The sequence below is a fragment of the Paenibacillus azoreducens genome (assembly GCF_021654775.1).
Taxonomy (GTDB): domain Bacteria; phylum Bacillota; class Bacilli; order Paenibacillales; family Paenibacillaceae; genus Paenibacillus_AQ; species Paenibacillus_AQ azoreducens.
Genome location: NZ_AP025343.1, coordinates 1,517,501 through 1,572,584 on the forward strand (window position 1 = coordinate 1,517,501; position 55,084 = coordinate 1,572,584).

Here is a 55,084-nt window from a genome sequence, read left to right on the forward strand (position 1 = left end):
GGAAGGTTAAGGGGAGCGGTTAGGAGCAATCCGAAGCTGTGAACCGAAGCCCCAGTAAACGGCGGCCGTAACTATAACGGTCCTAAGGTAGCGAAATTCCTTGTCAGGTAAATTCTGACCCGCACGAATGGCGTAACGACTTGGGCGCTGTCTCAACGAGAGATCCGGTGAAATTTTAATACCTGTGAAGATGCAGGTTACCCGCGACAAGACGGAAAGACCCCATGGAGCTTTACTGCAGCTTGATATTGGATTTGGGTACGATCTGTACAGGATAGGTGGGAGCCTAAGAAGCCTGAGCGCCAGCTTAGGTGGAGGCGCCGTTGGGATACCACCCTGATCGTATCTAGGTTCTAACCTGGTACCGTAATCCGGTGCGGGGACAGTGTCAGGTGGGCAGTTTGACTGGGGCGGTCGCCTCCTAAAGAGTAACGGAGGCGCCCCAAGGTTCCCTCAGAATGGTTGGAAATCATTCGAAGAGTGCAAAGGCAGAAGGGAGCTTGACTGCGAGACCTACAAGTCGAGCAGGGACGAAAGTCGGGCTTAGTGATCCGGTGGTACCGCATGGAAGGGCCATCGCTCAACGGATAAAAGCTACCCTGGGGATAACAGGCTTATCTCCCCCAAGAGTCCACATCGACGGGGAGGTTTGGCACCTCGATGTCGGCTCATCGCATCCTGGGGCTGAAGTAGGTCCCAAGGGTTGGGCTGTTCGCCCATTAAAGCGGTACGCGAGCTGGGTTCAGAACGTCGTGAGACAGTTCGGTCCCTATCTGTCGTGGGCGTAGGAAATTTGAGAGGAGCTGTCCTTAGTACGAGAGGACCGGGATGGACGTACCGCTGGTGCACCAGTTGTTCCGCCAGGAGCATGGCTGGGTAGCTACGTACGGAAGGGATAAGCGCTGAAAGCATCTAAGCGTGAAGCCCCCCTCAAGATGAGATTTCCCAACTAGTAAGACCCCTTGAAGACGACGAGGTAGATAGGTTGGAGGTGGAAGTGCAGCAATGCATGGAGCTGACCAATACTAATCGGTCGAGGGCTTATCCTAAAAAATACCCCAAAAAGTGAAGCGTATGCTTCGCGGATGATTCCGATTACTTTTCGGGGCCCCGGGATTAAAACCGGGAAAGCTACGGAAAAATAAAACGCAAAACGTTTCGTATCTAGTTTTCAGGTGATCAAACATCTGAACGATTTTGAAGCTGCATGTCCTTTCTAAGGATGGATATTTTGCTGGTGAGTAATCATTGAGGCAAGCGCAGCGCAAAAATCCTGTTTGGTGGCGATGGCGGAGGGGTTCCACGCGTACCCATCCCGAACACGACCGTTAAGCCCTCCAGCGCCGATGGTACTTGGACCGAAGGGTCCTGGGAGAGTAGGACGCCGCCAAGCATACATATTCCCTGATAGCTCAGTTGGTAGAGCACTCGACTGTTAATCGAGTTGTCACAGGTTCGAGTCCTGTTCGGGGAGCCATTACGGAGAGGTGTCCGAGCTGGCCGAAGGAGCACGATTGGAAATCGTGTAGGCGCCAAAAGCGTCTCGAGGGTTCGAATCCCTCTCTCTCCGCCAGCAATTAAATTCATAGCATGGCCCGTTGGTCAAGGGGTTAAGACACCTCCCTTTCACGGAGGTAACAGGGGTTCGAATCCCCTACGGGTCACCATTTTAATTTAGCTTCGATAGGGATGAGAATCCAAAAGGGTTCGTCGGAGCATCAACTTCGATAGTGCTGCATCGCAGTCTCGAACGAAGTGAGAGTATCCCTTACGGGTCATCTTACATAAAACTTATGGAGGCTTAGCTCAGCTGGGAGAGCATCTGCCTTACAAGCAGAGGGTCGGGGGTTCGATCCCCTCAGCCTCCACCATAATATCAACGAAGTTTTTTAATGACGCGGGGTGGAGCAGTCCGGTAGCTCGTCGGGCTCATAACCCGAAGGTCGCAGGTTCAAATCCTGCCTCCGCAATTAGATTTCCTTACATAGGAAAGCGCCTCTGTGGAACCGTGGTGTAGAGGCCTAACATGCCTGCCTGTCACGCAGGAGATCGCGGGTTCGAATCCCGTCGGTTCCGCCATTATTGTCAGCATCAAGGGATGAGAACCCGAAAATGGGTTCGTCGGAGCATGGCTACGATAGCGATTACTTCGCAGTCTCGAACGGAGTGAGAGTATCCCGTCGGTTCCGTCATTTATTTTAGCTCCAGGGATAAGGATTTAATGAAAATTCCGTCGGAGTATCACTTTGAAAAACCGAAGTGAGAGTATTCCTTCAAATATGCCGGTGTAGCTCAATTGGTAGAGCAACTGACTTGTAATCAGTAGGTTGGGGGTTCAAGTCCTCTCGCCGGCACCAGATTTCATATGGCGGTCGTGGCGAAGGGGTTAACGCACCGGATTGTGGCTCCGGCATTCGTGGGTTCAAGTCCCATCGATCGCCCCATTTAACTTGCTTGTTGGGGATTAGCCAAGCGGTAAGGCAACGGACTTTGACTCCGTCATGCATAGGTTCGAATCCTATATCCCCAGCCATTTTTCACCCAAAAAGTGAAGCAAATGCTTCGTAGGGAACTTCGAATACTTTTCGGGGCCCCAGTGAACATTTGAGCCATTAGCTCAGTTGGTAGAGCACCTGACTTTTAATCAGGGTGTCGAAGGTTCGAGTCCTTCATGGCTCACCAGTTTCTTTTGCGGACGTGGCTCAGCGGTAGAGCATCGCCTTGCCAAGGCGAGGGTCGCGGGTTCGATTCCCGTCGTCCGCTCCATTTAACTGTATTACCTTGCATCGGGATGTAGCTCAGCTTGGTAGAGCACCTGGTTTGGGACCAGGGGGTCGCATGTTCGAATCGTGTCATCCCGATATTTTCTTTTTAGTGCGGGTGTAGTTCAATGGTAGAACTCCAGCCTTCCAAGCTGGTAGCGTGGGTTCGATTCCCATCACCCGCTTAGCTCTAAAAAATCCTTGAAACCCTTGTGCCGCAAGGGTTTTTTCTTTTGTCGATTTTCGACAAACGGTTGACGATTTTCTCCTGCGGGGGCAAACTAGGGGGCAAATTTGATCCATTTTGGATTCAGCTCCTCCAACTGATCGGCTGCAGCTCGGCTAATGGCTTCGGATTTATGTGTATAGATGTTTGCTGTTGTGTCCAGCTTAGTATGACGCAATCGCTCCTGGATGGTCTTGAGATCGGCACCAGATTCTCGCAGCAGCATGCCGGCGGTATGTCGCAGGCCATGGAGCTTCACATGCGGCAGCCCGTTCTTTTCTAGGAATTTTGACCACGTACCGGTTGGCGTGCTTGGATAATACATAATGCCTCGGCCTCCGTGGAAAATGTACTGCTTGTCTTCACCGAGCCAATTTTTGCAGGACATTCTTTCTTTTCTCCATTCCCGCTCATAGCGTTTAAGCTCATCCATATACCACTTTGGCATCGCCACCCAGCCTTCGGATTCTTCCGTCTTAACCTCTCCTTCGATCTTATTTCCTTCTTCGTCTAATGTGATTTGCTTCTCGATCCAGATCGCGCATCGGTCATGATCCACGTCAGGCCACTCTACGGCCAGTAGCTCACCGCGCCTGAATCCTCCAAGGATCGCACCGGTAAAATACAGCCGCCAGCGAGCAGGGAGGGCGTAGAGGGCTGTCAGGAGCTTCTCTACCTCTTGCCGGGTATAAGCTTGCTTCTTAGATCGGATCTCTTTTTTCTCCTTCTTGCTTTGGCTTGGACGCTTCACGCCGTCCATTGGATTGCTTTTAATAACTCCCCACTCAGCAGCTGCATCAAAAATGGATTTCGTTGCCTTGTAAATGTTGAGCTTCGTGTTTGTAGCCAGAGGCTTTTTATTCTTTAGGTTTACAAGACTGGCGAACCAGGTGACGAGTTGCAGCGTCGTGATCTGATCGATCCGCGTATCACCGAATTCAGGTATGAGCCTCGATTCGATGATTGCCATGGTGTTTAGGATCGTCTTCCCGCCCATGTTTTCCTTGGCGTAACCTTTTTTCCACGTCTCAATGAAATCTTTAAAGCTGATTTTCTCGCTTTTGACCTTACCAGATGCTTCCCCGGACTCAACAGCTTCGGCCCACTTAGCCAGCTCCAGGGTGAGCCACTGTTCTGTTTTCCGTGCCGACTTTGCGACATCGGCAGGCACTTCTACTCGAGTCGATTTTTTAGGCTTGGATACCTTCGATGGATCCCGAGCGACTAATTTATACTTGTTGCCTCCAATATACTCGATCCATGCCATTTTGTAACATCACTCCAAACATATGTTCTATTTAAGGGTATATTTAAACAGCCTTGCGGGCTGGAAAGCGCAAAGTTTAGATGTAAAATTTAATCATTTCTTTAGGGATTCCATTTCTAATGAAAAACTCCTCAATGGATTCCCCTTGTTCTATGTATGATCCAGCTGTTAACAACTTAAGGGCAAACTTATTAGCCTGATGCTCAAACTTCCCGGCAGAGAAGAAGGAATATTCGTCAAGGAAAAAACGGCTGATTCCAGGATGGAGCCTATCATGGCCTAATTCGTGTGCACAAACAAATCGTTTCCATGGATCGTTGAGTCCTTCATGTATGGCTATGAATTTCCTTCTCAATTTGCGATAGTAAAGCCCCCGAGTATTTCCCCCCAGGTCACAAAACCTAATCTCAATGTTTAAACCTTCGGCAATTTCAAAAGGGTCCTTCGACTTAAATCTGCGGATGAGCTTTTTAATTTCATCTTCCATAGCCGTCCCTCTATTCGTCCGTATTCTTCTTCCGGCCGTATGTCTTTTTATTCTTTTCTTTGGCATCCCAGAAAAAGGCTTCTATGACGCGTTTGATTTTCTCCTTGTCTTCATCACTTACTGGCACGCCATCGAACATAACAGGCTCGTCTTCTTCAAGCATTTTTTTGAAGTCTCGTTTATCTTTAGCGGTTGCCCAGCCAGGAACGTGATGTAGATCTTCGCTAACATCAGTTCGGCCAAGTAGATAATCAACGCTTACTTCAAAAATTGAGGCAATTCGAGAAGCCATATCAGCACTTAGTGTTCGTGTCTCCTTTTCGAATCCGTACAGATATTGAGGTGTGATATCTAATTTTTCAGCTAACTCAGGCCCACTGATTCCTTTTTTCAGCCGTATCTCACGGATTCTATTCATTGTTAATTCTCCTTCAACTATTTGTTTAGAATCATATTATCAACAAATAGTTTATAATTCAACGAACAAATAGTTTAAAAACAGAGAAAAATCAAGTAAAATTAAACAAATAGTAGAATGTATATGGGTTTTTCAACGAAATGTTTAATTTTAGGGTTAAATGCTTGATATTTCGAATTGCCGTAATGAAACATATAGTTTAATATTTACTCATGCGAAACAAACAAATAGTTAAAGTGAGGTGTGCATATGAGTTTTTCAAAATCCATAAAAAAAGCCATGGAAGATCAAGGTGTTACTCCATCTGAAGTGGCCAAACAAACAGGGTACACCCCTCAATACCTCCACAGTCTTTTAGATGGTAATCGACGCTGGAATGAGACAACGTTGAGTAAAGCCTGCGACGCTTTGGGGCTGGAGATCAAATTTGTACCAGCGAAAAAATTAAAACACTGAGGTGATTAGGTAGGGGGTTACCTGAATGACCACGACTGATTTTATCGAAGCCCTCAGAGCAGATATAAAGCGCGAACTAACAGCTGAAATTTTGTCAGACCTGCAGCCCAAGATCATGCAGGCCTTGAGGGCAAACATCTTTACGTTTGAAGAAGCTTATCAGTATCTCAAGGTCTCGGAATCAACGCTACGGCGCATGGTTCAAAAAGGAGAAGTGCCGTATTTTAGGCAACGCAATCTGTTGTATTTTCGGCAGATCGATTTAGATAAGCATATCGAGTCGATTCTGATCAGAAAGGTGGAATGAAAATGAGTAAAGTGCTTGATATGGTCGCTCCCGATGTGATCGATTACTGCGCCAATGAGGAATGCGGAGCGGAGATCTACTTCGGTCAGCCGGTGACCAAAATCGGTAATGAGCTGGTTTGCTCTGGAAAGTGCCTTATAAAAAAGCTTGGCGCGGTAACGGTAATCGCCGGCCGGGAAGTTTCTGCGGAATAGACACAAAAAGCGCAAAAGGGTGAGTGCTATGATTTGCGATAAATGCAAAGAGGAAGTGCTTATTTTAACTTCACGCGGAATTACCATCTGTGGGTGTGGAGTCAGAAAAGCAAGTAAAGAACTTATTGAGTATGTCACATCACGTTGATGCACATTCCGAACAACTCCGCCTGAAGGGAGGTGAACCAGAGCAATGAACGATCTGATTTGGCGGAAGCTTGAACTCAAGCGCCTGCGCTGGCGGTTGTTAAACGGCCGTTGCCAGTGTGATCCGGAAGTGCTGCCGGCTGCGCTGGATTGGCTGGATGGCGAAATCGCGAGGATTGAAAAAGAAAAGCAGCTTCTCGCGGTGTAGGAGCCCGGGAAGCTGCAAATCCAAAGATCCATATACGTTAAGGCCAGTGTATCACTGGTCGGAAGGAGAATCAATATGAAAGCTACTGGAATTGTTCGATATCTTGACGGTCTGGGTCGTGTCGTTATCCCAATGGAGTTGCGTCGGACCCTTGGGATCGGAGAAAAGGACCCCTTTGAAATTTACGTGGATGGGGAGCGCATCATTCTCAAAAAATACGCTCCTGGGTGTTGCCTATGTGGGAATGTTGAGCGTGAGCTGGTCTCGCTTTATCCAGAGAAGCTTATCTGCAAGCCTTGTATCGGAATCATTGTAAAGAACGAAAGTAAATTGATTGAAAGTTTTAGCACTCATTAATCCATAAATCAGGAGGACTTATATTATGCCAGTACAAATTACGATCAACGGAGCTGACGCAGCTGAATCTATTCAGGAATTGTCCGTTTTGGCTGCGGCCATCTCTTCTGGGAAAGCTGCGGCTGCTGCTGCCCCTGCAGTAACGGAAGAACCGAAACCACGTCAGCGGAGAACATCCACTAAAAAAGATGAAAGCAAAAACGATGATGTTGGCCAGGAAGTTGATCTTGACGCCCTTTCGAAGGAAATCGAGGAAGAAATGAAAGAAAAGGAGCAGTCAGAGGGTGACGACGTAGAGATCCCAAGCGTTGTTGATCTTCGGGCCAAGGCTCAAGAGGTTGGGAAAAACGCTAAAGACGGGAAAAAGGCTGTTAAAGCTTTGCTTGATAAGTTTGAAAGCCCATCAGTTTCCGACGTTCCCGAAGATCAACGGATCGCCTTTATGACCGAGCTGGAGAAACTTCTATGACGCAGCTGGCACACGCTGAACGGGCCCATGCGCTCCTGGGGGCGTCAAAGGCAGATCAATGGATAAACTGTCCGCCGAGTGCCAGACTGCAGGAGAACATCCCAGAAAAACGGAGTGAGTATGCCGATGAGGGGACGGGAGCGCATGAGCTATCCGAATTGATCCTGCGTCGGCGGCTGACACCATGCAATTCAGCAGAGCGCAATCGGCTGGATAAGGCTATTTCTGATTTCAAGGCTAGTAACCAGTATTACGGTCCGGAGATGGAGGATGCCGTGACTGCCTATGTTGAGGTGGTCGAAGAGCATTTCATGGCTGCAAAAGCCAGATCAGCGGACGCAATTATCCTGCTGGAAGAACGGCTGGACTTTACGGAATGGGTGCCTGATGGATACGGCACCGGTGACGTTGTGCTTATATCCGACGGTGTACTTGAAGTCATTGACTTGAAATACGGTAAGGGCGTTCCGGTCAGTGCAATCGGAAACCCGCAACTTCGGCTGTATGGCCTGGGTGCCTGGTCCAATTGGAATTATCTTTACTCAATCAACGAGGTACGCATGACGATCGTGCAGCCTCGGCTGGATAGCGTCAGCGCAGACACTTTGCCGCTGGGTGAGCTCATTGAGTGGGCCGAAACGGTTGTCAAGCCCGCAGCCGCGCTGGCTGATGCGGGGGAAGGGGAATTCAAATCCGGGAGCCATTGCCGCTGGTGCAAGGTGAAAGGCAGCTGCCGGGCACGCGCAGACGAGAATATGAAGGCTCTGGCTTACGAGTTCCAGGACCCTGCTCTGTTATCTCTTGATGAAATCGGAAACGTTCTGTACGTGGCTGAACAGCTTAAAGTCTGGGCCAAGGATGTTGAGGATTACGCCTTTGAGCAGGCCAAGAAAGGCGTCCGGATCCCGTCATGGAAGCTTGTCGAAGGTAGAAGCAACCGGACCATTACTGATAAACCTGCTGCAGTGGATATTTTGATTGTTGAGGGGTTCGACGAATCTTCGATCTATAAGCCTCGCGAGCTGCTAGGAATTGGTGACTTGGAGAAGAAGATCGGTAAGAAGGAACTCGCCGCACTTCTGGACGGTTTGATCATGAAGCCCCCAGGAAAGCCGGTACTCGTGCCGGAGACCGACAAGCGGCCGGAGCTGAACAGTGTTGATAATGACTTTGCTGGAGAGGAGTTTGAAGTTTGATGAGGTTGTACGTAATCGTTGAAACAAACAAAAGTAGTTACGGTGATCAACAAATGGTTACTCGAAACTCTGAAAAAGAAGTTATTCAGTATGCAGGGATACTTTCATCACGTAGCGGACTTGAAGACAATATCGAAATTGATCGCATCTTTTCGGTTGATGAGTATGGCAATGTTGACCATCACGAAATTGAGTTCAAAAAGGGCAAGTTGGTTCTATGCACACTGCCCGCGCAAAAATAAAACATTAAAGGAGCACGAACAAATATGGCAATCGATAATCAAACTACAAAATTGGTGACAGGTAAGGTCCGTCTTAGTTATGCGAACGTGTGGGAGCCGCAAGAGAACGATAGCGGGGATCTCAAGTACAGTACGTCAATTTTGATCCCGAAGGACGACAAGGAAACCCTTCGTAAGATCAAGGCGATTGTAGATTTGCTTAAGGAGCAAGCAAAAGCCAAATATAACGGGAAGCTGCCCGCGAAATTTCATACTCCGCTTCGTGATGGTGATGAAGAGAGACCGGACGATGAAGCGTACGCGAACCACTACTTCTTTAACGCAAGCAGTAAGAACAAGCCTGGGATCGCAAAGCCGATCGGTAAAGATCCATCAACAGGAAAGACCAAATTTGCTGAAATTACAGACACGACGGAAGTTTACTCCGGATGCTACTCCAAGGTTAGTGTTAACTTCTACCTCTTTGACACTAAGGGTAATAAGGGGATCGCTGCTGGCCTCAACAACATCGTTAAAGTGCAGGATGGTGACTTCCTTGGCGGCCGCAGCAGCCTGAACGATGATTTTGCCGATGAGGATTTCGATACGGACGATTTTGAAGATGACGATGATTTCATGAACTAATTTTTACAGCTTAGGGGTTTCCGCAGGAGGCCCCTTTTTATACCACAAAATTTTCAGAATCGGAGGAAGTACAAATGAACCCATGGGTGAGTGTGGCTAAGGAACGTCAACGTCAAGAGGAAAAATGGGGACAGCAAGATCATGAACCAATGATGTGGATGGGAATTCTCGGAGAGGAATTTGGGGAGCTGTGCCAGGCAGTGAACGAAACCCACTTTGATAATGGTCCAGAGGCACGGAAAAAGGGTGGCTATGAGAATATGCGAGAAGAGGCCGTTCAGGTTGCCGCGGTGGCAATATCTTTCATTGAAGCTCTTGACCGGCGATATGGACGGGATGACGAATGACACTTCTCCAGATTGACCTTGAAACTTATTCATCCATCGATCTTAAAACATGCGGCGTCCATCGTTACGTTGAGGCGCCGGACTTTGAAATTCTTCTATTCGGCTTTGCCTTTGATGATGACCCGGTCCAAGTGATCGATTTAACCGATTTTCAATCCGTTCCAAAGGACGTCATGGACGCGCTCCGGATGGATGTTACCAAGACCGCTTTTAACGCCGCTTTTGAACGGACAGCCATCGCCAAGCATTTCGGCATAACTTGTGATCCGTCGCAATGGATGTGCACAGCCGTATGGGCACTCACTTTAGGGCTGCCTGGCAGCCTGGAAGGTGTTGCTAAAGCGCTCAAAATCGATGCCCAGAAGGACGCGCGGGGTAAAGCGCTCATCAAGTATTTCTCAGTCCCGTGCAGGCCGAGTAAAGTTAACGGCCAACGTACACGAAACCACCCGTATCATGATCCTGAAAAATGGCAGCAGTATATCGAGTACAATCGCCAGGATGTTGTAGTGGAACGAGATGTCCGGCGGCAACTAGAACGCTTCCCAGTTCCAGAGAGTGAATGGAAGCTGTGGGCTCTCGATCAACGAATTAATGATCGAGGTGTCCGGATAGATAGGGAATTCGTTAATCAGGCTATCACGTGCGCGAAACAGTACTCAGAACGACTGATGATCGAGGCCAAGGAACTGACGGGGTTGGAGAATCCAAACAGTGATGCCCAGCTCAAGGGCTGGCTTAAAGAGAACGGTTTAGAAGTAGAAAGTCTCGCCAAAGATTATATGCCCGCTCTACTTGACGCTGCACCAAACGAGGAAGCATTTCGAGCCCTGGAACTTCGGCAGGAGATGGGGAAAACGAGTAATAGTAAATATGACGCTATGGCTCGCTGTATATGTGATGATGACCGCGTCCGTGGAATCCTTCAATTTTGTGGAGCTAACCGGACTTGGCGTTGGGCTGGCCGAAACGTGCAAATGCATAACTTGCCTAAAAACGAGATTGATGATTTAGCACGGGCGAGGGAGACGTTACGATCCGGTGACTATGAACTTTTGGAAATTCTTTACGGCGCTCCACCGTTCATTCTCTCGCAGCTCGTGCGAACCGGGCTTATCCCGTCGCCTGGTCATAGATTCATCGTTGCGGACTTTGCAGCGATCGAGGGCCGGGTTATCTCCTGGCTGGCTGACGAAAGTTGGAAGCTTGAGGTTTTCAGGACGCATGGAAAGATCTACGAAGCAACGGCTGCGCAAATGTTTGGTGTTTCTTTCGAGACGATCGTTAAAGGTCACGAGAATTATAAGTATCGTCCTTTTGGTAAAGTTGGTGAGCTTGCTTGCGGATTCGGTGGAGGTGTCTCAGCGCTCGAAAAGATGGATAAGAAGAAAGAGATCCCGAAGGACCAATACGATAGGCTCGTTAAGCAATGGCGTGACGCAAACCCGAAGATTAGGAAGCTTTGGTACTCCGCCGAAGAGGCTGCTTTGGAAGCAGTTCGTTCGAAAACAACAGTAAAACTGGCTCACGGTGTTCGTTACCGCTATTCATCCGGCGTTCTGTTTGCCGATCTTCCAAGCGGGCATAGTCTGGCCTACCCAAGTCCAGAAATCAAGCAAGATTCTAAATTCAATAAAGATGGTTTAACCTTTAGGGCTCCGGATAAGAGTGGCAAAATGATTGCACAACGCACTTGGGGCGGAACTCTCGTCGAAAATTTGGTGCAAGCGATCGCGAGAGACTGTCTGGCTGAGAGCTTGATGCGGCTCGATGCTCACGGATATGAGATTGTCCTGCATGTACATGACGAGGCTATCGCCGACGCACCAATCGGCTGGGGATCAGTAGAGGAAATGACGGAGATCATGAGCCAACCTATCGACTGGGCGCCAGGGCTGCCGCTACAAGCTGCAGGATTTGAATGTGACTTCTATCAGAAGGATTAACAGGAGGTGACAGGTGACATGGCTCCGCGTGTAAGTGATAAACCCACAACGCCGGTACCCAGGCGGGAGAATGAACTGAAAGCTTTTGGTCATGGAGAAGTAGTCACCTATCAGTTATCAGACGAGGAACTGGCAAAGTATCGGGCTTTGCCGGTTCCGGATAAAAAGGAAAAAATGCCCGTTGGTGTCCGGATTGTTCACACAGAAACTCAACTGCAGCGGCGCAGGGATCAAATGAAGGAGGAGAACGGCATGCCATTACCTAAAGAAGGGCCCACTTGTGGCTTAACCAAGGAGATCCTGATCGAGCAAGTAGCAAAGGGAGAAACGTTCTCCAGCATTGAGAAAGCTTGGGGGATGAAGTATAACGCCATTCACTATTGGATTAAGAAGTGGGGCCTTAAAGGTATCACTCCAGAAATAGCACAGGACTTGTTGAGCGAATCGACACAGCCAGGTAATTCGAAGACTGAGCAACCTCTATTACGAGAAAGTGACGTACCGAGTGGCATTGAACTGCAGGCAGAAGTCGATAAACTCCGTTTAGCAAATAAGACAATTCAATCAGAATGCGACCGGCTGCTCCGCGAACGTGACGAATATCGAATGGCAGTTGATGAATTATCCGAACAGGTGGCTGGTCATGACGAGCTCCTTGGCTTACTGAACAAGACGAAAAGCCGCTTGAGTGAGTTGGAAAAGGAGCATGCCGATCTGGTGATCAGAAATGAACAACTCAGTGCAGCTGCAGAAACAATTAAAAAGGATCCAAACAGTACCTATGAAACCCTTGTCGAGCTTGGCGTGCTGCAGAAGCCATCTGATCCAGTCAATCATCCCGGACATTATACGCGAGGCGGGATCGAGTGCATCGATGCAATTGAGGCAGCGACAACGGGGCTATCTGGGCCAGAGGCGTACAATACCGGAGCCGCAATCAAATACCTCTGGCGCTGGAAGTGGAAGAACGGCAGAGAGGATCTACAGAAAGCTGCATGGTACATTAAGCGCTTGATCAGAGAATGAACTGTATTAAACCGAAAAAAGTGGCTGGTTAATCCAGCCACATCTCTTGTTAAATTTGGCGTTCTACTTCTTTTTATTCTTTTGAGCTCTTTTATACTTTTGATATTGAATGTAAGAATCAAGGTTGGCTTTAAGAATTGATCTTGGTTTAGGGGTAACACTAAAAGTTCTACTATGGTCGATCAAAGAATTGAGTATTTCATCATACTCATTCGGTTTAAGATCTAAAAGGTCGAAGCCAAAATTAGAAACTATCGAATCAATAGCAACATAATATTCATCTCGAAGATCAACATCATTGGTAACAGCAATTTCTTCGTGAGTTAGTCGGTTGATTTTGTTATTGATTCTCGTGACCTGATTCTGTAAGTCAGCTACCATTTCTATCAGTAGTTTGTCTGATGTTACCGAGGTTTCATTGAGTTCAGCAACTTTAAATTGGCCAAAATTCTTTAAAAATACAGAGGAGTCAGGTTCTTTTTGAGCTTTCTCATATGTAGCCAAAACTCTTCTTGCAAGCTGAGCTTTGAATTCGACCATTTTACTAAAACGTAAATCTCTTGGATAAGAAAGATGCTCTATGACTTGTGTATCAAAAGAATACGATGTTCGGTCATCTTTTATTATCACTGTCGGTCTATCAAAAGCTAATCTCATTCCCAATTCAAACATAACATTTGCGTTTTTGCAGCTAACGTCGCAAATGATGACGTCCGAACTATAAATATTATGAATTATCCTTTTTTGAATTACTCCAATGTCATCTGCATCACTTACAAGTGTTACTGAGACGTCGTATTGCTCAATATCGGTTACAGCTTCAACTAATATTGTTTTAACTTCTGACCAGTGGTCTGCGGAACAATCCTCGATTGGAGAAATAGGCATTACAAGACCAACTTTTAGTTCTTTTTTATCTGTCATAATGTGCCTCCAGGATAATTTATATAGGAATATTATACCAACCTTGTTACTTATACGTATACTAAAAGATTCATATGAAAGCTTTGGAGGTTTTGTCGATGGTTGACGACCAAGGAGGATACTTGCTTGATATTTCATGTGGCAAGCACCGGGCCGATACGAACTGGAAAACTGAATATCTAACCTGGGATGAGTTCGTGGACCGGCTGCGGAAGGTCCGGCGGACAGCGGAGACAATGGCACAATACGACGCCATGAACAACGTCGCCCGTGGCAAGGTGAAAGACGGTCCGGCTTTCGTCGGCGGGCTTGTTCGCACGGGGCGGCGAAAGAAGGAGAATGTCGACAGCCGGAGCCTGGTCACACTTGATATCGATCGCGGAGATGACGATTTCCTATTTTCCGCTGAGCTGGTGCTGGGAGGGACGGCATATGCCGTCTACTCCACACACAGCCACCGGCCACAGAAGCCAAAATACCGCCTAATTATACCAGCTGATCGGAACATGAGCCCTGACGAGTATGCAGCGGTCAGCCGCAAACTGGCGGAGCAGATCGGCATGAACAACTTCGATAAGACGACTTTTGACGTTCACAGGCTGATGTATCTTCCCAGTTGCAGTAAGGATGCGGAGCCGGTACTGGAAGTTTATGAAGGGGCGCCGCTGAACGTTGACCGCGTGCTGGATGAATATGAGGACTGGACAGATGTGATGTCCTGGCCCCGACATCCAGAAGCAAAATCGCCTGCGCAGCTTGCAGCGAAGCGCGCACAGGATCCGCGGGAGAAGTTTGGCACGATTGGTCTGTTTTGCCGGGCATTCACGATCGAGGAAGGAATCGAAAGGTTCTTGTCCGATGTTTATGCTCCCGGTTCGATGCCGAACCGCTACACATACACCCGTGGAAGCAGCGGGAACGGGCTGGAGGTTTACCCCGATCAGGATCTTGCTTATTCGCACCAGGATAGCGATCCGGTAGCGGATGGCCGCACTTATAACTTATTTGATCTTGTCCGGGTTCATAAATTCGGCCATCTGGACGAACGAGTCAAGGAGCACACGCCGGATGCCAAGAAGCCGAGTCATATGGCCATGGAGCAGTGGGCCGCCCAGCTGCCAGAAGTAAAAAAACTCTCCTTTGCTGAACGGCAGGCAGACTTCGCGGAGATGGCCGACGACTTTGACGTTGATGACGAGGAACCAGAGAAAGAAGACTGGAAAACCAATCTTGAGCTGCACCATAAAACGGGTATGCCGCTGCCGACGGCGGGTAATGTCGAGCTTTTTCTGACTAATGGAGTATGGCGGGACGTACTGGCCTATGACGCATTCGGTAATACGGAGGTTATCCGGAAGGCTTTACCTTGGCGGGATCCGGAACGCCCAGGACGGTCATACGAACCTTGGCTTGGGGCTGATGACAAACGGCTGCAGCATTGGTTCGCCAAAGTACACGGAATCAGTTCGGCCAAGACGATTCAAAATGCTTTTACGGAGGTTGTTCACCGAAACACGTTCCATCCTATTAAAGCCTATGTTGAGAGCGCAGCATGGGACGGTGTGCCGCGTGCAGAACGGACATTTATAGATTACCTGGGAGCGGCGGATACGCATTACACTCGGCAGGTGACTCGGAAGATGCTGCTGGCAGCTGTCACGCGGCTTTATCGTCCTGGCTGCAAATTTGACCAGATGTTGGTCTTGGTTGGCCCGCAGGGTGCCGGGAAGAGCTCACTTCTGGCGAAGCTTGGCCGGGAATGGTTCAGTGACAGCTTACGGACGTTTGAGAACAAAGAAGCCGGTGAGCATTTGCAGAGCGGCTGGATCTTCGAGATCGGCGAGCTGTCGGCCATGAAAAAGACGGAGGTTGAAGAGGTTAAGGCGTTCTTGTCCAAGACTGAGGACCGCTACCGGGTAGCGTACGATCGGCAGGTATCGGAGTTCCCGCGGAAGTGCGTCTTTTTCGGGACGACAAATACCCGTGATTTCTTACGGGACGCGACCGGGAACCGTCGTTTTTGGCCAATTGAGGTTTTCCCTGATCGTGCTGAGAGAAGCCATTGGGACGATCTGAACGATGAAGAGGTTAGCCAAATCTGGGCTGAGGTTTTGAGCTGGTTTAAGGCGGGGGAAACCTTGGAGCTGGACAGCGAGGCCCGCATGGAGGCAGAGCGGCAGCAGGCTTCACATATGGAGACGGATCCGAGAGAAGGGCTTATTCAGGAATGGTTGGATACGCCGCTAGAAGATGAAATGGGACGGCCTACGGATGATTTACGTAACCGGGTGTGTGCGGCCCAAATTTGGACGGAATGTCTTGGCAAGAAACGCGGTGATCTCCGTACCTGGGAGTCAAAAGAAATCACGGATATCATGAGACGCATACCTGGTTGGGGTGAAAGAAAGGGCAAAGCAAAGGTACCCGGATACGGTGTTCAACGTGTTTTTGAACGGTTGCCGTAGAAGGTTGCCGAAGGGTTGCCGTGGTTGCCGTAAACGGTTGCCGACGTTGCCGAAGATTGCCGAGAAATCGCATCAACGGCAACCGCCGGAACCCTAATAGCATCAAGGCTTCACAGATTTAAGTTGCCATGGTTGCCGTAAATTCTACTATTTTAATAAAAATATAAATTAACCCGTATAGCACATAGGCATATATAACTTAAACGCGTAAAAACGCAGTACGCGCGTATAGACGGCAATTCGGCAACCTTAGAAAGGAGTTATCGAGATGAGAGAATCAGCACTGGAGCGTCGCTTGGTTCGGGAAGTAAAAGATATTGGCGGAGAGGCACCCAAATGGGTGAGCCCAGGAAACCGGGGAGTACCAGACCGGATTGTACTCTTACCGAATGGCCAAACGATATACGTCGAGATGAAAGCTCCCGGGAAGCATCTGTCCCCTTTGCAGGAGCGCTGGAAACGGAAGCTACTGAAAATGGGGCATCAACATTACAAAATTGATTCGAACGAGGACATTGACCGGTTCATTCAGGAGGTGATGCCGAAATGAAGTTCATCCCACACGTTTATCAGGACTATGCGAGAAAGCGGATCATAGATACGAATTTTATTGCCTTATTGCTGGAGATGGGCTTGGGTTAGCAAAACGGTAACTACTTTGACGGCCATAGACCAATTGCTGAATGACTACTTTGATGCTTGTAAAGTATTGGTGATTGCGCCGCTTCGAGTGGCGGAGGATACCTGGGCCCGCGAGATCGAGAAATGGGATCACCTTCATCACCTGCGAATCAGTAAGGTACTGGGGAGCGCCGCAACGCGCCGGAAAGCATTGAAGGCCGATGCTGATATCTACGTGATCAACCGAGAAAATGTTGAATGGCTTGTCGGTGAGTACGGCAGCAAGTGGCCGTTTGATACGGTGGTGATCGACGAACTCAGCAGCTTTAAGAACCCGCAGGCTAAACGGTTCCGGGCTCTCCGCCGGATCCGGCCGATGGTGAAACGAGTGATCGGTTTGACTGGGACACCGGCACCAAATAGCCTTATGGATCTCTGGGCACCCATGTATTTGATTGATCAGGGTGAGCGCCTGGGCAAGACAATAACCGGCTACAGGGACAAATATTTTAATCCTGGCGCCCGTAGCGGCCACATTGTCTACGAGTGGAAAGCCAAGAAAGAAGCCGAGGAAAGGGTGTATGAAGCCATATCGGATATTGCTGTCAGCATGAAAGCCGAGGATTGGCTGGAGCTGCCTGAACGGATCGACCGGACCATTCCAGTGTCCTTGAGTCCGAAAGCCCAGGAGCAATATAAAAAGCTGGAAAAGGAGCTGCTGCTTCCCTTTCTGGATGCTGATGTCGTCGCCAGCACTGCGGCCGTTCTGAGCAACAAGTTGCTGCAGCTGGCAAGTGGTGCAGTGTACGACGAGGACAAAGGCGTGAAGCTAATCCATGACGCCAAGCTGGATGCCTTGGAGGACGTGATTGAGGCGGCCAACGGCAAACCAGTGATGGTTTTCTATAATTTCAAACACAGTTTGTCCCGAATCCAAGAGCGATTCCCAAAAGCGCGGATCCTGCGGAAAGGCAAAGACGGGAATGAGGATATCAGGGCTTGGAACAATGACGAAATTCCGCTGCTGCTGCTACATCCGAAGTCAGCCGGCCACGGCCTTAACCTCCAGGAGTCGAGCTGCCGGACGGTTGTCTGGTTTGATCAGATATGGAGCCTTGAAGAAGATCAACAGGCCAACGCCCGGGTTCATCGGCAGGGAGTACGACATAACATCGTGGTGATCCGGTTGGTAGCTGAGGGAACGATGGATGAGGACGCAGTGGCCGCACTGGAGCGTAAGGCTGCCGGACAAGATGCCTTGATGGAGGCAGTCAAAGCACGGATAGAAAGGATCAAGGGATGAAGACAACAAGCAATAATCAAAGGCCATTTAATTTACGTTTCAAGGTCTGCACTGAATGCCACAAACGTTATAGATTGGCCTATTTCCCTAAACATAAATGCGAGGTGAAGACGGATGACAAAAGCAGCGGCGCCCGCCGAGCAGATAGTGATCGAGCAGCTAAAACAGTATAGGCAGATACAGGCGCGTATCAAAGTGTTATCATCCTACAGTGTTGGGGCCGGAATTACGGTGTCCCGGCTAAATGAAGACGATCAGCTGCAGGAACTGCACGCCAGGCTGAGGAGGCTGCCAAGTTACATGTATCTGTCAGCTTACGAGCAAAAGCTGGAGCAGACCGCACATGCATATCTTGAACAGTATCCGGCAGGAGTAAGGGCGCAAAAGAGAGCCATTCCGCCGCGTGGAGTTGATGGAGAGGACAGCCAGCTGTTGCGGGAGATCCGAGGGAAGATCCAAAAAATCATCGTGGCACGAGGGTATGATGATAATTCCGATCAAATCGATAAGGTTCTGGACCGCCTGTCTGAGCTTCAGGACCTTCAGGCCGAAGTGGATCGGGTCGATTTTATTCTTTCATCGCTGGAAACTTACAAGCCTTATGTTGCTACACTGCTGAGATGGATATATGTAGAGGGGATGGAGCTTAAGGAGCTTACAGAAAAACTTGAGCTATCTGAAAGCACGGTCAGACGCCGAATCCGAGCAGCCGAAAGGGAATATATAAAGTTGGCGCGATAATGACAGTAAATTGACCAAAAATTGACCGTAAAATGACAAACATATGTTCTTGTTTTTCGTGTCAACCCCTGTTAAAATGATAGTATGCCAAAGATGTATAGAGGCGGTCGTAAATAGTTTTCATAGCTGTTAGGCGGCCGCCTCTATCTTATCCCGCATCAATATGTAGATGGCAACTCATATGGTGCGGAGGTGGTACAGGCGGACGATGAGCCGCCGTCTTATATTGAATCCCCTCAGGGGTGGTACTGCGTCGGTTCAATTCCGACTCAAGGAAAGAATGGGCATACCATCGGTGGTTCGAATCCACCGGGGGACATATCTTTTTCCGGATGTAGTGCAGTGGCAGCATACTTGCCTTGGGAGCAAGTGGTCGCAGGTTCGAGTCCTGCCGTTCGGATTATTCGAAACCTTTGTATCATCTCCTCTTTTTCGCCGTCTCGGATCGAGGCGGTATTTTTTACTTTGAGCCTCTAACCCTTCTCTTCGGATGATTTCTTCGAACGGAATTTAAAGTTCTGTGAGGCTTAATAGTTTCTTGCTTGCCTTCTTCGATTAAGATGAGGACTTTTTCTATGGCTAAAAGGTGTTTATTCATCGGCTCTTGTACATAGAGTTTAGAGGCGAAGTCAAAGAGAACAATTATTGCTATTGCAAACACTAGAAGGATGGTGACTGCAAATATAGATACCAATACGCCTGAAGGCAATATACTTGAGAATAACGCAAAACACGCAATTAATATTGAGAATAGCGGTACAAGACCCATGGTTACATAGTTAACTAAATGATTGCTTTCTGTTTGTACTTGTGATTTTAATCGTATTTCAAAAGCAAGGTCTGATAGCTCTGCCCTTATAAAATTCGTTAAATAGTAATCTAACAGAGCTTGACTATCTCTTGATAATTGAAACCCTCCATTTTGCGTTGGTGACTGTATGTATACTTCTTTAAATTTTTTGTAGGGCTTATTCAACACCTTTTTAATCCAAAAAACTCTTGAATACAAAGGGAAACTTGAAGAAGCTACAATCAGTAATAAAGCTATGACAAGACTTATAATGGGTACAATAAATTCTTTCATGTGACACCTCTCAATAAAGATTTATGATATTAATAAAAACGTTTGAAATCTAAAATGGTTTCCATATTTTTCATTGCGAGAGGAGCTGAAGGCATTGGATCTGGAAACTATTCAGAAAGCAATTGAAGCAGTTCAAAGATTTATGAAGCCGATCGTCGAGGCGTTTAACCGTTTACGGAATGCCTTTAAGCCTGGCTGTCGGAGCATCCGGCTATTATCAAGTTGCTACGAAGAGAGCTGACTAAACGTAACAGGGCTGAAGCCAGAACTCTTTTTCGGCCTGTATCGGTGGTGAAGGTGTATCGGAGCCAAGTTACATATCGGCCTGTTCGGCGGGTAGCACGTAGCAGGTGTTAAGGAGGGAAATACTTCCTGATGTCGAATTGTGATGATAGGGAGGTGGGGAAGATTGGATAGGGATCGAGGACTCGTTCTTGAGATAGTTCAGAAGTTCCAGTTCGATAAAAGACTCAAAAAGTATGCGAATGAACATTTTTTTCACAACAATAGTATTTTTGGAGGGATAAAATCAAAGGAAGATATTGAGAAATACGAAAATCATGTTCTATCGCGAATAGATCAATATAAGAAACTATATCCTTTGGTTAGCGAAGACATAATAGATCTGGAACAGGCTATGGGGAAATTTGAAATAGCCGTTAAAAAGGCAATTCAATTATATGATTCTGAGGCGTTTAGATATTCTTCAGAAGAACTTCAATCACTTATCGATAAAGTATTCGCTTATCACGATGAGGTTCAGAGTATCGCTCTTCGAAAAATGATGCAAGATTGAATTAAAGCACCCTAAGCGGTGCTTTTTTATTTTACATAAAAGGAGCTGATTCACGATGGCAGGAGGGCGGAAAAGTAAATACGAGTCACACGTTAAACCCAAGCTTCTGCTGATCGAGGCGTGGGCGAGGGACGGGATCATTGACGAGGATATATCTAAAAAGTTAGGGATAGCATATTCGACATTTAAGCTATACAAAGAAAAGTATTCGGCCCTTTCGGCTGCCTTAAAAAGAGGTAAGGAGGTAGCTGACGTTGAAGTCGAGAACGCTTTGTTTAAACGTGCAACCGGATATGAGTTTACAGAGAAAAAGTATGTATCGGCGGAAATGTCAGACGATGAATATACCATACAGCAGCAGATCGCCGTTAACAAATATAAATTGGAACATCCAGAAGCAACTATGGTCGAGCTGCGCTCGGTTGAACTGGGTGTATCGAAATATAAAATGGTGCTGGTAGAGGAAAAGACAAAGGAAGTTTCTCCGGACGTCACAGCACAGATATTCTGGCTTAAGAATCGCCGTCCTAATAAGTGGCGCGATAAGCAAGAGATCGGCCACAGCGGAAGCGTGGACGTCAATAACCCGCTTCAAGGCCTTACGACCGATGAGCTCAGGAAGCTGATTCGCGATGGTTGATATGGAGACGATCAAGCGTTACGCCAAAATCGAGCTGGCGCGGCGTGAGTTTTTCGGATTCTGCCAAGCGCTGGCCCCGGACTTTTACAAGGACGATCGGCAGTATCTTATCGATCTGTGTAACGAAATGCAGGACTTCTATCAGTCGGATGATGATATCTTAGTCATCAACGAACCGCCACGGCATGGTAAGTCCAGGACAGCGTCTATGTTTGCTCAATGGGTATTCGGCCAGAATCCACAGGAAAAGGTTATGACTGGATCCTACAATGAGACGTTATCCACAACGTTTTCCAAAGCTGTTCGCAATGGGATCAGCACCGTAAAGGCCGATCCTGATGTTATCGTTTATAGCGATATTTTCCCGCAGGTTCGGATCAAGCAAGGTGACGGTGCCATGAACCTTTGGAGCCTGGAAGGTGGCTATAACAGCTATCTGGCTACGTCTCCAACGGGGACGGCAACAGGCTTCGGGGCTACAATCCTGATCATCGATGACCTGATCAAAAACGCCGAGGAAGCCAATAACGAGAGCGTGCTTGAGAAGCATTGGGATTGGTTTACAAATACAATGCTCTCCCGGTTGGAAGAGGGCGGCAAGATCATCATCATTATGACCAGGTGGGCAACTGGTGACCTTGCTGGCCGTGCGCTGGAGCATTTCAAAGAGGAACGTAAGAAGATCAGGCACCTGACCATGAAGGCGCTGCAGGATGACGGCACGATGCTATGCTCTGACATCCTTTCCCGCGAGTCTTATGACATGAAGGTGCGGGCTATGGGCGAGGACATCGCCAGCGCGAACTATCAGCAGATCCCGATCGATATCAAAGGTAAGCTGTACAGCAGCTTTAAGACGTATCAGGAGCTGCCTAAAGACTTCACCGGCATTTACTCTTATTGTGATACTGCAGACCAGGGCGATGATTATCTTTGCAATATCATCTGGGGCGTGTACCAAAAAGAGGCCTATGTTTTGGATGTTATTTATACCAAGCAACCGATGGAGATTACGGAGCCCGCAGTAGCGCAGGCTCTTTTTTCGTTTGAGGTAAATAAGGAGCGAATTGAATCTAACAGCGGTGGCCGGGCATTTGCACGGAACGTTAAGCGGATCCTGGAGAGTGAGTTGAACAGCAATCGGACAGATGTGAGCTGGTTCCATCAATCGAAAAATAAGATTGCCCGGATTACGTCAAATGCCACGTGGGTTATGAATCATATTTACTATCCGGCAAATTGGCGTGACCGCTGGCCGGAGTATCACAAGGCCATGACGACATACCAGCGTGAAGGGCAGAACGCTCATGATGACGGGCCGGATGCTACGACTGGAGTAGCAGAAACAATGTATCTGTTAGGGGGTTAGAGTTTATGGGTTTATGGATGGGGGTGAAAAATATGATTGCAAAGATGCTGCGGATCCAGCCAGCGCAGGATAATAAAACGATAATCATCCGAGAGCCATTCAGTTATGAAACGAATGTGCTGCGGAATCGGTTGTGGTATCGTGGAGATCCATCAGAGCTGGATCAGTTTTATAAGCAATCGGCAATGGATAGCGTGGGTAAGTCCCGCTTCTGGGCGGCGGTGCCTTCGGAGGATCTTTCCATTCGCAAGATTCATTCCGGATTGCCGGCCATGATCGTTGAACGCCTGGCCGACATCGTAATAGCTGACCTGGACGGCATCGATCTTGGTAAAAAAGAGCAAACGGAGCTTTGGGATGAAATCGCTCAGGACAACGACTTTGATGAGCTCTTAGGGGATAGCATCACAGAGGCACTGGTTACAGGGGACGGGGCTTTCAAGATTACGATTGATACAAACGTGACTGAATACCCGATCATCGAGTTTTATTCGGGTGATCAAGTCGACTATAAGCGGGAACGTGGCCGGCTGCAGGAGGTCTTGTTCTTCACGGATTACCGTTACAAGGATAAAGACTACCGACTGGAAGAGAGCTATGGCTTCAACTATATTCGCAGCCGGCTCCTGAATGACCAAGGTAAAGAGGTACCGTTGGCAACCATTCCTGATACAGCAGAGCTTCAGCCCGAGATTACATTTGACGGTGATTTTATTATGGCGCTGCCGCTCATGTTCTTCAGATCGAAGAAGTGGCCGGGACGCGGCAAGTCGATCTTTGACAGCAAGGCGGACAGCTTTGACGCGCTCGACGAGGTGATCAGCCAATGGATTGACGCGATCCGTGCGGGCCGGGTGCAGAAGTATATTCCGGAGGATCTGATTCCGAAGAATCCCAGAGATGGATCGTTGCTCAAACCAAACCCATTTGATAACCAGTTTATCAAGATTGGTAGTGTTATGGCTGAAGATGCCAAGGGACAGATTGATATGGTTCAGCCGCAGATCCTCTATGAGGCATTTGTCAGCTCCTATTCATCCGCTATCGATATGTGTTTGCAGGGGATCATAAGCCCCGCAACGCTCGGCATCGATCTGAAAAAGATGGACAACGCGGAGGCTCAGCGGGAAAAGGAAAAGGCCACTTTGTATACTCGCGGCAAGATCATTGAGCGACTGAACGAGGTCATTCCGGCATTGGTCGTAACCATTATGAAGGTGTTTGACACGATGAAGGGTACAGCAGCCGGCGAATACGAGGCGAGCGTAAGCTTCGGGGAATATGCCAGCCCATCCTTTGACAGCGTGGTGGAGACGGTCGGCAAGGCGAAGACATATGGCATCATGAGTATTGAGCAGGTCGTGGAAGGGCTATATGGCGATACCTGGACTAAGGAGCAGAAGGCCGAAGAGGTTGCCCGATTGAAGGCTGAGCAGGGCATGACCTCCATGGACGAGCCGCAGACTGGCGAGAAGGATCCGCCACCAGGAGAGGATGACGACCCTGCAGGCGGTGAAGAGTAATGGCCGACAAGGATCCTTATAGCCTGCGTGACGTATTTGAAGAGATGACGTTGAATCTGATTGCTAGCATGAGACGGAATCTATCCCGTCATGAGCGTGAAGAGGATGATGTCGGTTTCCGCTTTGACCAGTGGCAGCTGGCTAAGCTTCGAAGCATAAATAAGTTTAGGCGGGAGAATAAGAAGCTTATTGGAGATGCGGGTACGGCGGCTAATAAGATCATTGACGATGTGACCCAGCAGAGCTTTGTAGATGGCCAGAGTCGTTTCCAGCGTGCCTGGGATCGAATAGTGAATTTCGTGTTGAAGCCTTTTGGCCGCCAGCGCGCAGGAGTGGAGGCGGAAATCACCTTTCCGGAGGATTTCAAGGAGCAGCTTCCCCTGGATCCTACAGAGCCGAAGCCGAAGCGGGAAAAGGGTAAGAAGAGGTTGTCACCTACCAATCCTTTGCCCAAAGCGCCGCAGGAAACGGACTTTTTCGGGGTGAACGAGAAGAAGCTGCGCGCCCTACAGGACGCGGCCAAGAAGGATTTACACAAAGGTAGTGAAGCCGTCTTGCGTAAGATGGACGACGTATATCGGCAGGTCATCTTCAAGGCTGAAGCGCACATGACTTTAGGCGGTATGACGCTGGATCAAGCTATCGACAAAGCATCCAAGGATTTTCTTGAGCGAGGTATAGATGTTATAACGTTCGCGGATGGCCGCAAAATGACCATTCCCGCCTATGCTGAGATGGCGCTACGTACTGTCAGCCAACGGGCAACGTTTTTAGGCGAGGGTAAGAAGCGCGACGAATGGGGCGTCTACACCGTAGTAATGAGCAGTCACGATAACTGTTCTCCGTGGTGTTTACCATTCCAGGGGACGGTCCTGATTGATGATGTTTACACGTCCATCAGTAAAGAACAAGCTGAGCAGCTTTCGCGGGACACTGGCTACTTGCTGCTGTCCTACGCTATGCAGGAAGGCGCATTTCATCCGAATTGCCGGCATACACTTGCTACTTATTTTCCTGGAATTACCCGCCTTCCGGATCCGGTAGATGCTGCGCTTGCCTTGAAGCGGTACGATGCCGAGCAGCGGCAGCGATACCTTGAGCGCGGGATCCGTAAGTACAAACGCTTGGAAGTTGGTTCGATCGACGAGGCGAACCAAGCGAAGTACGGCGCTAAGGTATTGGAATGGCAGGATAAACTTAAGGCACATCTTGCAGTACATCCCGAACTCCGGCGCGATAGAAAGCGAGATCGCATTGACGGCGAGGTTCCGGCGTCTGAACGTAAACAGCTATTGAAAAATGCCGAAGTAAATGCCAAGATTGAGGAAATAAGGAAGCATATCCAATCCGATCAGCAGCCGAAGCATTTGCATATGGGGCATCAGGGCAAGCATATCAAAGGGCATAATAATTACATCGAAGGCAAGAGCTATTTGACCATATCCGCGGATGAGGCGCAGGAGCTCGTCAACCGTTATGCAGGGACTGGGAGATTGAAGACAACAAAGAAAGGCGATTGGGATAATAAAGAACTGGTCGTTTCTGACCGAGTTGTCGGGGTAGCTTTGGATCAGCACACAGGTGAAGCCTTTGAAACGAAGGTGTTTAAAATCCATTATGGTAAAAAGGGCGTTCACATCGTACCAACGAAATGGGAGGAGTGAGAATCTTGTACTTAGGGGGATATGTAGGGAAACAAGTGAGAGTGGTAACAGATGACGGGCAGGTGTTCGTGGGGAAATGTACAGATTATACGCAGCCACTTGACAATGATCCCGAAATCGCGAGTATAGGAGTCGTCACAGAGCCGGGCGCAGGGTATGCTTATGAATTGTACGAAAATGAAATCAAAAGCATAGAAGTTATTGAGTAAAGCACTCTCGAATTTGCGAGGGTGCTTTTATTATGCCGTCTTTTTGGTATTGCAGACGTTAAAGAACAAGACATCACCGGACACGACCGGGATAAAAAGTGAAGATGAAAGGATGAACCATATATGACTAAAGAGGAATTTATCGCAATAGGTTTGACTGAAGAACAGGCCACGAAAGCGGCTGCTGCATCTGCTGAAGAGTTAAAAGGCTTTATTCCAAAAGCTCGCTTCGACGAGTTGAACGAGGCTAAGAAGAAAGCCGAAAAGGATGTCACCGATCGTGACAAACAGATCGAGGAGCTGGGCAAGACTGCGGGCCTTTCTGAGGAGCTGAAAAAGCAGATTGAGACGTTGCAGACTGAGAACAAAACGGCCAAGGAGAAATACGAGACCGAGCTGCAGGACATCAAAATGACAAATGCTTTAAGGCACAAACTTGAAGGCAAGGTTCACGATGTCGATCTGGTGATTGGCATGATTGATAAGAAACTTATCAAGCTCGGAGACGATGGCAATGTCATTCACGGCTATGACGAACAGGAGAAGACGCTGCAAGAATCTAAGGCTTTTTTATTTAAGTCAGAAGAGTCTCAGCAACAGCAGCAGACACCTCCGGGCTTTAAGGTAGGCGGCGGCGGTAATCCAAACCCGCCAGCTGCGACGGCGACCCTCAAGGATGCCATTGCAGCCCATTTTCAAAAATCATAATTTAGGAGTGATTCATAATGGCAGTAACACTGAGTGAAGCAAAGAAAAACGTCCAAGATGCATTGACACTGGGCGTGATCGATGAGTTTCGTAAAAATAACTTTCTGTTGGATAACCTCACTTTTGATGACGCGGTTTCTCCGACAGGTGGCGGAGCGACACTGACCTACGGATATACGCGGCTGATTACGCAGCCGACTGCCGCATTTCGGGCGGTTAACGAAGAGTACAAGCCGCAAGAAGTAACCAAGCAACGTTATACAGTTGACCTTAAAATCTTCGGCGGAACATTTAATATTGACCGCATTATCGCTGGTATGGGTGGTATTGCTAGTGAAGTGCAGTTGCAGTTAGAACAAAAGGTTAAAGCAGCGAAAGCCCTATTTAACGATACGGTCATTAATGGCGATAGTGCCGTGGACGCAAAGGCTTTTGATGGTTTGGATAAGGCGTTGACAGGCTCAAGCACTGAATACGTACCAGGAGAGATAGATCTTTCCACTTCTGCGGCTGTAGACGCCAACTATAAAGTATTTCTGGATGAATTAGACGAATTTTTAATGGGCCTGGACGGAGCGGCGTCAGCAATCATGGGAAACCTCAAACTGATCGCAAAGATTCGCGCATGTGCTCGTCGTGTGGGGATGTATCAAACTAAGCTCGATGAATTCGGCAATCAGATTGAGTACTATGGTGTGACCCCTTTAATCGATCTTGGAGAGAAGTCTGGTTCGAATGATCCAGTCGTTTCGACAAATGCGAACGGTGAAACTTCGCTTTATGCCGCACGTCTCGGTCTTGACGGCTTCCACGGTGTTTCTATGGCAGGTCAGCCGCCTGTGCGCATCTGGCTTCCTGATTATTCGACCTCCGGCGCTGTAAAAACAGGAGAGGTGGAAATGGTTGCGGCCGTTGCACTTAAGGCTACCAAAGCAGCAGGGGTCATGCGCAAGATCAAAGTTAAATAAGGGGTGAATAACCTATGAAATACAAAGACGATTTGCCGAACGGTTACGTCAACGGTTATTATGTCGGTCAGCGTCAAGGCGGGCCGACTCAGGATAAACTGGAACCGCAAGCTGATGGATATGAGGTGCAGCGCAATACCCAACGTCAGGGAACTGTCACACAGGATGCGCTTCAGCCGAATTATCCTGTTCCTGATACCGGCACGAAGCCCAGTGAAGGTGGTGGAAAGTAAATGGCGAAGGTATACGCACCTAATCAGCAATATAGCGGCCTATCTGCTGGCGTTATGTTTGTAAACGGAGTCGGTGAAACGGATAATCCGCATTTGCTCGAATGGTTCGAGTCCAAGGGATACGAGGTTGAAAAAGATCCGGATACTAAACTGGGCCAACCTACTGATTCCCCTGATCCTGAATCCAAGAAGGATCCGAACGATGGAGATAAAGCAGAGGGTAAAGCTGCTGAAAAGCCATCGAAGGGCACAAAATCCGGAAAGTAGGTGGCATTATGGCCTATGCAACGGCAGCCGATTACGATCGATACGGTGACGGGCTGATCCCTGCAGACAAGTTGGAGAAAGCGCTGGACCGGGCATCCGATCAGATCGACCGGCTGACATACAATCGTATTGTGGCGTGGGGCTTTGATAACCTCACGCCTTTTCAGCGTACCAACGTGACCAAAGCAGTTTGCCAGCAGGCGGATTTTGTATTTAAGTATGGGGAATATCTGACCATGCCCCTGTCCGGATACAGTGCCGGCAGCACCAGCATGACGTTCAAAGCCGCCACGGGTGCAGGGGGAGTACAGACCACGGAATCCGTGCTGGATCTGCTTATGCCGACGGGGCTGACGAATAGGGGGTTATGCTGATGAGGTTCCCTTTCCCCAGATGGAACCAGGTCACGCCGGTTCAGGTTTACCAGACGGATTTGTCGGAAGACGGAGAGCCAGTTGAGGATCTGATCTATGACAAGAAGTGCTTTTATGATGAAAAATCCCGGCAAGTGCTCAACGCAGAGCGGCAGCTGGTGCAGCTCTCCGGGCTGATCATCATAGAGGGAGACATTAACCCAGGTAAAACGATTGAGGGCTACGTGCTGATCAGCGGAGAGCGCAAGACGATCTATAAGGCAAAGCGGCCCCGGAATCCGGACGGTAGCGTGTTTTCTACGGAATTGGAGCTGAGCTGATGAAGGTAACTGCAAAGGTCATACTCAACCAGGCAGCTCTAAAGAATTTGGAGCAGATCCAGCAGCAGGCTATCGAAATGACGGCCGAGGCTGTCAAAACGGATATCGTGACGTCTCAAGTTGTACCGAAACAAACCGGGGAGTTGGAGCGTAGCGGGCACGTCGTTGTAGATCGAGGCAAGGCGCGGATCGTTTTCGATACGCCATACGCTAGGCGGTTGTATTGGCATCCGGAATACAATTTCCGGACGGACAAAAACCAAAATGCCCGCGGGAAGTGGATGGAGCCGTATCAGTCCGGAGATAAAAAGGACTTTGCCAAACAAGCGTTTTCTAAATTTGTGAAGCAGCTATCCAAGGGGATGATCAAATGAGGCTGGCGGAGATCCGTGACTGGCTGAAGACGCAAGTCGATTGTCCGCAGTGGTATATCGGCAAAATCGACGGCAAGAAGGAGAAGTGCATCGGCGTGTATAACACGACCGGCGCGCCTGTCCATTTAGCTGTCGGCGGCCTAAAGGCAACCGGGTATCAGGTGAAGGCCATTTCCCTGCTGATACATTGGAGCCGGAATGCGGCTACGGCTGAGGAGAAGGCCCAAGAGGTATATGATGCTTTATTTGGTCAGACGGCTGAGATCGGCGGCAAGCGTGTCATCCAGTTTCGAATGATCACGCCGCAGCCGATCAGCGTCGGGACCGACAGCGAAGGCATCTATGAATATGTCATTGAAACCCACATTTATCATGAAAGGTAGGTATGCGATGTGTTGAAACTTAATTTACAGACATTTGCGACTGTAACCAGCGGGGTCTTCCCCGTTTTTAACATCGCCTTTAAGATCGGCACCAAAGGGCGCGCCAGTACTGCACAGGAAATGGCGCTGATCAAGGAAATGGAGACATTTCAGATTGCGATCGACGGCAACGTGGAAGAATGGACGCCGATGGAAACGGAAGGCTGGGTCCGCCGGCTGATGACCGGGAAGGGCTTTTCTATTACCCTGAACGGCAAGCGTCATGTAGGCGATCCCGGGAATGATTACGTGGCCAACACAGCATGGCAGTCCGGGCTGGATTGCTCCAGCAAATGCAGCATCGAGTTTCCGGACGGCAGTAAGTTGGACTTTGATTGCATCGTGAACGTATCAGCTCCAAACGGCGGCGACAGTACGGCCGTGTCCGCACTTGAATGTGAGCTGATGTCGGACGGTAAACCAACATACACTCCAGCTTCAGCTACTCCCTAAGCGGCGGTCGCTACGACGGCCGACCACACAAACATTGAAAGGATGATTTTAAATGGCAAAGACAATTGATATTTCAGGTAAGCTGACCAACGAGCGTCCGGTGTTGAAGCTGGGCGAAGGCAAGGAATACGAGATCGACAACCGTAAAAATACGGTGCTGGCGATTCAGTCAAAAATGGATGAAGGCTCTGAGGGAACGGCATACCTTGATGAAGTGCTGGAACTTGCGCTCGGCAAGGAAGCTGTGAAGGAGATCAATGAATCCGGTGTTTCCTTTACCGATTACCAGATCATTTTCGTGGCAGCTCTTGCGGGGGCACTTGGTGAGGAGTTCGAGGCCGTAGAAGCCCGATTTCTCGCGGCCAAGCGCGAGGCCTAACAATTGGTATGACCTGTACGAAGATTGGGCGCTTATTGAGGCATCCATCGCGGCTCAGTATGGTATTCGCCTGCGCGCAGAACCGGACATGACTTGGGATGAGTTTTGCACGCTTCTGGCCGGGATCATGCCGGAGACGCCGCTGGGTCAGATCGTTTCCATTCGGAGTGAAAATGACCGGGAAAAGCTTAAGAACTTTACGCCTGAACAGCACCGAATCCGCAATGAATGGCGCTCCAGGGAGCTCAAGCAGGCCCGTTGGACTGACGAGGAAGCGGCCAAAGCTGTACAGGAGTTTCAAAATATTATCAAGCAAGCATTCGGATAAGACACCTTCAAATAGAGGGTGTCTTTTTATGTTGTCTGGCAAGGGGGTGAACGAATGTCAGACGCCGAGGTTGGTAAGGTAAGTCTTGGTCTTGAACTGGTTGGTGGCAGTGATCTTAGTAAGCAGATTACTTTGGCTGCCGGAACGATCGGGGAGCAGCTGACCAAATCCCTAAAAGCTACGTTTGGAGGCTTTAGCTTAAAAGGGTTTGCCAGCAACATATCGCAGACACTTAAGACGACCACCGAAACGGCCATGAAAGGTATTGTCGATGGGATGGAACAGGCCGTAGCTGCCGTAGAGGGACGTCTAGTAAAGTCAATCGATACGGCAAGCCAGGCCATGAAGCAATCCATCGAAGAGAACAAAACGGCTGCGGAACAAGCGATCGATAGCATATCTGAAAAGTTGTCGGGGTTAAAAGGACCCAAGTTTTTAGAAAACCTAAAGCTTTCAGGTGACATAACAGCTGGTGCCCAGGCGGCTTGTTGTTGCGATGGTGCTGGCAGCACTGCTGGTAAACGAACTCAGACGGCCAAGACCAAAGCAGCTCCGGAGCCTTTTGATGCCGACGCAGCTGCAGCAGAAGTAGAACATCTCACAAAGGTGCTGGATAACACCAACGCCAAACTGGAGCTGCAGCACAAAAAACTGGCTGACCTAAAAGAGTCCTATGAGAACACGTTCAACGATGCTAAAAAAAGCAAGATACAAGAAAAGATACTCAATACGGAATCCGCTATTTTGCGACTTACTAAACAGTCTGATGACACAGCCGCGAAGATTTGGAAACTACAGGACGCTATAGATCAAGCAGCTACTAGTGCAAAGCAAGCCGCACAGGCATCCACCCAGGTCACGACAGCGACACAGCAGATGGGGCAGGCAGCGAGTAAAGCAGCAGCTAGTAACCAGCAAGTTGCCCACACGGCAAGCCAGGCAGCGGCCGCATCGCAACAAGCAGGGAAGGCTGCAGGTCAAGCCGGACAATCTACGGGTCAAGCATCACAGCAGACTAATCGGGCGAACAAATCTACAAACAAACTGACCAACAACTTGCATAATGCAGCTAAGGCTGCTGCCGGGGCAAGTTCCTCGTTTGATAACGCGGGGCGCAGCGCAGGGAAGATGGGTAACCATTTTACCCAAGCTTTTTCCCGGATCTTAAAACAGGTATTTGTCTTTTCAGTCCTATATAGGGCAGTCCATGACTTCAACTCATATCTGTTCAGCTCGTTGAAAACAAATCAACAATTTGCAGCATCCTTGAATGCGATACAGACCAATTTGCGGGTAGCCTTTCAGCCGATCTATGAAGCCATCCTTCCTGCGATTAATGCGCTGATGTCCTTTCTCGCCAAAGCGACGGCCTATATTGCCGCCTTTATCTCTGCGCTCTTCGGTAAGACTTATCAAGATTCTTACAAGGCCGCTAAGAATATAGAGACAGCGAAGAAAGCGATGGAAGGCTACGGTAAAAAAGCCAAGAAAGCCGGCAAGGATGCCAAGGGCGCTCTTGCGAGTTTTGATGAGCTGAACACATTGGATTTTAGCAAGGCGGACACAGGCGTTGACGATGGCGCCGGTGGCCCTAAAAATAAAGGCTTTGAAATGCAGATGCCTGATATGGACATAGCTGGCATACAGGCCCAAATGGACAAACTGGCGGCAGACGTTAAAGCAGCGTTTGACAGCGCTTGGAAAGGTGTTAAGTCCGGATGGGATTGGTTAGTATCCACGTTTGGCCCGAGCTTTCGAACAGCCTGGGGGGAAATATCTCCGGTGCTCGACCGCTGGAAAGAGCAGTTCAAAAAGATGTTCTCGGACATCATGACGCTTGGGGAGCCACTAAAAAACTGGATTCTTACCGGTCTTGTCCCTTATTGGCAGCAAGGCATTCAGTTGGCGGGTCATGTATTGGCCGGTCTACTTGATGTTGTGCTGCAAATCGTCACCAGTATATGGGATGCTGCATTTCCGATCCTAAGCAAATTTGTAAGCGAGGGACTGCCGCGGCTCACTGAATTTATGATGGGCGTCCAGGAGATTTTTCGAAAGCTCTTCGATCTGGTCAAGAAGATCTTTGATGATATTTGGCAGGGTGCGGTTGACCCGGCTATGAAGCTGATATCGAAGGTCATTCAGGACACGCTCGACATCATTTTCAAGTGGTGGGATGAGTGGGGAAAGAAGATCATGAACGGCCTCAAGGCCAGCTTGGACGGCATTAAAAAGCTTTGGGAAAACTTGTGGAATAGTTTCCTCAAGCCGTTCGTCACCAATATGCTCGATATGCTGACCTGGCTTTGGGATAAGCATCTCAAGGGCCTGGTTCAGGAAATCGGCACTTTTGTAGGGAAGCTGATCACAGCGGCCCAAGATATTTTTAACAAATTTATCCTTCCAATTGTTAACTGGCTTGTACAGAAACTAGGGCCCACGTTTTCGAACATCTTTTCCTTAATCGGCGATGTGATCGGCACGGCACTGGCCGTTATATCCGATGTTGCTAAAGGTATCATCAAGGCACTCGGCGGCGTTATCGACTTTATCGCAGGAGTTTTTACTGGAGATTGGAAACGAGCCTGGGAAGGCATCAAGACCATATTCAGCGGTATTGCCGACGCCATCGTCGGTATTTTTAAGGGAGCCGTTAACTTGGTGATCGATGCAGTCAACTTCCTGATCCGGCAGCTGAACAAGGTCAAAATCGATGTGCCTGAATGGGTCAGCAAGATACCAGGCATGCCAAAGGCGGGAACATCGATCGGATTTGATGTACCGACTATTCCTAAGCTTGCCAAAGGTGGTCTTGCCTACGGTCCGACGCTGGCAATGGTCGGCGATAACCGCGGGGCTGGTGCGGATCCCGAAGTTATCTCGCCACTCTCTAAGCTGCAGGAAATGCTCGGATCGAACAACCAAGGAATTGTTGAAGTCTTAATGATGATCCTTGAAGCGATCCGAAATCAGGATAACCGTGCAGTGCTGCAGATAGGGGAAACTGAGCTTGGACGAATTGTCATTAAAGCGATCAATAGCGCACAGCGTCAAGCAGGGCGTACTTTATTAGATGTGTAGGAGGTCGTGATGCAACTTAAAATCAATGGTCAAGATATCGCCGTCATACCTTCTCAATTTCAGGTGACCACGATGGATTTGGACGACGGAGAATCTTCCGTTCGGACGGTTGATGGAACGCTTAACCGGGACAGGATAGCAGTTAAACGTCAGGTTGAAATGACTTGGGGGCCACTCAGATGGTCGCAAATATCAAACATCCTGAAGGCTATGGACGGGGTATTCTTCGATTTCACTTATCCGGACCCGATGGCTGGATCCTACATCACAAAGAAGATGTATGTCGGGAACCGGCCGGCACCGTTCGCGGTAGCGAAGGGTAACGAGATCCTATGGAATGGCTTAAAGGTCACATTAACGGAGCGATAGCCTATGTATCCAATATCACCGTTATATGCGGATTACCTTAAACGCCTTGACCGTGAGTTTCTGGTCAAGGTAAAAATCAACGGGGAAGATTACACAAATGCTTCAATAGTGGAGTTTTCAATCGAAAACAACCTGACCCTTTCAGAAGGCTTTGAGATCGGGACGGCCATCCCAAGCAAACTGACGATTAAGCTGCGAGTCAAAAATGAGATCCCTGCAAATGCCAAAGTCATTCCTTATCTGGCTTTATCGCTGGAAGGCATGACCTGGCTTGAGGCAGTTTACCCATGGCAAGACATGGACATCCCATGGGCGGCTGCGGCTACAGAGTGGATGCCGCTCGGGGAGTTTTACGTGGACAATCGGGAAAAGATCAATGACGTGTGGACCTTTACGTGTTATGACAAGTTGGTCTTTGCAGATGTGGCATATATCTCGCAGCTCCGTTACCCGGCGACTCAAAAGGCGGTATGGGATGAGATTTGTAACCGGCTGGGCTTTAAGTATGACAGCAGCGTAGTGATCAACCCGTCGTATCAGATCCAGGCAGGGCCAGCCGGATACACTTGCCGGCAAGTGTTGTCATACATCGCCGGCGCAAATGTCGCCAGTGTTTACGTGAGCAAAGACGGGATCATCAGGTTTAAGCGATTTTCTGCTAATGATCCTGCTGTGTTTGACATGACGACGGCCGATTATTTTAGAGTCAAGCTAACTAACCCGGTTAAGAGCTTCAGCCGTATTGTTGTCACGTACAACACTGAGGATGGCCTAACATACGAAGCGGGCAAAGGTGACGAGAACCATACCTTACAGATTGAGAATCCGTTTATGACGCAAACCATGGTTAACAACCTGCAAGCGGCGCTAAACGGATTTTCTTATTTGCCCCTTGATATGGATTCCCGTGGGTTCCCCCACTTGGATCAAGGGGATATCATCGGCTTTGCTCAACAAGAGGATAGCACATGGCTTGAGACTGTCACGTCGTGGGCGGATACCCATATCCCTTGGGATGGTATCGTTAAGTACAAGTCGATCATTCTTAATCAGGTTATGTCCTTCAAAGGCGGCCTGAAGCTTACCATTAATGCGCCGTCAGTATCAGAGCAGCAGTCTGAGTTTGCCCTAGAGGGATCGCTTTCTCAACAAGTAAACCGGCTTAACCAGAATGCCGTTAGGTATGGAAAACCTTACTACGGCATTACTCACAGTCGGACTGAAGGCTTTGTTGTAGAGCGGGAGGACCACAAAAGTAAGCTGACCTTGAACAGCGATAAAATGGATTGGCAAGTTAATGGTCAATCCACTCTTTACTATGATGCATGGGCGAATAAGCTTAAATTTAACGGACACTTGGAAGCGGCCAGCGGTACTTTTTCAGGAGATTTGCAGGCTGCTGGCGGAACATTTACGGGGACGCTACGAGGAGTTGATGGCGTTTTTACCGGCAATCTCTCTGCCGTCGGTGGAACCTTTACAGGGACGCTGGTAGGTGTAAATGGCACATTCAGCGGAACGGTAAAGGCTGGTCGGGTCGAGGGTGGAGAAATCATTGGCTCGTATATTGAGGGCGCTGATATCCTGGGGAGTAGAATTAAAACAGCAGCCTATGGGGATCGGATCGAGTTGGATCGAGATGGGTTCGTTTATTATGACAGTAGCAACTCTCGGCGGGTAGCGCTTGGAACAAATACGATGGGTGGAATATCCGGGCATACCTATTACAATTCGTCCGGGCAGCCTTTAGGCCTGATTTATGCACTTTCCAATGATCTAGCTGTGATCGGTAACCGAAGCTTATTGCTTGCTGCAAATGGAGGGCTTATTTATTTGCAAGGGACCGTACAATTTACAGGATCTGTTATAGGTTTAAATTTAGGTATCGGCCAAATTTCAGGTCTTGAAAGTAGACTTGCCGCAATAGAATACGCCCTAAATAACCATACACACAGCGTTACATTGCCTACACATAACCATGGCAATAACGCCAACCAAAACTGGGGCGGAACCTTTACCACCTCAAGACCGTAATGGTATTATTAAGGATAATAATGCCAGCGGAGGTAATCGCAAATGAAAAAATGGATGTATCTTGTAATTGGTTTAGTCATTGGCGTTGTTGCAGCGACTTCTAGTAGTGCTCTTGCAGCGCAGGTAAAGGGTCTTGTTGGGCAAAAAGTGACTGATGAATACACTGTTGTGGTAAATGGTAAAAAACTATCAGATAAGGGTGCAGTTATTAATGGCAGAACGAATGCCCCTGTTCGAGCCCTATCTGATGCGTTAGGAGTCGATTTGAAGGTGGACGGAAAGACAATAAACATAAGTACAGGAACAGCCTCTAACGAAGCTGCTAATGTTCCTCAATCAAACAATAAGTATATCGGTGACTCAAAGGAATCACTTGAAAGAAATAAAAATAGTCTTGAGAATAATATTCTTGCCCCTATGATTAAAGGACGGGAAGATATTCTTGCCGAAATTAAATCGTTGCAAGAGACAGAAGCGAAGGGAATCCCGGTTCCTGTGCTTGCGGAAAAGCAGAAGCAGCTGCAGCAATATGAAACTGACATTGCAAAGTACAAGGAAGAACTACGCCAGGTAAACGAAGCTCTCGCAGCTCTCCAAAAATAGCAGTTCTACTCTTTACCAAATCATGGTACTATGTACCCATGAATACTTTGGGTGTTAGGGGGCTATTTTCTCATGCTGTACTTTCTGTGTTTCTTGCCACCACTTGCAGTTTTGTTCTGCGGAAAACCAGGCGCATTTCTTTTAAATGTTATCCTAACAATCTTCGGCTATATTCCTGGCGTGATTCACGCCTTCTTTGTGGTCAACAGTCACAAGGCGGATAAACGGAATAGAGAGCTGATTAGAGCAATTGAACGTAACCGATATTAAAAAAAATAATATACCAATAAAGGTCTCGCCAATCCGGTGGGGCCTTTTTGATTTATTTGATTTATTTGATTTAAAGGAAGGTGAAGACGTTGGCTCAAGTACAACAAATCGTTCGCTGTGAGCTGGATCCTTCAAAGCCGGTGCCTGAGATCTGCGCGGTGATCACAGCTTTAACCCCATATCATCCAGGCCAAGAGGAAGCGATCCTGCAAGGTGTAAAAGACGCAGTGGAGCAACGATTGATGCAATTGAAAGGAGCTGATACACATGCCGAACCGGTACGCAAACCTGATCGGAAGTAAGAAGATTAGTGAGGACTTTAATAATATCAACATCGGCTTTGATCGGGTTCAAGCAGAAATGGACGCGAACAAGGATACAACCGACAAGCATATTGCCGATAAAGATATCCATGTAACTAAAGCCAAAAAGGATGAGTGGGACAGCAAGGCGCCTGGCAGCACGCAAACCGATCTTAAAGCCCATACCGACAATGCGGATATCCATGTGACCAAAGCGAAGAAAGCGGAATGGGACAGTAAGGCCGCCGGGGCGCTGCAGGGGACTGTCGATACCCATATTGCTGATAAGGTCGCGCACCTTACCAAGGATGAGCATGAAAAGCTGACCAAGCTGAAGGAGGGCGGGGAAGCTAACCAGAACGCTTTTTCCAAGGTTAACGATATCGGGGCGACCAACCCGAGCGATTCCATCACCATTAAAAATGGAACAGGGATCAAAGTAACAACCAATGTATCAACAAAAGAGGTTACGATCACAGCGACAGGTGAAGCCACTCCAGGCCCTCATGGAGAATCCCATGATCCAGGCGGAGCTGACCCCATCCCGGCTCTGGTTGCTCTTGTTGAAAAAGTTGACAGCCAAGATGAGGATATTCAACAGGCTGCAGCTCAAGCTAATGAGGCATTGGCGAAGGCTCAGGCAGCGCAACAAGCTGCCGATGCGGCACAAGCTACAGCTGATGCAGCTGAGACACCTACAGGGGCGCAGACAAAGGCGGATCAGGCTCTTAAAGATGCTAAGGCGCACACCACGACAGTGACCGATAATATGAACAAGGATTACGTTCGTTTTTCTGGATGGGGCGGAACGACAGGCGGCACAGATGACGTATTCACGTTGTCTATAACGCCGGGAATCACGATCAATGAAGGGTTTGGCGTTAGCTTTATTGCTGACAGGGACCATGCTACACCAGGACTTAAGATCAACCAATTCATTGCATACAAAGTAGTAACTGATGTTGAATCCAAGAAACCAGTTCCTTTTAAAAAAGGTCGGACGTACACTGTTCGCTTTAGTGGTGGCTATTTTTTGCTAGATAGCGGCTCTGCTTCTGGCGGTGGGGCCGCGATTCCTAACTCCTTTGAGGCAACTATAAAAAGAATGTGGAACTTCCAACCCGGAGAATTCGTACGTGCAATTCCAGAATACGACGATGATATAGGAAATAGAGTTGAAGTATACCCAGGGAACACCGCCACCATATATTGTGCAAAAATATCTTACGATGGGAATTGGATGTTTTTATTAGAAAAGGATGGATACAATAGTTTTGTTATTTCTACCCATCAGTACGATTATTCTAAGAGAAATTTCGTTAAAAAAAGTCAGATTTATGCTGAATCCGGGTATACTCCCGGAAGCCAAACGCTAGAATGCACTCCAAACGGTAAGGTTTTGTTTGTTGGAAACAAGGGGAATTCGCCGTTACTTGTGGCATACGTAAGAGATAACAACGGGAACTTGACCAAAACAAATTTACCTAGCACACCTGTTTATTCCATAGAGCAAATGGCAGCTTCTCGCTCTACATTCGTTTCTAATCCAAGTTTTCACGGGATACTGGTAGCAACATCTTCGACCTTATATTTATATAATGTATCCATAGCTAACTCTAGTATTTCTGTGGGGACAATAGATGTGCAGCCTAGTGGGACAATACACTCTATAGGCGGCGGGGTTCGTTATTTTGTCATTGTTTACGGTGGTACTCCGCAGACATGCAATTATTATTACAATGACACAATTGGAACATTGTCAAAAAATAAGGCGTTTGACATAGATTACCCATACAAAGCGTGTGCTATAGATTCAAGCAACGAGCTCGCTATCTACTCTAATGCTATAGTCAACCAAAGATACAGCTTAATGGTTGAGGTGAGAAAAGTAAAAGATTTAGGTAGTAAAGTTGCACGAATAGAAGAAGACAGCTGGGGACTTGTTTTATCTATGCAAGTGTTTCCTTACATCGGTGGCGCTCTACTTTTAGCAGATAGCGGAAAACTGTACTATCGTGGTACTGACATGTTTGGGTCTACTACCAGGTTTGAGTACAATCTCGGTGTGTCTTCAGGCGTTATTCGCGGTTTCGCCATGACCAGTGATTATTCTACGCTTATTGTATATGGAAATACTAGCTTATCTCATGGGAGATCTAGCGGAATAATCGGTATTAGAACGTCGTTTTCTATCTATCCCCACCGTATAGAATACGCTTGGAACCCACCAGTCAACAGTTTTGCTATAGATATTGATGGCGGTAACTATAAGACCGCCGGAAAAGGAATTATAATGACGCCTATAGTGGAGGTAAAATAAAATGGAAACAGAAACACAATATTACTTGCGCGTGGAAATAGTTGAGGGCAAAGTGGGAAAACGAATTAAAGACATACTGGCGTTTGAAGAAGAAGGTTACATTCCTGCGGATGTAAAAATGCCACTACCGTATAACTTTACATCTGGCTGTTATTATCTCATGGAAGATGGCAGCATTGTACGAGATGATGAAGAATACTATGCGATCATCGCAAAGACAGAAGAACCGAAGTACGTCGATTTGTATGCTGAAATCAGAAAAATTAAGAATGAAATCGCAGAGATTAAGAAATAAGAATAGGCACCTTTTGGGGATCTTTATTTCAATATACGAGTAGACAACGCCACATAGGCGTTTTTATTTTTGCCTTCGGAGCCGATCCGGGGGCATTTACTTTTTATTCTCCAAGGAGTGATGGGATGGACTGGGGAGCAATGATAGCCGTAATATCCGCGATCAGCGGCATTGCGCTGGGCTGGCTTGGTAGGGCCCGAGCGGTTAAAAAGGACGTGGCTCAGGAGGCTGGTACCGGCGCATCACTACAAACGGATGTCGAGTATATCAAGCGCGGTATCGATGATATCAAGGTTGATCTACGCATGCAGGGGCAGCGTGTCGATGGACTATCTGAGCGTTTAACACGAGTTGAGGAATCGGCCAAGCAAGCGCACAAGCGGCTTGACCGGTTAGAAGAATAATATATTGAGAGGATGATTTTAATTGGATTGGGATACAATTTACGGACTTATTGACGCTAGATTGCTGGTAGTGGTCGCTCTATGTTGGGTGATTGGGTATGTGCTAAAACAGACGCCTAATGTACCTGACTGGACCATTGTATACGCCGTTACAATTGTTGCGGTGGTAGTGACAGTATGGATGCTTGGCTTTGGGCCGGAAGCGTTGATTCAGGGGGTTTTGGCTGGGGCATTCGCAGTCTACGGCAACCAGCTATTAAAACAGACAACTAAGAAGGGGGAGTAAACAGTGCTTTATAGAAAAGACCCTATTCCAAAAGGTACGGCTAATAATCGGCGTCCTGGGTATTCGATGTCTCCGACCACTATTACGATCCATAATACCGGCAACCCATCGAGTACGGCAGACAATGAGCGGTCATGGCTTACCAATCCAGGTAATACCCGAACGGCTAGCTTCCACATTGTCGTAGATAGCAAAGAGGCTATCGAATGTATTCCGCTTAATGAAAATGCCTGGCATGCAGGTGACGGTAGCGGTGCAGCAAGTGGAAATCGAACGTCGATCAGTATTGAGATCTGTGAAAGTGGGGACTATGCCAAAAACTTAGATAATGCCGTTCAATTGGTTGCTGGCATGCTGCGCGAACGAGGATGGGGGGTTGATCGGCTCCGGCGACATTGGGATTGGAGTAAGAAGATATGCCCAAGGCTCATGTACGATGGTGGTAAGTGGACAGGTTGGTTTGATTTCAAAAATAGAGTGGCCGCTGAGTTGGCCGGGAAGGATGAGGGCAAAGTGACAAAACAGGAATACGAGGCAATGGAGAAACGCATAGCGAAACTGGAGGAAGACAATAAGCTTGTACCGGCTCCGAAGTGGTTTATATCGGAGTTTGGATCTCCTGATTTAAAAGGTCTGATCGCAGACCCGCAGCTTACAACAGAGGGATGGCGCACGCTGGCAATCGGTTTGCGGTCTTCCAGAAAATAGGGTATTATTGTATCAAATCCGAAAGCATCGGTAAAAAGACTCTGCTGGCTAACATCGCTGGTAGAGTTTTTATTTTTATGTTTAATCTAGAGTGTGTCTTCAAACCTAATTTAACCATAACAAAATAGAGGCCAATGATAGAAAGGCCGCAAAAGTACAGGTCAGCTTATCATAGCGAGTAGCCAACCTACGATAATGTTTGAGCTTGTTGAATAAACATTCCACCAGGTGGCGTTCTTTATAGAGCCACCAGTCGCATTTTCGCTGGGCTTTGCGATGTTTCCGACTTGGGATGACAGCAAAAGCGTGCTGTTTCTCAATCAATTCCAAAATATTGTTCATGTCGTAACCTCGATCGGCAATCACAGTTTTACCGGTGAGATCCATGGCTTGAAGCATTTCATAGCCCTTGACACAGTCATGGCTATTGCCAGCAGTCAGTTCAAATCGTAACGGATTTCCAAGTGCATCTACGATAGCATGAATTTTGGTTGTTATTCCGCCTCTGGAGCGTCCGATGGCTTGAAATTGCTGCCCCCTTTTGCGCCCGCTCCATGCTGATGGACGCGAACGATGGTAGCATCGATCATGATATTTTCAAAATCGGGAGATACGGAAACATGCTTTAGAATTTCATCCCATATGCCGGCCATCTGCCAGCGTCGAAAACGAGTATACACCGTTTTCCATGAGCCATAATGCTCGGGTAAATCCCGCCAAGGCGCTCCAGACCTTGCAACCCAAAGCATGGCGTTCAGCATCATGCGATTATCTTTCGCAATGCGTCCACCTTGAGGTTTTCGTTCTGGCGGCAGTAAATCTTTAATTTTTTCCCATTGATCATCACGTATTTCATATCGTCTTTTCATATGGCAAGTTTACCATGTTTTGGGGTGGATTTATAGTTTGAAGACACACTCTAGTATTACAAGAACATTATTAATTTATTGTAGTGAAATTTTATAATGAAGTTATAGAGTGAAAAATGATTGATAGCCCTGAGTGGGAAAAATTTACCTCTAAACAAAATCAAAAATAATTAAAAATCCCTGCTGAATTCAGTTGAAGAGGCACTTTTTCTTGATTACGGAACATATGTTCCTGTATAATAATAATGATAGTTCTTGTATTGAGGATTTGCAACGGTAGCAGACCTAGGGTGAAGAAGAGACGGTTGAGCGGCTAGGTCGAAACTTCTTGGCCCTGATTGAGGGAAATACACGGAATGCATTACGGAGCTTATAATGAAAACTTACGAATATTGAAAAAAGTAATGCGTATGCTAAAATTGTTTTTAGTTGGAAACGGGGGAATGGCAGATGGACGTAGTATTGAAAGTAGTGAAGTATGTAATAATGTATATCCCTGCAATTTGGGGGCTTCATACTTGGTTGTATGCCAAAAACCCGAAATATTATTTTTTTTTCGTAAGAAAAATTTCAAAATGGCGCGATACTACTTGGTCCATAAATGCTAATTTTCAGCCCGAACATATTGTTGGTTTTTATCAACAATTTGAAGATGTATTAAGATCCGTTTATAAAGAAGAACATTATAAAAGAACAGTTAACATGGTTAATAAAAAAATGTATGAGTGCGGTATTTTTAATATCTTGGTTCAAGATGATTTTGATAATGGTAATTTTTCAACGAAAACAGTATTCATTAGGATTTCTCAGTTAAATGTAACATTGAAAAGAGCAGAGGAAGTTCTACGGGAGTTGCGAGAACTTTTTAATGAAATTGAACGGGTAATTAAACCAATAAGTTCAATATATAGCTTAGATATCCATTTTAAGCTAGGAAAAAACCCTTTTTATGGCTTAATGGTACAAAGACTCGGTAAAGAAAATGTCACACATTTTGAATGCTTCTTTCCTATAAGTGCTATTGTTCCTAAAAATAATGGGAATGACAGAAATCAACATTATTTACGGGTATACAAGGAAAAACTATCCATAAATGAGACTTCATTTGATATACTGGAAGAAACGGCCAAGAGGGCGTTACTTTTTAAATGAGGTGATTTTGTGTTTAGCGTAAGTGTTTTTGATGTAACACCCCAAGAAGGTGCTCACCTTAATGAAATAGTCCGTGAAGGACAACATTTTAGCGATACCCAGCGGGTAAATAACTTCGATGAAACATTAGAAACGTGGATTTTTGCAAATGAAACTTCTCCTGCTGGCTATAAAAATTACAGGATCGTCACAGATGAAGTTTTCGATTTTAGAGCAAGAGTTAAAGGAGAATTGATTGACCAGGTTGTTAAACAAGAAACATACCAGATTTATCTTCATCCTGAACAGCGTAGATTGGTGGCTATGTGTAGGAAGGAAGACGCCCATAAAGCAGCATTAATATTCGAAAACAGATTCCCTATGCAATTAGAAAAACATCGATTTAATATACTTGGAATTATTGCGGAATCAGCGGATGTACGAGGAGCTCGTTTTAACGTCCAAATAGAGACCGTAACTGGTGTATCGCTTAAGGGCTCAAATATTGATGGAACTCAATATTATAGTAATATGCTGCAAGCTGGTCAATTAACAGGTGTGATTGTTACATATGATCATGGAGACAGGACCGTTACTTTTAGAGTTTCAGTTGATGGAACATTATTGTTTTACACTCCCCTGACAGAGTATGAATCGTTGGAGTTTATTGAAATGCTTTATGTCATCTAATTGCTGTAAGTATCATAAAGGAAATCTCCGCTGGTTGTTTACGGCGGAGATTTTTTCTTCTATTATATATCGAACTCTTCCCAGCCAAGATCAGGAGGAGAGATATCCACAATCTCCAGGTCCTCTGCTGCTACGACCAGCATACCGATTTCTCCAATATCGACCAAAGCACCGGTTCGGTATTCACCAGAGAAAAGCTGGAACGTTCCGACATCCAATACGATTCCACCACGGCCACCGTACCCGCTTGTATGATCAGGGGCAATACGAACAGGTAATCCAGGTTTAAGATCCTCATACTTCAAAAGATATTCCTCCTCCATGTCTGCCCCTTTTTAAGCAAAAGGGGCAAAAAAGGGGCAGATTTTTTCCTGAACTTGCGTCTTGTCTGACCGTCATAGACTAGGACAAAATCTCAAAACCGTTGATATATAAGGATTTTTGCCGGGATTGACCACCATAGAATAGGGGCATTATCAGCCTTCCAAGCTGGTAGCGTGGGTTCGATTCCCATCACCCGCTCCATATAAAACAAACAACAACGCCAAAAGGGCGTTTTTTTGTTATATGGGAGAGGGGTGGAGATGAGAAGCCACGCAGCGTGGGTGCGACCGTCCGTGCAGCAACTATGAATAAACTCAATCAGGACGCGCGTCAACATGACCTTTATCCGCGAGCCGAGGGCTCGCACTTAGTGTAACGAAGGCCGTGGAGCTTCACATGAGGCAGCTTGTTGGAAGCAAGTAACCGGCTCCAGGTCAATGTCGGGGTGGAAGGGTAATCATAATACCCTGGCCACCGTGGAAAATGTATTGCTTATTTTCACCGAGCCAATTTTTACAGCACATTCTTTCTTTTTTCCACTCACGCTCATAGCGTTTAAGCTCGTCCATATATACCATTTTGGCATCGCCACCCAGCCCCCAGATTCCTCTGTCTTAACCTCGCCCTCAATTTTGTTTCCTTCTTCATCAAGAGTGTTTGCTTCTCGATCCAGATCGCGCACCGCACATGATCTACATCAGGCTACTCTAGGGCCAGCAGCTCACCCCGTCTGAAGCTTCCAAGGATCGCCCCGGTAGAGTATCACTCATACGCCGTGATCCTATAGAAGGAAAAGTTGGGCTTTTTTATTTTGCATGACAAAAGGATAGGGATGATGAAAAACCAAGTTATAGCCATACCACTTTTTACCGTAATGCCCATACCAAATCCTGATTAGACCATAAGATACAGTGTATTTTAATTTAAGGAGGGGTATAGATGAGCGAAGTTGTAGCCGGAGCATATGGTTTCCACCATCATCATCATATGAACATTGGAATGATCCTAGTCCTGTTCATTCTGTTGGTAATTATCTTGAAAACATTCTGTTGGTAATTATCTTGAAACATTTGAGTCATCTCTGCATATAATGAAGCGAGTCCTGTAATTTAGCAGGCTTCGCTCATTTCTCAAATCCATTTGATATAAAAAAATTCCCATCCGGTATCTGTAGGGTGGGAATTTTTTTATATTGAATAGAGAACATATGTTTCTATTCAAGGAGGCGCCAAAGATGGCGAAAAAGTTAGAAGGGAACGGGCTATTTGAATCATCAATGCTAATGCTCCCAGAACATCGGGAAGCTTACAATCATTACATGGTCCACAAAGCCCCACAACCAAGGCTCTGGAATGAGATGGAACGTTCCGACATCCAACACGATTCCTCCACGGCCGCCGTACCCACTTGTATGATCAGGGGCAATACGAACAGGCAATCCAGGTTTAAGATCCTCATACTTCAATGATGTTCCTCCTTAATGCCTGCCCCTTTTTAATCAAAAGGGGCAGAAAAGGGGCAGATTTTTTCCTAAACTTGCGTCTTGTCTGACCGTCATAGACCGGGAGAAAATCTAAAAACCGTTGATATATAAGGATTGTTGCCGGGATTGACCACCATAGACTAGGGGCATTATCAGTCTTCCAAGCTGGTAGCGTGGGTGCGACCATCCGTGCAGCAACTATGAATGAACTCAAACAGGACTCGCGTCAACATGACCTTTATCCGCGAGCCGAGGGCTCGCACTTTGAATCAAAATGTTGAGTATTCCCATCACTCTCTCAACTGTAAAAAATTCTTGAAACCCCTGTGCCGCAACCTTTCCTGTTTCGTTTTCAATTTACGCATGCAGGGACAAAGAGGGGATAATTTGTCCACGCGCATGACACGGGTCGAAGAGCCTGCCAAGCAAACGCACAAGCAAATTGACCGGATGGAAGAATAATATATTTGAGAGGATGATATGTGCCTGACTGGGCGATTGTAGATTCATTACGATTGTTGCGATGGTGGTAACTGTATGGATACCCGGATTCGGTCCGGAATCTCTTAGGGGGTACTCGCCGGAGCGTTTGCAGCATACGGCAACCAGTTTGTAAAACAGGCAAGAAAGAGTGGTAGCGATGGGTAAGCTCGTATATTTTAGCCAAAAGGATAAACGATGGAAGGACGTCATGTACTCCATTCGCAATGACAAAAAGCAAACTATCGGAACATCTGCATGCGGACCGACAAGCGCAGCTATGGCCATCAGTTCCCTGATCGGCCAAACTGTGTTACCCACCACAGCGGCTGCCTATGCGCTTAATAATGGTTACCGCACAATTGATACCGGCACGTCATGGGATTTCTTTGTATCGATCGCTAAAAACTATGGTGTTGCATGTAAGCAGACCGACAGCCTTAGAGAGATAAAAAAAGCTCTCAGTGATGGGAAGATCGTTATCGCGTCCATGGACAAAGGTAACTTTACAGGTGACGGTCACTACATTCTGCTGGTTGGAATCTCCAATAAGAACGGAGAAACTTGGATTAATGTATTTGACCCTAATCACAGCAATACCAAATATGGCACAGATGGTCTGATTGATCAGGGAATTAAGAATGACGGTAAGGTATCGGCAAAGGAAATTGTATTTGTTAAGCAAGCAAAGCAATATTGGATTTTTTCACATCAAACCAAGGAGGATGAGGATGAAACTGGAGGAAGACAATAAGCTAGTGCCAGCTCCGAAGTGGTTTGGTTCGGAATTTGGGTCGGCTGATCTGAAAGGTTTGATCGTAGATCCACAGCTTACGGTAGAGGGCAGGCGCACATTGCCTTATTCCGGAAAAAGGGTATGATACGGTGAAATCCGAAAGAATCGGTACAAAAAGGCTCATCTCACCATTATGCGGGATGGGCCTTTTTGTTCTTATTACTCTTCTTCGGGTCTTCTCACATGCAAGGGTGGAGGGATCAGCCAACCTTTTTCTTTACTCATTTGGAGTATCCGAAGTCCGATTGCTGCTTTGGTGGCATGGTATTTGAGAAACAATGCCCCAATGTCTTCTCTGATGCATTGACCAATAACTGAACTGCAGGCGACAAGTCCAGCCGCAGTTTCTACGGCTATTTTTGCTGCGATTTCCGGATCGGCAAATCTGGCGCCTACGGGAATATCCTCTAATTTGGCGTCTGGCCTTTCTGGCAAAATAGGTGCAGGAGCAATACCATTATCAGTTAGAAGGGTGTCGCACTCTTTAATTTCAAGTTTTGCTTGGTCTATCAAATCTTCGAGGATCTTTTTTAGACCCTTGTCCCCAGCATGGTTGAGATAGGCTTGGTAACATGAAACTGTTCCTTTAGCCATTTTAGAAGCTTCCCAAACACTGAAAACTTCCCCGTAGTGCATAGGCTCGTCTTTTGGATTTCCGTCTAAAATACCCACTGTTTAATTTCTCCTTTAAGTGTTTTCGATTCAAATTAAATTATTTACAAAGTAACCCATTAATATGTATTTTGTTGTTCATGTGCCTTGGCGTCCGCCCCTTCACTGGGTATTAGTTAACCAATCTAACGGAGTAAAGAGTCTGATGGACAGACATCACTTCTTGCTTGAATATTTCATGAACGGCCGTATACCGAACGATACGTAAGGTGGTTGAGTGCTGTAAGGGTTAGCCGCCCCCTGTGCTACCCGATTTAAATTTAATTATCTTAGATGTTTGATCAATCATTCACTTTAACCCTTACATATCCTGAAGTATCAAAAATAAGGGAGTTGATGTTTTTGGCACGTATTCTTGATAAAGCGGCCGTCCAGTCGCTTAGTGGCCGAAGGGGCTGTTTTTATTTTGCAGCAATATAGGAATAGAACGGAAAGAAAAGTTCTTTGCATTATTTTGAATATAATATAAACTTATCCTATATAACCTGCTTAAATGCCTTCTGCTACTTTCTTCTCTTAAAAAATAATCTTTCACATGCTTGTTGTTAACCACCCCCTAATACATAAACTTACATACCGTTGCGTTTTTTAACCTCTTCTTTATTGTTTAGGTATCTTTTAATAATATTTAAATTCTTCCTGAAAGCTTAATAAGTGCGTATGAAAAATCAGGCTTCCCTCCAACTCGGCGGTCCTGGCCCGGCGCCGCTTGTCCTGCAGCCAATAAATGCGGGCCAGATCAGCCTAGGCATTGACATGTCTCGGATTGAGGCGCAGCGCCTGCCATATCGAAGCTTAACCTCGATACGGGACGGTATCCGCCGCATGGCGCGGATTGTACCGGATAACCCAGCACCGGTGCTTTAGTAGAGCAAATCGATCATATGTTCAAATCCATGGATATCCTGAGCCGCCAGGGAGCGTTATCATCTCATGCTTGGGTATCTCGCATCCGCGCTGCTGTTCAGCCTGCTGACGATGGCATTATTTTATTAGAAAAAAATGGGCCGCTGGAGGTGCAAGATATGTTTGGGGTTCTTAAAATCAAAGGCTACCGGCTGCTGTGGAGCACCCAACTGCTCAGCAATTTGGGGGACGCCATCCGCAACTGGGCTATCCTGTTCTGGGTTTTCCATGCGAGCAGCCAGTCTCCGCTCATGCAGTCCATGGTTCTGCTGGCCGAGTATGTGCCTGCCCTATTGATCGGGCCGTTTGCCGGCATTTGGGTTGACCGCTATGCTTACAAAAAAGTGCTTTTGGCCTCAACCCTGCTGCGGGCTTTGCTGTCGTTGGCAGCGATCCCGTTTATAATCTCTGGACAGATCGGGATGGTCCTTGGTTTGATCGCCATTTCTTCTGTTGTGCAGCAGTTTTTTCAACCTGCGGTGAGTAAGGGGCTGGTCAATCTCGTTCCCAAGGACAGCTTGATGGCCGCCAATAGCCTTAGCAGAACGACACAGACTTCCTTGACGCTGGCAGGCCCCATCCTGGGAGCGCTTATATATCAAGTGCTTGGTGCGGAGCTATCCTTTACCGCCGACGGCATTCTCTTTTTGGCGGGGGCTTGCCTGCTGCTCGTTATGGCTGTGCCTAATTCGCGGCCGGCCGTGCAAAATTCGACGTTTACACCGGCAGTATTCTGGAAGGAATTCACGGAAGGAATACGTTTCGGGTGGCAAAACAGTATCGTGCAGGCCATTTTTTCCCTGCTGTGCATCATGAGTCTCGGCATCGGCGCCATCAATCTTTTGAACATTTTCCTGGTTGTGAATGAAATTGGACTATCCGAACAATATGTTGCTTGGGGGAACAGCGTTCAAGGGGCTGGAATGCTGATTGGAGCTTTGATTGCCGGCAGTGTCAGCAAAAAATTGAAAGCATATCATTGGCTGACCATCTGGAGTGTTGGCATCATGGTTATCGGCATTATCGTCTTGGCGCTTAGCTGGAATGAGTACATCATGTTCGCAAGCCGTTTACTAATCGGGCTCGGGGTGACACTGCTGAACATATCGATCACGACTCTGTTTCAGCTAGAGGTTCCGGAAAAATTAATCGGCCGCGTAGGTTCTGTACTGGAAACGGCCCCGCTGCTTGCCATGTTGATTTCCTTATCTCTATCCGGATATTTGCAAACGTTGATCAGCACAAGATACATCTTCCTTGGATCTGCCCTGATCCTGTTTGCGGCAGGTATTGCCGCCCTGTTCCAGCTAGGGTGTGTACGAACCATGAAATATAAAGAGAAGTCCCGACAATCATCGGGTTTTTAAGATGGTCAGTGCTTCTTTAAGGGTTTTTGCCGACATACCGATGCCTCAAAATGAGGATCGATGGTAAATATATACTCCGGTATTGCAACTTTCTCCGTCGCTTTTCGTATAAATGGTGGAGGCGATAACATTATGAAATTAAGTCAGAGGTTAAGTTTCACAGTAACAACAGGGGTTTTGGTGTTGAGCGTATTGTCATCTACTGCTGGCGCAGCTGCAGCAACTGTTGCCGGAAAAGGAGATAAACAAGTACAATTGCCTGCCCAAACGGTAGAGAAAGTTGTTGTTACCGATCCGACTGCCATCACCAAGCTGAACAACACCAGTGTTGCACCATTAGTTACTGAAGCTGAGAAAAGGTATTTTTATGCAATGAGCGGCGGAAAAGGGACAGATAAAGGTTTCGAATTAAATGGCCGGCAATACCGTTATTTATCTGATGATATCGGAACTCGCGCAAAGTTGATGGATTACTTGAAGCAAGCATATACCGAAAAAGCGGCTGCTTACTTCGTAGACAAATATTTCATCATCCATGATGGGCGTTTAGCTCAGCTTAATGCAGACAAAGGTAATATTCTTGAATATAACAAGGCTACCGCCAAAATGCTGACCATGACAGAGACGCAACGGGTATATAAGCTCTGTGTCCCTTATTCGGAACATAAACAGGGTCCTAAATATATCACTGTGAAGTTTGAGAAAATTGGTGATTACTGGCGAGTAGATACTGCTCCACATGTTATCTTTTAATTAGCGTTATTCGCTTGGAAATTGGAAATAAAATAAGCAAAGACCCTGCTTGCGTTATGCTAACAGGGTTTTTGCTTTTCGTTATTTAATGATGTTTAACATCCCCAGGTTTTTGCAACGATGACAAGCAGAATGAAAAGTACGAGAATCGTAAAAATATTACGACCACTATATCCATAGCTGGTTCCAGCAACTTCGCTCATATTGTAAATACCCCTTTCAAATAGGATTAATACATACTATGAGCATTTAGTAAAATCGCAATGGATAAATAGATTGGTTAAAATACATATTTTTGGGTCATAGGGAGGTTTGAAATATTTTATTCTTTTACCCATATTTATTCGTTAACATTCCTCATCTCCAGTTTTTCCGCCAAATCGATGTGAGTGCGGAATTCTTCCGTTTATTGTCGTACAACCTTCGAAGTAATGATAGTGGCCTCCACTTGGTAAAGGAATCGCGGGGCCAGTCGTTCCTTTGACAATGTGATCATGTTGGTCATCAAACGAGGTTTTTACATGGTAATTGTGGACATGCGGGACACCGCTTGGGGCAGGCTCCGTTTTTCCGGCGTAATGGTGGAAGTGCCCCACATCTATTGATGTCTTCCCCGCAATGGGATGAACATGGGTTCTTGTTACGGGTTTGCCGTCCCAAGAAGTAATAAAAAGAACATGGGAATGCCCCGACTCCGAATCATTAGAATGAACAACAAAACCCGTTATTGGGATCTCCAATGATAAACAACCTCCAATGCTCAATGTTTATTCGTTGGCTGAAAAACCAATTCAACCGACATTGATACCAACATATTGCAATTGCTTGTTTCAATATGCCAATGAATTAAATGAACATAAAATAACCCCACAAAGTGACGTGTCGACTTCGAAGCTTATTCCGATTACTTTGCGGGGACCCCCGGAAGTGATATATTAAAAATAACTGCCGAGAGAGTCTCGACAGCTTATACACTGCAGATAAAATATCATCGTAGATAGGTTTCATGAAATAGAGGAAATCCAAACAGCTACATCAGTATCAGGTTAAGTAGAGATATTTTGTTCCCGCCGAAAAAGAAAAGCAGCCGTTTTTTCTGACTGATAGCATCAAAACGGCTGCTCGCTGCGAAGCTTATGTTATGCTTTCTTTACGAATTGCTTTTGTTTTGCCAAACCTTTGGCGGATAATTGATACACGGTTACGTCGTAAATCCCGGAATGTCTAGCCGCGTTGGGATCGCGCTCCGGATTCCACTTTTTATTTTCGCGTTCAATCGAAACCTGGAGGGTGCTGGCGGAAAGGAATTTGGCTTCTGTGCCGACGCCGCCGAATTTCTTTTTGAGAATAACCTTGCCATTCTTATTTACGCCGACCAGATCGATTCCGCTGCCCCCTGAAGCTCCCGATTTATAAAACAAATATGTATCCCCGCCGGATGTCACGGTAAATTGGATGGTGCCGCCTGTATTGATCCAACTTTCATCCGCTTCCCGCCAGACGGTTTTTCCATTCAACTTGATGACAGGCAGGTAGCCGAAACCATCTTTGTCTTCTTTATCGACAACCAGGCCGTTCGGCAGTTTCATAGGCAGCTTGCTTGCTTCACTACCGAGATGAAGAGAGGCATATGTTTTCGCTGCCGATTGGTTTGTTTTGGCGGAAACCACCGTTGTTGGCAGAAGTAAACAAATGATAAGACATAATGTTAGCCATTTTCGCATGATGAACCTTCCTTTGCTATGTTTTAATACTCTCACAATCTTTTAATATACCATATGGAATATATTTCTTCTATAGAATATTAAAAGATGTTTATGAGGTAAAAAGATTGATATTGACATACACGCGGTAACAGGAGATTATCAGAATAAAAGCTATTATTTCCTAGGAGGCTGCAAAGATGGACAAAATCAGAGTAGGTATGATAGGTCTTGGTGCCCGCGGTATGGGGCTGTTAAAGGGCGTTATTTTACATATGAAAGATGTTGAGGTCGTTGCTGTTTGCGATAAGTACGAAGACCGCTGCGATGAAGCGGCGGGTGCTGTGGCGGAAACGGGCATAGCCCGTCCGTTTGCGACATTGGATTACCGCGAATTGTTAGCGCTTAAAAATATCGATGCCGTGGTCATTGGCGCGTCTTGGGCAGACCATGCGGAAGTGGCTATTGCGGCGATGGAAGCCGGCATTTATACTGCCTGTGAGGTAGGCGGGGCTTATTCCGTACAGGAATGCTGGAGACTGGTTGAAACTTATGAACGCACCCGTGTGCCGGTCATGATCATGGAAAACTGCTGTTACGGCCGGGACGAAATGATGGTTCTGAATATGGTCAAGCAGGGCTTGTTCGGGGAGATTGTGCATTGCGCAGGCGGCTATCATCATGATTTGCGGGACGAGATTGCTTACGGAAGGGAAAACCGCCATTACCGCCTGGACAATTACATTCACCGCAACTGTGAAAACTATCCGACCCATGAGATCGGACCGATTGCCCGCGTCCTGAATATTAACCACGGCAACCGGATGGTTTCGCTGGTCTCAATGGCTTCCAAATCAAAAGGAATGCAGGAGTATATCCGCAACCAAAAAAGCAACGACACCGAACTGATGCAAACCGAATTTATGCAGGGCGATATCGTTACAACCATCATCAAATGTGCGCATGGCGAAACGATCACGATCACGCTGGATACAACGCTGCCGCGTTACTATTCCCGTGGTTTCACCGTACGCGGAACCAAAGGCATGTACATCGAGGAGAACCAATCCATTTTTATGGACGGCACGCATGACGAACTCCACTTCGACTGGAAAGAGCAGTGGGGCAATGTGGAGCAGTTCAGAGAGCAATATGACCATCCGGTTTGGAAAAAATTTATGCAGGAAGGCGTCAAAGGCGGACATGGCGGCATGGATTGGCTGGTATTCGCCGATTTCTTTGATTGCGTAAGAAAAGGAACCAATACGCCGCTGGATGTGTATGATATGGCCACATGGATGTGCATTTCCACGCTGTCGGAAGAATCGATCGCTTTGGGAGGGCATCCGGTTGCGATTCCTGACTTTACGAACGGCAAATGGATCACCCGTTAATCGGTTAGCGAGTTTTTTTCGTATGTTGACAATAAGCAAAAAAGGAATGCTGATATTATCCCAAGTTAAAGATAAATAACATGCAATAAGGCTGGACCGGCAGCATCCGATGGATGACATACGGTTCAGCCTTTCCTTTAAACGCGGTCTGGTTCCGATTCTTATTGGACTTTAATGACAAGGGCGTTGCTTATTTTGCGTCCCGGAGCGGTCAAATATTTCCCGTTATAATATAACCCGCTCGACGCGCCTCCATCCAGGTTCATCGCTTGATAGGCTCCCGCCTGCCGCATGATTTCGGCCAGCTGCGGGATCGTTGCTCCGCCCGTGGTCAGCAGAATGAGCTTATGGTCTTTGGTAATGCCCAGAGCGCTGCGTGCGCCGCCGCCTGTCAAAATTTTCGGATCTTTGAAGCCTTCCTTCTTCACGTTCAGCGATACTTTGCCGTCAACCAATAGCCGCGGCCCGGCCTGCAGCCCGCCTTCAATGAATCCTTGCTCATATTGCTGCTGAAACTCGGAACCTGCAATCAAACGGACGAGATTGTTTTTGTCATATGTAAAAATGACCCGCTGATCGCCGGAGCTCGCCATTTTAACGGCGCCTTGGCTCAGGATATAACCATAGGGAGCTTTGTAGCTGCCTGATGTATAAGCATCGAAAAAAGTCCCGTTAATCGCTACGGCGGCACCGCTTCGTTTGGCGATGCTGCTCAGGTCTTCGACTTGTCCAGGCGTATTGCCTGCAAGCACCACATCCATTTGCACTTTTGGATTCATGAGGGAGACCGTAACCATTTGAACGTTAAAGTAACGTCCTCCCACTTTAAAAGATTTCTTTTCGCTGATGACCGGTTTGGAATCCGACTGTCCCGCAGTCCGATGGATGACAGGAAGTACCGATGAGGAGCTGCCCGCGGCAATTTGGACGGCATCGCTTTCTTTATGCCATTCCAGCCGGTAGCCAAATTGTTGAATGATCGGTTGAAGCGGGATATAAA

64 protein-coding genes, 14 tRNA genes, 2 rRNA genes and 1 pseudogene (2 of these 81 cut by a window edge) are annotated in these 55,084 nt (G+C 47.2%); 69 read left to right on the plus strand and 12 right to left on the minus strand.

All coding sequences use genetic code 11. The annotated features are described in order from the left end of the window. The 15 genes from L6442_RS06275 to L6442_RS06345 all read left to right on the plus strand — a co-directional run. Positions 1-1,049: ribosomal RNA gene (locus tag L6442_RS06275) — 23S ribosomal RNA — on the plus strand (it extends 1,880 nt beyond the left edge of the window). 227 nt (positions 1,050-1,276) lie between these two features. Then, a 5S ribosomal RNA gene (gene rrf, locus L6442_RS06280) occupies positions 1,277-1,393 on the plus strand. A gap of 8 nt (positions 1,394-1,401) precedes the next feature. Next, positions 1,402-1,477, plus strand: a tRNA-Asn gene (locus tag L6442_RS06285). Between the two features lie 4 nt (positions 1,478-1,481). Beyond that, a tRNA-Ser gene (locus L6442_RS06290) sits at positions 1,482-1,573 on the plus strand. A 19-nt stretch (positions 1,574-1,592) separates the two neighbouring features. After that, a tRNA-Glu gene (locus tag L6442_RS06295) sits at positions 1,593-1,667 on the plus strand. 128 nt (positions 1,668-1,795) lie between these two features. Then, positions 1,796-1,871: transfer RNA gene (locus L6442_RS06300), tRNA-Val, on the plus strand. 25 nt (positions 1,872-1,896) lie between these two features. Then, positions 1,897-1,970: transfer RNA gene (locus L6442_RS06305), tRNA-Met, on the plus strand. A gap of 32 nt (positions 1,971-2,002) precedes the next feature. Beyond that, positions 2,003-2,079, plus strand: a tRNA-Asp gene (locus tag L6442_RS06310). Between the two features lie 202 nt (positions 2,080-2,281). Continuing rightward, positions 2,282-2,357, plus strand: a tRNA-Thr gene (locus tag L6442_RS06315). 11 nt (positions 2,358-2,368) lie between these two features. Further along, positions 2,369-2,444 (plus strand) — tRNA-His (locus L6442_RS06320). A gap of 14 nt (positions 2,445-2,458) precedes the next feature. Next, positions 2,459-2,533, plus strand: a tRNA-Gln gene (locus tag L6442_RS06325). 73 nt (positions 2,534-2,606) lie between these two features. Then, positions 2,607-2,682: transfer RNA gene (locus L6442_RS06330), tRNA-Lys, on the plus strand. Between the two features lie 9 nt (positions 2,683-2,691). Then, a tRNA-Gly gene (locus L6442_RS06335) sits at positions 2,692-2,766 on the plus strand. A 21-nt stretch (positions 2,767-2,787) separates the two neighbouring features. Beyond that, positions 2,788-2,861 (plus strand) — tRNA-Pro (locus L6442_RS06340). Between the two features lie 15 nt (positions 2,862-2,876). Next, a tRNA-Gly gene (locus tag L6442_RS06345) sits at positions 2,877-2,947 on the plus strand. A 96-nt stretch (positions 2,948-3,043) separates the two neighbouring features. On the opposite strand, the gene L6442_RS06350 is transcribed toward L6442_RS06345, so the two are convergent. The 3 genes from L6442_RS06350 to L6442_RS06360 form a co-directional block, all read right to left on the minus strand. Beyond that, positions 3,044-4,255, minus strand: coding sequence for a tyrosine-type recombinase/integrase (locus L6442_RS06350; RefSeq protein WP_212981615.1), 1,212 nt, complete (start codon positions 4,253-4,255; stop codon positions 3,044-3,046). Positions 4,256-4,331: 76 nt separating this feature from the next. Next, positions 4,332-4,742 carry an ImmA/IrrE family metallo-endopeptidase gene (locus L6442_RS06355; RefSeq protein WP_212981616.1) on the minus strand — a complete coding sequence of 137 codons (411 nt, stop codon included), beginning with the start codon at positions 4,740-4,742 and terminating at the stop codon, positions 4,332-4,334. 10 nt (positions 4,743-4,752) lie between these two features. Beyond that, a complete protein-coding gene (locus L6442_RS06360) occupies positions 4,753-5,160 on the minus strand; it encodes a helix-turn-helix domain-containing protein (protein ID WP_212981617.1) in 408 nt (135 codons plus the stop codon). Positions 5,161-5,409: 249 nt separating this feature from the next. Between L6442_RS06360 and L6442_RS06365 the strand changes: the two genes are divergently transcribed. The 12 genes from L6442_RS06365 (at position 5,410) to L6442_RS06420 (ending at position 12,679) form a co-directional block, all read left to right on the plus strand. Further along, positions 5,410-5,616 (plus strand): helix-turn-helix domain-containing protein, encoded by a 207-nt coding sequence (locus L6442_RS06365; protein WP_212981618.1) that lies wholly within the window; start codon positions 5,410-5,412, stop codon positions 5,614-5,616. Positions 5,617-5,641: 25 nt separating this feature from the next. After that, positions 5,642-5,923 (plus strand): helix-turn-helix domain-containing protein, encoded by a 282-nt coding sequence (locus L6442_RS06370; protein ID WP_212981619.1) that lies wholly within the window; start codon positions 5,642-5,644, stop codon positions 5,921-5,923. A gap of 2 nt (positions 5,924-5,925) precedes the next feature. Continuing rightward, positions 5,926-6,117 carry a hypothetical protein gene (locus L6442_RS06375; RefSeq protein ID WP_212981620.1) on the plus strand — a complete coding sequence of 64 codons (192 nt, stop codon included), beginning with the start codon at positions 5,926-5,928 and terminating at the stop codon, positions 6,115-6,117. 193 nt (positions 6,118-6,310) lie between these two features. Next, positions 6,311-6,472, plus strand: a complete 162-nt coding sequence (locus L6442_RS06380) for a hypothetical protein (RefSeq protein ID WP_212981621.1) — start codon at positions 6,311-6,313, stop codon at positions 6,470-6,472. A gap of 75 nt (positions 6,473-6,547) precedes the next feature. After that, positions 6,548-6,829: an AbrB/MazE/SpoVT family DNA-binding domain-containing protein gene (locus tag L6442_RS06385; protein ID WP_212981622.1), complete on the plus strand. Its 282-nt coding sequence runs from the start codon at positions 6,548-6,550 to the stop codon at positions 6,827-6,829. A 25-nt stretch (positions 6,830-6,854) separates the two neighbouring features. Next, entirely contained in the window at positions 6,855-7,298 is a 444-nt protein-coding gene (locus L6442_RS06390) for a hypothetical protein (RefSeq protein ID WP_237100248.1), read from the plus strand. Then, the gene (locus L6442_RS06395; RefSeq protein WP_212981608.1) at positions 7,295-8,494 is read left to right on the plus strand and encodes a DUF2800 domain-containing protein; all 1,200 of its coding nucleotides are present in this window, start codon (positions 7,295-7,297) and stop codon (positions 8,492-8,494) included. Before L6442_RS06390 ends, L6442_RS06395 begins: the two co-directional genes overlap by 4 nt. Beyond that, positions 8,494-8,736, plus strand: a complete 243-nt coding sequence (locus tag L6442_RS06400) for a hypothetical protein (protein WP_212981607.1) — start codon at positions 8,494-8,496, stop codon at positions 8,734-8,736. The genes L6442_RS06395 and L6442_RS06400 overlap by 1 nt, the downstream gene beginning before the upstream one ends. Before the next feature lie 24 nt (positions 8,737-8,760). After that, positions 8,761-9,360 carry a DUF2815 family protein gene (locus L6442_RS06405; protein WP_212981606.1) on the plus strand — a complete coding sequence of 200 codons (600 nt, stop codon included), beginning with the start codon at positions 8,761-8,763 and terminating at the stop codon, positions 9,358-9,360. Between the two features lie 74 nt (positions 9,361-9,434). Next, positions 9,435-9,707 carry a MazG-like family protein gene (locus L6442_RS06410; RefSeq protein ID WP_212981605.1) on the plus strand — a complete coding sequence of 91 codons (273 nt, stop codon included), beginning with the start codon at positions 9,435-9,437 and terminating at the stop codon, positions 9,705-9,707. After that, positions 9,704-11,653 carry a DNA polymerase gene (locus L6442_RS06415; RefSeq protein WP_212981604.1) on the plus strand — a complete coding sequence of 650 codons (1,950 nt, stop codon included), beginning with the start codon at positions 9,704-9,706 and terminating at the stop codon, positions 11,651-11,653. Before L6442_RS06410 ends, L6442_RS06415 begins: the two co-directional genes overlap by 4 nt. Before the next feature lie 18 nt (positions 11,654-11,671). After that, positions 11,672-12,679 (plus strand): DUF3310 domain-containing protein, encoded by a 1,008-nt coding sequence (locus L6442_RS06420; protein ID WP_212981603.1) that lies wholly within the window; start codon positions 11,672-11,674, stop codon positions 12,677-12,679. Positions 12,680-12,742: 63 nt separating this feature from the next. Here the strand turns inward: L6442_RS06420 and L6442_RS06425 are convergent, their stop codons facing one another. After that, positions 12,743-13,603 carry a hypothetical protein gene (locus tag L6442_RS06425; protein ID WP_212981602.1) on the minus strand — a complete coding sequence of 287 codons (861 nt, stop codon included), beginning with the start codon at positions 13,601-13,603 and terminating at the stop codon, positions 12,743-12,745. Between the two features lie 98 nt (positions 13,604-13,701). Between L6442_RS06425 and L6442_RS06430 the strand changes: the two genes are divergently transcribed. From L6442_RS06430 to L6442_RS06450, 5 genes and pseudogenes are all read left to right on the plus strand, one after another. Beyond that, positions 13,702-16,068, plus strand: coding sequence for a virulence-associated E family protein (locus tag L6442_RS06430; protein WP_212981601.1), 2,367 nt, complete (start codon positions 13,702-13,704; stop codon positions 16,066-16,068). A gap of 268 nt (positions 16,069-16,336) precedes the next feature. Then, positions 16,337-16,618 carry a VRR-NUC domain-containing protein gene (locus L6442_RS06435; RefSeq protein WP_212981636.1) on the plus strand — a complete coding sequence of 94 codons (282 nt, stop codon included), beginning with the start codon at positions 16,337-16,339 and terminating at the stop codon, positions 16,616-16,618. Next, positions 16,615-17,992: pseudogene (locus tag L6442_RS06440) on the plus strand (DEAD/DEAH box helicase). Before L6442_RS06435 ends, L6442_RS06440 begins: the two are co-directional and overlap by 4 nt. 114 nt (positions 17,993-18,106) lie before the next feature. Then, a complete protein-coding gene (locus tag L6442_RS06445) occupies positions 18,107-18,733 on the plus strand; it encodes an ECF-type sigma factor (RefSeq protein ID WP_212981521.1) in 627 nt (208 codons plus the stop codon). Positions 18,734-19,061: 328 nt separating this feature from the next. After that, positions 19,062-19,133, plus strand: a tRNA-Pro gene (locus tag L6442_RS06450). Between the two features lie 60 nt (positions 19,134-19,193). Here the strand turns inward: L6442_RS06450 and L6442_RS06455 are convergent. Further along, a complete protein-coding gene (locus L6442_RS06455; protein WP_212981522.1) occupies positions 19,194-19,817 on the minus strand; it encodes a hypothetical protein in 624 nt (207 codons plus the stop codon). Between the two features lie 409 nt (positions 19,818-20,226). Here L6442_RS06455 and L6442_RS06460 point away from each other — a divergent pair, with 409 nt between their 5' ends. From L6442_RS06460 to L6442_RS06595, 28 genes are all read left to right on the plus strand, one after another. Beyond that, a complete protein-coding gene (locus L6442_RS06460) occupies positions 20,227-20,613 on the plus strand; it encodes a hypothetical protein (RefSeq protein ID WP_212981523.1) in 387 nt (128 codons plus the stop codon). A 55-nt stretch (positions 20,614-20,668) separates the two neighbouring features. After that, positions 20,669-21,253 carry a transposase gene (locus L6442_RS06465; RefSeq protein ID WP_212981524.1) on the plus strand — a complete coding sequence of 195 codons (585 nt, stop codon included), beginning with the start codon at positions 20,669-20,671 and terminating at the stop codon, positions 21,251-21,253. Further along, a complete protein-coding gene (terL, locus tag L6442_RS06470) occupies positions 21,246-22,622 on the plus strand; it encodes a phage terminase large subunit (protein WP_212981525.1) in 1,377 nt (458 codons plus the stop codon). Before L6442_RS06465 ends, terL begins: the two co-directional genes overlap by 8 nt. A gap of 5 nt (positions 22,623-22,627) precedes the next feature. Continuing rightward, complete coding sequence (locus L6442_RS06475; protein WP_237100249.1) at positions 22,628-24,145, plus strand: capsid protein; 1,518 nt, start codon at positions 22,628-22,630, stop codon at positions 24,143-24,145. Continuing rightward, on the plus strand, positions 24,145-25,809 hold the full coding sequence (locus L6442_RS06480; protein ID WP_212981526.1) for a phage minor capsid protein: 1,665 nt from the start codon (positions 24,145-24,147) through the stop codon (positions 25,807-25,809). The genes L6442_RS06475 and L6442_RS06480 overlap by 1 nt, the downstream gene beginning before the upstream one ends. A gap of 5 nt (positions 25,810-25,814) precedes the next feature. Next, a complete protein-coding gene (locus L6442_RS06485) occupies positions 25,815-26,018 on the plus strand; it encodes an LSm family protein (protein WP_212981527.1) in 204 nt (67 codons plus the stop codon). 123 nt (positions 26,019-26,141) lie between these two features. Beyond that, complete coding sequence (locus tag L6442_RS06490; RefSeq protein WP_212981528.1) at positions 26,142-26,726, plus strand: phage scaffolding protein; 585 nt, start codon at positions 26,142-26,144, stop codon at positions 26,724-26,726. Between the two features lie 17 nt (positions 26,727-26,743). Next, entirely contained in the window at positions 26,744-27,694 is a 951-nt protein-coding gene (locus tag L6442_RS06495) for a major capsid protein (protein ID WP_212981529.1), read from the plus strand. A gap of 14 nt (positions 27,695-27,708) precedes the next feature. Continuing rightward, positions 27,709-27,927, plus strand: coding sequence for a hypothetical protein (locus tag L6442_RS06500; RefSeq protein ID WP_212981530.1), 219 nt, complete (start codon positions 27,709-27,711; stop codon positions 27,925-27,927). After that, positions 27,928-28,194, plus strand: a complete 267-nt coding sequence (locus tag L6442_RS06505; RefSeq protein WP_212981531.1) for a hypothetical protein — start codon at positions 27,928-27,930, stop codon at positions 28,192-28,194. An 8-nt stretch (positions 28,195-28,202) separates the two neighbouring features. Next, a complete protein-coding gene (locus tag L6442_RS06510) occupies positions 28,203-28,568 on the plus strand; it encodes a head-tail connector protein (protein WP_212981532.1) in 366 nt (121 codons plus the stop codon). Next, positions 28,568-28,888 (plus strand): hypothetical protein, encoded by a 321-nt coding sequence (locus L6442_RS06515; protein WP_212981533.1) that lies wholly within the window; start codon positions 28,568-28,570, stop codon positions 28,886-28,888. The genes L6442_RS06510 and L6442_RS06515 overlap by 1 nt, the downstream gene beginning before the upstream one ends. After that, positions 28,888-29,262: a minor capsid protein gene (locus L6442_RS06520; protein WP_212981534.1), complete on the plus strand. Its 375-nt coding sequence runs from the start codon at positions 28,888-28,890 to the stop codon at positions 29,260-29,262. The genes L6442_RS06515 and L6442_RS06520 overlap by 1 nt, the downstream gene beginning before the upstream one ends. Further along, a complete protein-coding gene (locus L6442_RS06525; RefSeq protein WP_212981535.1) occupies positions 29,259-29,645 on the plus strand; it encodes a phage tail terminator protein in 387 nt (128 codons plus the stop codon). Before L6442_RS06520 ends, L6442_RS06525 begins: the two co-directional genes overlap by 4 nt. A gap of 9 nt (positions 29,646-29,654) precedes the next feature. Further along, positions 29,655-30,137 carry a phage tail tube protein gene (locus L6442_RS06530; RefSeq protein WP_237100251.1) on the plus strand — a complete coding sequence of 161 codons (483 nt, stop codon included), beginning with the start codon at positions 29,655-29,657 and terminating at the stop codon, positions 30,135-30,137. Between the two features lie 52 nt (positions 30,138-30,189). Continuing rightward, positions 30,190-30,516 carry a hypothetical protein gene (locus L6442_RS06535; RefSeq protein WP_212981536.1) on the plus strand — a complete coding sequence of 109 codons (327 nt, stop codon included), beginning with the start codon at positions 30,190-30,192 and terminating at the stop codon, positions 30,514-30,516. A gap of 13 nt (positions 30,517-30,529) precedes the next feature. Further along, the gene (locus L6442_RS06540) at positions 30,530-30,844 is read left to right on the plus strand and encodes a Gp15 family bacteriophage protein (RefSeq protein ID WP_212981551.1); all 315 of its coding nucleotides are present in this window, start codon (positions 30,530-30,532) and stop codon (positions 30,842-30,844) included. Between the two features lie 54 nt (positions 30,845-30,898). Continuing rightward, entirely contained in the window at positions 30,899-33,925 is a 3,027-nt protein-coding gene (locus tag L6442_RS06545) for a hypothetical protein (RefSeq protein WP_212981537.1), read from the plus strand. 9 nt (positions 33,926-33,934) lie between these two features. After that, complete coding sequence (locus L6442_RS06550) at positions 33,935-34,294, plus strand: DUF6711 family protein (RefSeq protein ID WP_212981538.1); 360 nt, start codon at positions 33,935-33,937, stop codon at positions 34,292-34,294. Between the two features lie 3 nt (positions 34,295-34,297). After that, positions 34,298-36,328 carry a bactofilin family protein gene (locus L6442_RS06555; protein WP_212981539.1) on the plus strand — a complete coding sequence of 677 codons (2,031 nt, stop codon included), beginning with the start codon at positions 34,298-34,300 and terminating at the stop codon, positions 36,326-36,328. Between the two features lie 42 nt (positions 36,329-36,370). Next, positions 36,371-36,931, plus strand: a complete 561-nt coding sequence (locus tag L6442_RS06560) for a stalk domain-containing protein (protein WP_212981540.1) — start codon at positions 36,371-36,373, stop codon at positions 36,929-36,931. A gap of 72 nt (positions 36,932-37,003) precedes the next feature. Continuing rightward, entirely contained in the window at positions 37,004-37,201 is a 198-nt protein-coding gene (locus L6442_RS06565; RefSeq protein ID WP_212981541.1) for a YqaE/Pmp3 family membrane protein, read from the plus strand. An 89-nt stretch (positions 37,202-37,290) separates the two neighbouring features. Beyond that, entirely contained in the window at positions 37,291-37,503 is a 213-nt protein-coding gene (locus tag L6442_RS06570) for a hypothetical protein (RefSeq protein WP_212981542.1), read from the plus strand. Continuing rightward, on the plus strand, positions 37,469-39,823 hold the full coding sequence (locus L6442_RS06575; protein WP_212981543.1) for a hypothetical protein: 2,355 nt from the start codon (positions 37,469-37,471) through the stop codon (positions 39,821-39,823). Before L6442_RS06570 ends, L6442_RS06575 begins: the two co-directional genes overlap by 35 nt. Before the next feature lies 1 nt (position 39,824). Next, on the plus strand, positions 39,825-40,118 hold the full coding sequence (locus L6442_RS06580; RefSeq protein ID WP_212981544.1) for a hypothetical protein: 294 nt from the start codon (positions 39,825-39,827) through the stop codon (positions 40,116-40,118). A 125-nt stretch (positions 40,119-40,243) separates the two neighbouring features. Beyond that, entirely contained in the window at positions 40,244-40,522 is a 279-nt protein-coding gene (locus L6442_RS06585; RefSeq protein ID WP_212981545.1) for a hypothetical protein, read from the plus strand. 22 nt (positions 40,523-40,544) lie between these two features. Next, positions 40,545-40,808 carry a phage holin family protein gene (locus L6442_RS06590; RefSeq protein WP_212981546.1) on the plus strand — a complete coding sequence of 88 codons (264 nt, stop codon included), beginning with the start codon at positions 40,545-40,547 and terminating at the stop codon, positions 40,806-40,808. Between the two features lie 3 nt (positions 40,809-40,811). Then, complete coding sequence (locus L6442_RS06595; protein WP_212981547.1) at positions 40,812-41,516, plus strand: peptidoglycan recognition protein family protein; 705 nt, start codon at positions 40,812-40,814, stop codon at positions 41,514-41,516. 105 nt (positions 41,517-41,621) lie between these two features. Here the strand turns inward: L6442_RS06595 and L6442_RS06600 are convergent. Continuing rightward, a protein-coding gene (locus tag L6442_RS06600; protein WP_237100252.1) for an IS5 family transposase occupies positions 41,622-42,385 on the minus strand; the annotation gives its coding sequence in 2 pieces (ribosomal slippage) (positions 41,622-42,049 and positions 42,049-42,385; 765 coding nt in all). A 450-nt stretch (positions 42,386-42,835) separates the two neighbouring features. Between L6442_RS06600 and L6442_RS06605 the strand changes: the two genes are divergently transcribed. Together L6442_RS06605 and L6442_RS06610 are read left to right on the plus strand one after the other, a co-directional pair. Beyond that, complete coding sequence (locus tag L6442_RS06605; protein ID WP_212977467.1) at positions 42,836-43,537, plus strand: hypothetical protein; 702 nt, start codon at positions 42,836-42,838, stop codon at positions 43,535-43,537. Between the two features lie 9 nt (positions 43,538-43,546). Next, on the plus strand, positions 43,547-44,206 hold the full coding sequence (locus L6442_RS06610) for a hypothetical protein (protein ID WP_212977468.1): 660 nt from the start codon (positions 43,547-43,549) through the stop codon (positions 44,204-44,206). A gap of 62 nt (positions 44,207-44,268) precedes the next feature. Here the strand turns inward: L6442_RS06610 and L6442_RS06615 are convergent, their stop codons facing one another. Then, a complete protein-coding gene (locus L6442_RS06615; RefSeq protein ID WP_212977469.1) occupies positions 44,269-44,511 on the minus strand; it encodes a hypothetical protein in 243 nt (80 codons plus the stop codon). 958 nt (positions 44,512-45,469) lie between these two features. On the opposite strand from L6442_RS06615, the gene L6442_RS06620 reads away from it, so the two are divergent. After that, positions 45,470-45,586, plus strand: a complete 117-nt coding sequence (locus tag L6442_RS06620) for a sporulation protein YjcZ (RefSeq protein WP_194234911.1) — start codon at positions 45,470-45,472, stop codon at positions 45,584-45,586. Between the two features lie 223 nt (positions 45,587-45,809). Here L6442_RS06620 and L6442_RS06625 read toward each other — a convergent pair whose 3' ends face one another. Further along, a complete protein-coding gene (locus L6442_RS06625; protein WP_212977470.1) occupies positions 45,810-45,995 on the minus strand; it encodes a hypothetical protein in 186 nt (61 codons plus the stop codon). A gap of 658 nt (positions 45,996-46,653) precedes the next feature. Here L6442_RS06625 and L6442_RS06630 point away from each other — a divergent pair. Next, on the plus strand, positions 46,654-47,247 hold the full coding sequence (locus tag L6442_RS06630) for a C39 family peptidase (protein ID WP_212977471.1): 594 nt from the start codon (positions 46,654-46,656) through the stop codon (positions 47,245-47,247). Continuing rightward, entirely contained in the window at positions 47,225-47,374 is a 150-nt protein-coding gene (locus tag L6442_RS06635; protein WP_212977472.1) for a hypothetical protein, read from the plus strand. Before L6442_RS06630 ends, L6442_RS06635 begins: the two co-directional genes overlap by 23 nt. 74 nt (positions 47,375-47,448) lie before the next feature. Here L6442_RS06635 and L6442_RS06640 read toward each other — a convergent pair whose 3' ends face one another. Further along, positions 47,449-47,961, minus strand: a complete 513-nt coding sequence (locus tag L6442_RS06640) for a DUF3231 family protein (protein ID WP_212977473.1) — start codon at positions 47,959-47,961, stop codon at positions 47,449-47,451. A 654-nt stretch (positions 47,962-48,615) separates the two neighbouring features. Here L6442_RS06640 and L6442_RS06645 point away from each other — a divergent pair. The 3 genes from L6442_RS06645 to L6442_RS06655 all read left to right on the plus strand — a co-directional run bounded on the left by L6442_RS06645 (position 48,616) and on the right by L6442_RS06655 (position 50,987). Next, positions 48,616-48,828 carry a hypothetical protein gene (locus tag L6442_RS06645; RefSeq protein WP_212977474.1) on the plus strand — a complete coding sequence of 71 codons (213 nt, stop codon included), beginning with the start codon at positions 48,616-48,618 and terminating at the stop codon, positions 48,826-48,828. Between the two features lie 17 nt (positions 48,829-48,845). Beyond that, positions 48,846-50,234, plus strand: coding sequence for an MFS transporter (locus tag L6442_RS06650; protein ID WP_212977475.1), 1,389 nt, complete (start codon positions 48,846-48,848; stop codon positions 50,232-50,234). Positions 50,235-50,366: 132 nt separating this feature from the next. Continuing rightward, positions 50,367-50,987 carry a DL-endopeptidase inhibitor IseA family protein gene (locus tag L6442_RS06655; protein ID WP_212977476.1) on the plus strand — a complete coding sequence of 207 codons (621 nt, stop codon included), beginning with the start codon at positions 50,367-50,369 and terminating at the stop codon, positions 50,985-50,987. Positions 50,988-51,334: 347 nt separating this feature from the next. Here the strand turns inward: L6442_RS06655 and L6442_RS06660 are convergent, their stop codons facing one another. Continuing rightward, positions 51,335-51,727, minus strand: a complete 393-nt coding sequence (locus L6442_RS06660) for a YmaF family protein (RefSeq protein ID WP_212977477.1) — start codon at positions 51,725-51,727, stop codon at positions 51,335-51,337. A gap of 399 nt (positions 51,728-52,126) precedes the next feature. Then, on the minus strand, positions 52,127-52,711 hold the full coding sequence (locus tag L6442_RS06665; protein ID WP_212977478.1) for a hypothetical protein: 585 nt from the start codon (positions 52,709-52,711) through the stop codon (positions 52,127-52,129). Between the two features lie 179 nt (positions 52,712-52,890). On the opposite strand from L6442_RS06665, the gene L6442_RS06670 reads away from it, so the two are divergent. Continuing rightward, positions 52,891-54,084 (plus strand): Gfo/Idh/MocA family protein, encoded by a 1,194-nt coding sequence (locus tag L6442_RS06670; RefSeq protein ID WP_212977479.1) that lies wholly within the window; start codon positions 52,891-52,893, stop codon positions 54,082-54,084. 161 nt (positions 54,085-54,245) lie between these two features. On the opposite strand, the gene L6442_RS06675 is transcribed toward L6442_RS06670, so the two are convergent. After that, a protein-coding gene (locus L6442_RS06675; RefSeq protein ID WP_212977480.1) for a phosphodiester glycosidase family protein crosses the window boundary here: on the minus strand, positions 54,246-55,084 show its 3' portion. The gene runs 301 nt beyond the window's last position; 839 of the gene's 1,140 nt are visible here — the last part of the coding sequence; its start codon lies beyond the right edge, outside the window; it ends in the stop codon at positions 54,246-54,248.

What these genes read in the sequence shown, in the direction of transcription:
- L6442_RS06350 (WP_212981615.1), bottom strand. Translation starts at nt 4,255, where the DNA reads ATGGCATGGATCGAGTATATTGGAGGCAACAAGTATAAATTAGTCGCT.
- L6442_RS06355 (WP_212981616.1), bottom strand. Translation starts at nt 4,742, where the DNA reads ATGGAAGATGAAATTAAAAAGCTCATCCGCAGATTTAAGTCGAAGGAC.
- L6442_RS06360 (WP_212981617.1), bottom strand. Translation starts at nt 5,160, where the DNA reads ATGAATAGAATCCGTGAGATACGGCTGAAAAAAGGAATCAGTGGGCCT.
- L6442_RS06365 (WP_212981618.1), top strand. Translation starts at nt 5,410, where the DNA reads ATGAGTTTTTCAAAATCCATAAAAAAAGCCATGGAAGATCAAGGTGTT.
- L6442_RS06370 (WP_212981619.1), top strand. Translation starts at nt 5,642, where the DNA reads ATGACCACGACTGATTTTATCGAAGCCCTCAGAGCAGATATAAAGCGC.
- L6442_RS06375 (WP_212981620.1), top strand. Translation starts at nt 5,926, where the DNA reads ATGAGTAAAGTGCTTGATATGGTCGCTCCCGATGTGATCGATTACTGC.
- L6442_RS06380 (WP_212981621.1), top strand. Translation starts at nt 6,311, where the DNA reads ATGAACGATCTGATTTGGCGGAAGCTTGAACTCAAGCGCCTGCGCTGG.
- L6442_RS06385 (WP_212981622.1), top strand. Translation starts at nt 6,548, where the DNA reads ATGAAAGCTACTGGAATTGTTCGATATCTTGACGGTCTGGGTCGTGTC.
- L6442_RS06390 (WP_237100248.1), top strand. Translation starts at nt 6,855, where the DNA reads ATGCCAGTACAAATTACGATCAACGGAGCTGACGCAGCTGAATCTATT.
- L6442_RS06395 (WP_212981608.1), top strand. Translation starts at nt 7,295, where the DNA reads ATGACGCAGCTGGCACACGCTGAACGGGCCCATGCGCTCCTGGGGGCG.
- L6442_RS06400 (WP_212981607.1), top strand. Translation starts at nt 8,494, where the DNA reads ATGAGGTTGTACGTAATCGTTGAAACAAACAAAAGTAGTTACGGTGAT.
- L6442_RS06405 (WP_212981606.1), top strand. Translation starts at nt 8,761, where the DNA reads ATGGCAATCGATAATCAAACTACAAAATTGGTGACAGGTAAGGTCCGT.
- L6442_RS06410 (WP_212981605.1), top strand. Translation starts at nt 9,435, where the DNA reads ATGAACCCATGGGTGAGTGTGGCTAAGGAACGTCAACGTCAAGAGGAA.
- L6442_RS06415 (WP_212981604.1), top strand. Translation starts at nt 9,704, where the DNA reads ATGACACTTCTCCAGATTGACCTTGAAACTTATTCATCCATCGATCTT.
- L6442_RS06420 (WP_212981603.1), top strand. Translation starts at nt 11,672, where the DNA reads ATGGCTCCGCGTGTAAGTGATAAACCCACAACGCCGGTACCCAGGCGG.
- L6442_RS06425 (WP_212981602.1), bottom strand. Translation starts at nt 13,603, where the DNA reads ATGACAGATAAAAAAGAACTAAAAGTTGGTCTTGTAATGCCTATTTCT.
- L6442_RS06430 (WP_212981601.1), top strand. Translation starts at nt 13,702, where the DNA reads ATGGTTGACGACCAAGGAGGATACTTGCTTGATATTTCATGTGGCAAG.
- L6442_RS06435 (WP_212981636.1), top strand. Translation starts at nt 16,337, where the DNA reads ATGAGAGAATCAGCACTGGAGCGTCGCTTGGTTCGGGAAGTAAAAGAT.
- L6442_RS06445 (WP_212981521.1), top strand. Translation starts at nt 18,107, where the DNA reads ATGACAAAAGCAGCGGCGCCCGCCGAGCAGATAGTGATCGAGCAGCTA.
- L6442_RS06455 (WP_212981522.1), bottom strand. Translation starts at nt 19,817, where the DNA reads ATGAAAGAATTTATTGTACCCATTATAAGTCTTGTCATAGCTTTATTA.
- L6442_RS06465 (WP_212981524.1), top strand. Translation starts at nt 20,669, where the DNA reads ATGGCAGGAGGGCGGAAAAGTAAATACGAGTCACACGTTAAACCCAAG.
- terL (WP_212981525.1), top strand. Translation starts at nt 21,246, where the DNA reads ATGGTTGATATGGAGACGATCAAGCGTTACGCCAAAATCGAGCTGGCG.
- L6442_RS06475 (WP_237100249.1), top strand. Translation starts at nt 22,628, where the DNA reads ATGGGTTTATGGATGGGGGTGAAAAATATGATTGCAAAGATGCTGCGG.
- L6442_RS06480 (WP_212981526.1), top strand. Translation starts at nt 24,145, where the DNA reads ATGGCCGACAAGGATCCTTATAGCCTGCGTGACGTATTTGAAGAGATG.
- L6442_RS06490 (WP_212981528.1), top strand. Translation starts at nt 26,142, where the DNA reads ATGACTAAAGAGGAATTTATCGCAATAGGTTTGACTGAAGAACAGGCC.
- L6442_RS06495 (WP_212981529.1), top strand. Translation starts at nt 26,744, where the DNA reads ATGGCAGTAACACTGAGTGAAGCAAAGAAAAACGTCCAAGATGCATTG.
- L6442_RS06500 (WP_212981530.1), top strand. Translation starts at nt 27,709, where the DNA reads ATGAAATACAAAGACGATTTGCCGAACGGTTACGTCAACGGTTATTAT.
- L6442_RS06505 (WP_212981531.1), top strand. Translation starts at nt 27,928, where the DNA reads ATGGCGAAGGTATACGCACCTAATCAGCAATATAGCGGCCTATCTGCT.
- L6442_RS06510 (WP_212981532.1), top strand. Translation starts at nt 28,203, where the DNA reads ATGGCCTATGCAACGGCAGCCGATTACGATCGATACGGTGACGGGCTG.
- L6442_RS06515 (WP_212981533.1), top strand. Translation starts at nt 28,568, where the DNA reads ATGAGGTTCCCTTTCCCCAGATGGAACCAGGTCACGCCGGTTCAGGTT.
- L6442_RS06520 (WP_212981534.1), top strand. Translation starts at nt 28,888, where the DNA reads ATGAAGGTAACTGCAAAGGTCATACTCAACCAGGCAGCTCTAAAGAAT.
- L6442_RS06525 (WP_212981535.1), top strand. Translation starts at nt 29,259, where the DNA reads ATGAGGCTGGCGGAGATCCGTGACTGGCTGAAGACGCAAGTCGATTGT.
- L6442_RS06535 (WP_212981536.1), top strand. Translation starts at nt 30,190, where the DNA reads ATGGCAAAGACAATTGATATTTCAGGTAAGCTGACCAACGAGCGTCCG.
- L6442_RS06545 (WP_212981537.1), top strand. Translation starts at nt 30,899, where the DNA reads ATGTCAGACGCCGAGGTTGGTAAGGTAAGTCTTGGTCTTGAACTGGTT.
- L6442_RS06550 (WP_212981538.1), top strand. Translation starts at nt 33,935, where the DNA reads ATGCAACTTAAAATCAATGGTCAAGATATCGCCGTCATACCTTCTCAA.
- L6442_RS06555 (WP_212981539.1), top strand. Translation starts at nt 34,298, where the DNA reads ATGTATCCAATATCACCGTTATATGCGGATTACCTTAAACGCCTTGAC.
- L6442_RS06560 (WP_212981540.1), top strand. Translation starts at nt 36,371, where the DNA reads ATGAAAAAATGGATGTATCTTGTAATTGGTTTAGTCATTGGCGTTGTT.
- L6442_RS06565 (WP_212981541.1), top strand. Translation starts at nt 37,004, where the DNA reads ATGCTGTACTTTCTGTGTTTCTTGCCACCACTTGCAGTTTTGTTCTGC.
- L6442_RS06575 (WP_212981543.1), top strand. Translation starts at nt 37,469, where the DNA reads ATGCCGAACCGGTACGCAAACCTGATCGGAAGTAAGAAGATTAGTGAG.
- L6442_RS06580 (WP_212981544.1), top strand. Translation starts at nt 39,825, where the DNA reads ATGGAAACAGAAACACAATATTACTTGCGCGTGGAAATAGTTGAGGGC.
- L6442_RS06585 (WP_212981545.1), top strand. Translation starts at nt 40,244, where the DNA reads ATGGACTGGGGAGCAATGATAGCCGTAATATCCGCGATCAGCGGCATT.
- L6442_RS06605 (WP_212977467.1), top strand. Translation starts at nt 42,836, where the DNA reads ATGGACGTAGTATTGAAAGTAGTGAAGTATGTAATAATGTATATCCCT.
- L6442_RS06620 (WP_194234911.1), top strand. Translation starts at nt 45,470, where the DNA reads ATGAGCGAAGTTGTAGCCGGAGCATATGGTTTCCACCATCATCATCAT.
- L6442_RS06630 (WP_212977471.1), top strand. Translation starts at nt 46,654, where the DNA reads ATGGGTAAGCTCGTATATTTTAGCCAAAAGGATAAACGATGGAAGGAC.
- L6442_RS06635 (WP_212977472.1), top strand. Translation starts at nt 47,225, where the DNA reads ATGAAACTGGAGGAAGACAATAAGCTAGTGCCAGCTCCGAAGTGGTTT.
- L6442_RS06650 (WP_212977475.1), top strand. Translation starts at nt 48,846, where the DNA reads ATGTTCAAATCCATGGATATCCTGAGCCGCCAGGGAGCGTTATCATCT.
- L6442_RS06655 (WP_212977476.1), top strand. Translation starts at nt 50,367, where the DNA reads ATGAAATTAAGTCAGAGGTTAAGTTTCACAGTAACAACAGGGGTTTTG.
- L6442_RS06665 (WP_212977478.1), bottom strand. Translation starts at nt 52,711, where the DNA reads ATGCGAAAATGGCTAACATTATGTCTTATCATTTGTTTACTTCTGCCA.
- L6442_RS06670 (WP_212977479.1), top strand. Translation starts at nt 52,891, where the DNA reads ATGGACAAAATCAGAGTAGGTATGATAGGTCTTGGTGCCCGCGGTATG.